Raw genomic sequence first — 44,383 nt, 5'->3', positions numbered from 1 at the left:
TCTTTTTCATGGCTTCCTTTCCGAGTGGAAGCTATCTTCTCAAATTTTCAGCGGTCCGAAAAATCCGGGGCAGGTCATATGTGCCCTGTGCGAAGGAAAGCCTGTCGCTTTTTGTATCCCCCGGCAATAAAGTAAAAGCGAGTGCTATTAGTAAGGCTCCCCTACTATTTCGTAGGGTCAGCGAGAATGGAAAGAGCCCTCATGGTAGAGCTGCTACTGAAAGTGATCTGAAGAATTTGAGGAGCTATTTTAAGAATAACCACACGCCCTTTGTGGCGATTAGAAACATCCTCATAATGACCATTGGGGATTTGACTGGACTACGCAGAGGTTCAATCAATTCTCTACGTTGCGCGCAATTTTCGTTAGAAAAAATCGCCAAATGTAAGGAAAAGTTCCCACTAAGGCCAGATAGCCAGAAATTTGGATATGAGAATTTTTTCGAAATTCCGATTGATTTGGCTCTTCAAATCGCTGAGTTCATTGCCGGGCCCAGAAACAATTTTTTGAAGGAGATGGGTTGGTCTGAAGCGCATACCCATGATCGAATCTTTGTTTCTGCTAGAGACGGGAAGCCGCTTAACGATAACTCTCTATCTCAAATCTTTGGCGACGCAAGTAGAGCTATTGGTCTAGGCCCAGGCCATGCAATCCACATGCTTCGTTTCAAGAATGTGGATGACAGAATTGCCGGGGAAATTGAGTCACGGGTGGCTCTGGGCCTGGACACTAGCACACAGTCTATCGCCGCTTCCGTGTCTATGGAGGTCGGACACTCCAATCCGGAATCGCTGTGGTCGTATGTCAGCCAAAGTCAATCTAAAATCGCACAACGAAAGAAAGCACTAAAAATAGACCCAGGTGGTTCTACTAAAAGCTAAATGACTGATGTTGAGCGGAGCTAGTTCATGTGTGCGGCTACGCAGAATTCGATATGTGCAGGTTAGTCGGCGTCGACTGTATAGCGTTGCGCTGAAAAACGCGCTCGCCAAAATGAGTGAGGACGAAGAGATATCCCAGGATGGTCGCTTCTTTGACAGCGCCACCTCCGACTTAGCCCCTTTCAACATATTCTTCATGGGTAATTTCTGCTCGAGCGCAAGCCACCGCTATCCTTCCAAGAACGAAAGGACAGTAGTTACTAGATAAATTAATGGACCTTCAGGGACGTCGGGGGGCTACCGATTAGCGGCGCTTCGATTGCGCTTTCTTCGGAGTTTCCTTTGTGAATCTATCTTTTAGAGGCAGCTTCTTTTTTGTAGGCTTGTTCGATTTAAATTTGAGCCAAAGATAGAACGCGAAGACCAGCAGCAGCATGACAACCGAGCCATTGGCCATCACCGTCGTCAGATCGTCATAGGTTGTTTGTGAAGGTTGAGACATTTTTATGAAAACTACGTCAGCAACGATGGTGAGCACACTTCATATCATCCAACATAATTAGTGACTAGCCCACCATGTTCTTGTACAGCGTTCCTATTTCCTTGTACTCGTCGACTGCTTTCTCCAAGAAGAATTGGTATCGGATAGCTTCGTGTGCAAAGGCCGCCCCCTCCTGGTCGACGTCAACGGTATTCCCATCAGCGCTTGGCTGAGTAGGCGAACGATACAGCACTAGGTTCTCATACGGCAGGTCTTTGGGCACTGTTGCATACCCCTTCGATAGCATTGGCAGCCTCGACGTTGTCATCGCCTGCTGCAAGGCAGTTGAGAAATCGATATCCCGGGCCTTGTAGTTAGGAGTGTCTGCGTTGGCAATGTTCGATGCCAGCAATCCGAGACGTTTCTCGGTGAGGCGGACGGCGTGTTGCCAGAACTTCTCGTCTTTCTCTCCAACTGCCGTTGGCGACGGCTCCATTCCTTTGACATTCATCACCGCTCTCCTTGCTTAACGCGACACCCGAACAATCTGCGATCAACTTTCTGGCGCCGAGATCACTCCGGACGCAAGGAACCCATTTCACGGCAAAACCGCTAACGGTCACAAAGGCGTGATGTGGGGCAACTGTTTTTGAGGGGCGCCGCCGGCTTTTGGCGAGGAGAATCCTGGCAAGATTTGGCTAACCGACCATTCAGCTGGCTACTCTCTTTCGCCAAAACAGGCGTCGAACACAAAGCGGAAGAAACGAGAAGCAGAGCGAAGAGTGCGTCCACATGGCCCCCAAAAGGAAAAATGCCGAAGGTCGCCCCCGTCGAATGAGGTGCGCCCATACAGCAAGATTCTAAGAAGGCATTTCGAACAAAATCATTACGCGTCTATTACGATCGCGTAATGATTTGTGTGGAGTGCAGAATCAGGGAGGCGATGAACGCAGAACAGGCTCATCAAGTAATATTAATTTCAGAATAACGATGCAGAACCATCATTCCATCTGCGCACGATGCGCTGGAAGAAAAGGCTGTTTGGGAGCTGAAGTGTCGTCCCGCTCCCGCTACCCTCAGTTTCCTCCGCCAATGTAGTGTAGACCAGATTGATGTCCAGCACTCGCCCTTTGACACCAGGCTTGTCTCCCCCTTCAATCACCTCGATCACGTCACCCACGCGGAACGGCTGCGTGGTGTAGATCAGGATGGCGCAGAAGAGATTGGAAAGAACGCTCCATGCCGCGAAAAATGCGACTGCACCGACTGCTGCAAATCCTGTAAATGCAGACCACAGTACCGCACCGGAGACGCCCATCCGCTCCAAGGCCCAGAGGATGGCACCGCCATACACAAAAAATCCGATGATGCGCTGGGTGAGCGCGGCCGCCTTATTCGGGAAACCATATGTCCGGCCAAGCCTTCCGATAAGCAGCCTCGCGACACGCATGATCGCGAGCGCCGCGACCAGAATCAAAATCACCTCAGCCGTTGGCACCAATACATCGAACCAATCAGCCATCCACTGAGGCAGGCTGTCGTGTACTGCTTGCAAGACTTTGTTCATTGGACTCCTCTTAAATCAGCCGGCCGTCGACGCCATACTGAAAATTTGAAAGAGCGAAGCATAGGACAAATATAAAAAAGTGGGCAAAAAAAATATCCGCATCCTACACACCAGACACACAAGAATATGTGTCTCGAATACGCATCGTTTTGGAGCTCTTCACGCGCGAAAAAGGTACCTCAACCAAGCACAAAAATTAACGAACGTTAATCTTGAAAATCATACCGACAGTCTGGATGAAACACTGAAGCGATAGCGGATTTTTCGCATCAAGTCTGTCAATAAAGAAGAGGAAATTCCTTTGTTTATGCAGCTTACAGAGGATTTTTATTAACAACATTTAATGTTTCATTCCCGTTCGTAGATCACCAACGCTGGCTAACATCCGTCGAAATTTCGGTGCCCGCACAACGTCCTTCTACGATCTCCTCAATGATCAGATGCCTCCGGATTTCACCTCTTTGAAATCTGGATCAGGTTCTCCGGGCACGTTCCTTATGAACAGAAACGGAGGATACCTCATGCCGTCTTCCACAATCTTCAGTCTGCCAATTTATCACCTGCGGAGCGCTCAATAATATGGCCGCCCGTGATGACCTCGCTATTTTAAAAGCAGCCAGAACTGGTGCTGCGGAAGCCCAATTGGCAATTGGTACTCGCTATTACCTGGGAAACGGAAGCCTTCCACAAAGTACAGAAACTGCATTCTATTGGCTTGAGCGTGCAGCTAGGCAGGGACTTCCCGATGCTTGGACTATGATCGGCCGCGCGGTTCCATATGACCTGGTGCGCACAATGTCCCGTCCCTACGAAGCTGCCACCTGGTATGAACGGGCTTTCGATTCTGGAGTGTTTGAAGCTGGCATCGTATTCTCGCGACTGGTGCTCGAGAACTCATCACATTTCAGCGACAGATCCAAAGAAAAAGCCGTCAGTGTTCTCAAGCAACTGGCGGAACGGGACGACCACGAAGCACAATGGCTTCTCGCTCAACACCTTGCGCGGTTGGAAGACGACCATCGGACCGCTCCCGATGAAAGGATCAGTCTCGTACCTCCTTTGAAGGAAGCCAAGGAACACTGGACAAAGCAAGCAGCGCTGGCTGGAGTGGCGGAAGCCCAGTACTCCATATTGGAGAAGTGCTGGCAAACAAGAGACTACGTCGGCTTTTACGAGAACGCTGCGCCAATAATCAACAGTGTCCTCAAAGGCCAAGAAAGTCAGATTCGACTGCTCCGGGATCCATCACCTCATTCGCTGCCTCTCTCTCTCTCCGACAATGAGACTGAACTGTTCTTACGGCAGTCGCAAATCATATTGGAACGCAATACACCAGACATCCCATATGCCCAGAGATTGTTAGAAGTCGCGGCACTCTCTCAAAATCATGAGGCGCAATATCGGCTAGGTATGCTGTATGCACGCATCGATCACGACTGCGAGCGGGTGTTCCCACGGAGCGGCCAAGCAAATTATCTAGCTGCTGTTCCATGGCTCAATGCAGCCGGGAAAGCGGGGGTTGCAGAAGCATGGCACGGCCTCTCCATGATCTACGCAAAGGCAGAGTACTTCCAGCGCAATCTGGCACTGTCTCGCCAGTATCTGAACCGCAGTGCCGAGATGGGGTTCGCACACGCGCAATTCGACTACGCACAGTACTTATGGCGCACGCGGCGTGATGCGCCCATGCATGACGTCCATGCACTCTCATGGTGGAAGAAGGCAGCGGACCAAGGCCATCATGAAGCGCAGATAGCAGTTTCTAGATTCTCTGCTCAGAACGGAAGCGAGACATGGGCAACTGAGATTGCCAGGTCACTGACGACCAAGATGAGAAAGTCCCACCCCTTTCTCTCAGCCAGAATTGACCTTGCCGCTGCTTTCCGTCTGTCCAAATCCGAAGCCGTTCTCATAGAAGTGCGCCATGCCGATCATGGTCACTGCATCGAAGTAGACATCAGCAAACTTCACGCACGCAGCAAAAGGCGGTTGATTCTGGTTGAAAGTGCCTATCAACGTATGACATTAGATTTGATCTCGCGCCTTTTTAGCGACGTCAACTCAAGCTTCGACGGCCCTGAAGGCAACTATCGCCAGCGTCAATATCGCTTGAAGAAAATCATTGCTGAGATCGGCTAACTCTCCCATGGTACCACTCGATTTTCATTTGAGCGGTATGCCTTCCGGCACCAACCTCCGTTGGTGCCGTTTTTTTCGGCCGTCGAATGTCACATCGCACACGCCATCTCGAAAGGCTTCATGCATTCGACAGATGAAGAAATACAACATATCAAGAATCATTCGCCCGGTAAAAACCAGACTTTTTTCTATATTTACAAATGGCCTGTTGATGCGAAAAAGGAACACGTAATGTTAGAACATCCGTTAAACGAGCGGATCCTCAAGACTATTTTTAAGGAAGACAAATGAAGAAATCCTTGCTCGCACTGGCCGTGCTCGGCGCATTCGCTGGTGCTGCCCAGGCGCAATCCTCCTCCGTTAGCATCTACGGCATTATCGATACTGGTGTCGTGTACACCAGCAAGGCTGTGAACGGCACCGCCAATGGTACCGGCAGCAAGTTTGGCCTGAATTCCGCTGTTATCCAAGGCTCGCGCATCGGCTTCAAGGGCGTTGAAGACCTGGGCGGCGGTCTGAGCGCAGTCTTCAACCTGGAAACTGGCTTCCGTAACGACACTGGTGCCCTGGATGATTCGAAGACTACCAATACTCTGTTCCGTCGCAAGTCGGTGGTCGGTCTGGCCGGCGGCTTCGGTACCGTTCTGCTGGGTCGCCAAACCGACTTCGCTGACTCGATTTCCTACCTGACCTCGGTTGCCGACTTCGGCTTCATGACCGGCTCTGTTGGCCACAACCTCGATCGCCTGGAAGGCACTCGTAGCAACAACGCCGTCAGCTACACCACCACCAATATGGGTGGCTTCACCGGCAACCTTTTCTACGGCTTCGGTGAACAAGCTGGCCGCACCTCCGCTGGCCAAGCCTTCGGTATCGGCGGCAAGTACGACAATGGTCCTCTGGGTCTGGGCATCAACTACTTCCAGTCCAAGCAAGGCGCAACCCCGGCTGACACCTCGCTGCTGATCGGCACCACCAATGCCGGCGACGTTACCAACTCCGGCAACAGCGCTGCCAAGGTGCTGAACGTTGCAGCTAGCTACCAGTTCGGCCCTGCCCGCGTGTACGCAAACTACAACCGCGTCAAGCAAGACTTGAACACCACCAGCCCAACCGCTCTGGCTGGCAAGACCCTGGCTGTCGCGAATAAGGCCGATATCTATGAAATCGGCACCGCTTACTCGCTGACTCCGACTCTGAAGCTGCTGGGCGCCGTGACTCACACTCGTGCTGACTTCAACTCGTCCTCCAAGGGCAAGCTGACCCAAGTCAGCCTGGGCACCGACTACTGGCTGTCCAAGCGCACCGACCTGTACGCCTTCGTGGCTAACATTCGTGCGTCTGACATGGCCAACAGCGGCGTGTACGGCGATGCAACCGGCAACGCCGCTACCGGTGGTGCTGATGCTAGCCAGACCCTGGTCGCAGTCGGCGTTCGCCACAAGTTCTAAGCAGTACGTCCTCTCCAATATCGCGACCTAGTCGCGATATTGGATCGGCATCAGAAGAAGGCTTGCCCACGCAGGCCTTTTTTCTTTTCTCCAAAATTATTTTCAAAAATTTCCACCGAGCCATCGGCTATTTTTCGCTCGCGTGGTACAGTTTTTCTCCTGCATCAAACACCTCAGGTAGACATTCAATACCCCAAGGTTCCGGTGCCAACTCCATTCAAACTCACCAGTCTTGCAATGCTCTTCGGGTCATTCCGAATTGAGCGAGGCGCACCTCAGCGCCCCAATAACTGGCCCCAATATTCTGTGTAGGAAAAATGACGGCGACAAAATTGCTGATCGTCGAAGACAACGAGCGCGTAGCGCGGTTCTTGAAGAAAGGACTATCCGAATCCGGATACGAGGTTGATCACGCCGATAACGGTCGCGACGGCATGTTGCTGGCGACCAGTACACCCTATGCCGCCATTATTATGGACCGCATGCTCCCAGGGGGCATCGATGGTTTGAGCATCATTGAGGCATTGCGTAAGACTGGAAACAAGGTCCCTATCTTGATCCTCAGCGCTATGGCCGAGGTCGACGACCGAATCAAAGGACTTCAGAGTGGCGGGGACGACTATCTGGTCAAGCCGTTTTCGTTCGGGGAGTTACTGGCTCGCGTCGAAGCCATTGCCCGCCGCGCTCGGGAATCGACCGAGAAGACCTACCTAGTCATAGGCAACCTGCACCTCGATGTCATGAAGCACAAGGTATATCGGGACGGAAAGGCCCTGACTCTCCAACCGAGAGAGTTCCTGTTGCTCGAGTATCTGATGCGCCACGCCAATCAGGTCGTTACCCGTACCATGCTCCTGCAGAACGTTTGGAATTACGATTTCGACCCACAAACCAATGTGGTCGAGGTGCACATCAGCAAACTTAGACAAAAACTGGATGGGGATTCTCGCCCCTCTATCCTGCGCACCATCCGTAACGCCGGCTATATGCTTACTGATGAATAGACTATTTAAATTCTCTGCTCGAACAGTAGCCACCTGCTACGTCATATTCAGTCTACTTGCGCTGGCAGCCTTTGCCACGCCGCTCTGGTACGCATGGCAAGAATTTGTGGAGCAAGATTGGCGACACATTCTGCACGCCGATAGCGATAGGCTTCAGCGTGTCTTCGATGAGGAAGGCGTCGATGCGCTCAGCCGAAGGATCGAATCAAGAGTCGGTGCCATACCGGGAGGATCGGAGGATATTGTCCTGTTGACGGACGAGAAGATGCAGCACCTCGCAGGAAATCTCGATGCTTGGCCAGTTGAAGTCAGTCCGATAGCATCCAGCGGCAGATTCCAGGTCGATATCAATGGCAACCGCACACGCATTCTCGCTCGACATTTGGTCCTGAATGGACGATTCCATCTGCTGGTCGCTCACGACATCAATCGATATCGACTGCTTGAGAACATGTTTATCGTAGGCTTGGCCGCCTCCGGCACCATCATTATCCTGCTCGGCATCGCTGGTGGGGTGGCGATCCGCCGCAGTCTGCTTGCGAAGGTGAAAGATATCAACCAGGCTGCCTCGGCCATTATGCAAGGAGATTTCAGCCATCGGCTTCCGCATCATGGCGGGGAGAATGAGCTGGCGACCCTCGTCCAGACGGAAAACCTCATGCTGGCGCAGATTGAGCAGCTCATGAATGGCATCATCAATGCGTCTAACTCGATTGCGCATGATCTTCGCACACCACTTGCCGAATTACGATCGCGGCTGGAAGGCCTCCTGCGGGTACAACGAGGTGATGCGGATGAAATAGAGGGAGCGATCGAAGATGTCGACAGAGTCATCGCCATCTTTAACGCTTTGCTACGGTTGGTAGAAATTGATACAGGTGCTCGGAAGGCCGGCTTTACTACTGTTGATGTAGCGGCTGTTGTCGCCGATATCGCCGATTTTTATCAGCCGCTAGCGGAATCTCTCGGAAAGTTCATTGATCATCGCCCGTCTGGGCCTGTTCTGCTCCGCGGAGACTCATTGCTACTGGCGCAAGCCGTGAGCAATCTGATTGATAACGCGATGAAATTTGTACCTGTCGGCGGGACCGTTACACTGAGCTGCGTTCAAGTAGACGAGGGCCGAGTTCTGGTGCGTGTTAGTGACGACGGCCCTGGGATTTCTGACGCTGAATTACCGAAGGTGCAACAGCGTTTCTATCGGGGCGATACGAGCAGAGCGACACCAGGTGTTGGCCTAGGCCTCAGCCTGGTGGCGTCTGTTGCGAGACTACATGATGGCTCTCTAGAACTTTCCAACAACCATCCCGGACTACGAGCAGTCCTGATTCTGCGAACTGCATCGGTATCGGAATAGTTACATCCAATCCAAGCAGAGCTCATCAATTAATGACCGCGGTACAGCGGATTAGTGCTCAGGTACACGGTGGCATTTGCGCCATCGAAACCTTGCGGAGCGATCTTCGAGAACGCGAACGGCTGCAGGCCGAAAGTATCGAACTTCCAGGTGAAGCTCTTGCCTTGCGAGACGAATTTCACGATCTCGCCCTGCGCGACGTTGACGTACTTAGTCGAAGCATTCATGGTGATCTCACGCTCCGGCAGTGCCTTGTTGGCGGGAACGCCGAAGGGATCAGCGACTTGAGCAACGGCATTAGCGCCGGCGAAGGACATCAGCAAAGTTGCGGCGATTGCGATCTTGGAAAACTTGGACTTCATGGCAAACCTCCTTGGGGTGAAATGTCGTTTTGACGATGAGTTCATTGTAGGGAGGAGCCAATTACCAAAATCGAACGAAATTATTACGATTGCGTAATAATTTCGGATCCAAAAAAAAGGGGCGCAAATCTGCGCCCCTTTCTCCACATCAAATTCAGCTAGTCGATCTTCGTAAGCACCAAGTCCAGCGGCTGCACGGAATCTTTCGCTCGTTCCCTGCTTACAGATTTGATACTCGGCTCCGTCGAGAAAAAGTGCTCTGCAATCTGGTACTCCAGGAAGGCCTCTTTCTGCATATCAACGGAAATCGATACCGTCTCGATTTTGTCCGCCGTAACCTTCACGGTATGTGTCCCCGGCCGCATTTTTATGCGAGCGAAGGTCTTCGGCCCCAACTCTGCCAGGAATACACCGTCCACGAATATCTTCGACTTAGTACTACGCTGCTGGGCATAAGGCCGCGTTATGTACATGTAGCCCGATCCCTCAGGCGCCGGCGTAAAGGCTTTAGCCTCATCGTCATGCAAGTCGTCATGCACCGGCACAGCTACGCAGACGCTAGTTTGTTGCAATATCGTGCAGGGAACGCTTTCAGGTGACGAAGTCGCGCATGCGGATACCAAAGCCATCGATGCGGCCATCAATGACAATCTGATCCAGCGACTAGTGTTTGTGGTCATCGTGATCCTCCTTCCCTAGCGGAGAAAAATTATGTTCATCAGCGGCCTGTTCGCAGGGCGTATCTTCCATCTGAATGGTGACATGGTGAATATCAAACTTCTCTGCCAACAACTTCCGAATCTTGTCCAGCACTTCAATATTGGAAGTACGCGAGTCATAGACAACGTGAGCGGTCAAACTTACCTTATCGTTCGATATCGACCACACATGAAGATCGTGAATCGATTGGGCACCTTCTATTCCAAGAATGCTCTCTTGAATGTCATCGATATCCACGTGCGCCGGCGTCGCCTCCAGAAGAACGTTAATACTCTCCTGCAACAGCGTCCAGGTACGTGGCAACACCCAAAGACCAATAGCCACAGCGATAACCGTGTCAACCCAACCCCACCCAGTGAACCGGATGATGAGGGCTCCGGCGATCACGCCTATGGAGCCGAGCATGTCGCTCCACACCTCCAGATAGGCTCCTTTAACATTCAGGCTCTTGTCTTTGCCCGACATCAGAATCCGCATACTGACAAGATTGATGATCAACCCTAGGATCGCCACTACCAACATCGCACCGGACTGAATCTCAGGCGGAGACTTGAACCTCTTGTATGCCTCGACGAGGATATAGACCGCTACCGCGAACAGCATCAAAGCATTGAATAATGCGGCCAAGATTTCATAGCGCGCGTACCCAAAAGTTCTTTTTGTGTCTGCTGGTCGCTTTCCAATGCGGATTGCAAATAACGCGATCGCCAATGCTGCACTGTCTGTCAACATATGTGCCGCATCGGAGATCAACGCGAGGCTCTGGGTCAGAACACCCGCAACAGCCTCCGCAATCAGAAATGTCGACGTCAGGGCAAGCGCGATCTTCAGCGCCTTCTCATTGCCCCCTTGCGGTTGAACGTGCGAGTGTCCTTGTCCCATATTTACCTCTTAGTTGGCAATGGATGAACGCTTAGCCCAGAACTTCCAGAAGGGAGGACGCGATGTCTTGCCAGCTGGTGATTCATCTTCGTCCTTGTCATGTGCCAACTTGTAGAGCAGCGGCAGCACGAGCAACGTCAGCGCGGTCGACGACAGAATACCGCCGATCACCACCGTTGCCAGCGGACGCTGTACTTCTGCACCGGTTCCGGTGGCCAGCGCCATTGGGACAAAGCCCAGAGACGCGACCAGCGCCGTCATCAAGACTGGGCGTAGACGCGTCATCGCACCATCGTGAATCGCTTCATCCAGCGAACGTCCGTCCTCGCGCAAGCTCCGAATGAAGGAGATCATCACTAAACCGTTCAGAACTGCAACACCTGATAAGGCAATGAAACCAACAGCCGCAGAGATCGACATCGGAATTCCACGCATTGCAAGGGCCAAAATACCGCCCGTCAACGCGAATGGGATACCTGTGAACACCAGCATGCCGTCCTTGACGTTGCTAAACATCGCAAACAACAGCACGAAGACCATCAATAAGGCAACTGGAATCACAATCTGCAGGCGTTGCGTTGCCGACTGCAGATTTTCAAACTGCCCGCCCCAGGTAGTCCAGTAGCCAGTGGGGATCTTGACTTCAGACTGCAGCTGACGCTCAGCGTCAGCCACGAAGCCACCCAGATCGCGGCCACGAACGTTGGCACTGACCACGATGCGACGCTTACCGTCCTCCCGGCTGATCTGGTTTGGACCCGGAGCGACGTTCAGGGAAGCGACCTCACCCAGCGGTACATAGCTTGTGCGCGTAGCACCGTCCTGCAAAGGCAATGCGATTGGCAGTCGGCGAATAGCCTCCAGATCGGTACGAGCATTGTCCGGCAGGCGCACCACGATGCCGAAGCGGCGGTCGCCCTGGAACATCGTACCGGCCTCCTTGCCACCGATTGCAGTCGCGATCGTGTCCTGAATATCCGACACGTTCAGACCATAGCGTGCGGTCTTCTGACGATCGATATCCACGGTCAGCATCGGCAAGCCCGTCGTCTGCTCAATCTTCACCTCGGTGGCGCCCGGAATTTTCTCCAAGACGGCCGAAATCTTGCTGGCGGTGTCATTGAGCACATTCATGTCGTCGCCGAATACCTTCACTGCCACGTCACTTCGAACGCCCGAAATCAGTTCATTGAAGCGCAGCTGAATTGGTTGCGAGAATTCATAGTTGTTACCCGGAATCTTCGCGACTTCTTCCTGAATTGCTGCAAGCAGCTCCTCATGCGTCTTTTTCGGTTTAGGCCACTGGTCCAACGGCTTGAGCATAATGTAGCCGTCGGAAATGTTCGGCGGCATCGGATCGGACGCAACTTCCGCCGTACCGGTTCGAGCAAACACTCGTTCCACTTCGGGGAATTTCTTTTTTAGTGTCTTCTCGATCTGCTTCTGCATCTCCAGAGACTGGGTCAGGCTCGTGCCCGGGATTCGTAGCGCCTGAATAGCCATATCGCCTTCGTTCAGGCTCGGAACAAACTCCGTGCCAAGACGGGTCGCTACTACGCCACAAACAACAATCAAGGCGCCGGCAAAAGTCAGAACGACTGCCTTATTCTCCATAATGGCCTTCAGCATTGGCTCGTACAGACGCTTTGCCCAAACCATCATGAAATTCTCTTTCTCGGCGACTTTCTCTCCGATGAACAAGGCAATAGCTGCCGGAATAAAGGTGACCGACAAAATCATGGCACCGATCAGGGCCGCAACGACGGTAAATGCCATCGGCGTGAACATCTTGCCTTCGACACCCGTTAAGGCGAACATCGGCAAATACACGATCATGATGATCAGTTGGCCAAAGATCAGCGGGCGGCGAGCCTCCTTCGCCGCGGCGAAGACTTCATGGAAGCGTTCGTTGCGCGTCAATGTACGGCCATGATGCTCCTGGGCGTGTGCCAATCTCCGGACACAATTCTCCACAATCACCACGGCGCCGTCGATGATGATCCCGAAATCGAGTGCACCGAGGCTAAGCAGGTTCGCACTCACCTTGTTTGTCACCATGCCTGTGAACGTAAAGAGCATGGCCAGAGGAATCACGGTTGCCGTGATAATGGCTGCACGGATGTTGCCCAGGAAGACAAACAACACCGCGACCACGAGCAATGCGCCTTCAACCAGATTCTTTTTCACCGTGGCGATTGCTTTGTCGACCAATACAGTACGGTCATACACCGTCACCGCCTCAACACCCTTCGGTAGGGTGCGATTGATTTCCTGCATCTTCTTGTCGACGGCCAGCGAAACCTTACGGCTGTTCTCACCGATTAGCATGAAGACGGTACCCAAGACCACCTCACGACCATTTTCGGTCGCGGCGCCTGTACGCAGCTCGCGGCCAATATCGACGTCCGCTACATCACGCACGCGAATAGGCACGCCCTTGACGTTGGACAGCACAATGTTGCCAATGTCTTCGATCGAAGCCACCTGACCAGGAGCACGAATCAAGTACTGCTCGCCGCGGCGCTCAATATAGCCGGCGCCGACGTTGTTGTTGTTCTTCTCCAGTGCCTTGATGACCGTATCCATCGTCATGCCGTAAGACGCAAGTTTCTCCGCGGACGGGGCGACTAGATATTCCTTGGCGTAGCCGCCAATGGTGTTGATCTCGGTCACCCCTGGGACCAGACGCAACTGCGGCTTGATGACCCAGTCCTGAATTTCCCGCAGGTCTGTCGGAGTGTATGGCGTTCCATCTGCCTTGCGTGCATCGTCCTTGGCTTCGACAGTCCACAAGTAGATCTCACCAAGACCGGTAGAAATCGGTCCCATTCCAGGATCAATGCCCGCCGGCAGCTGGCTTCTGGCCTGCTGAATACGTTCATTGACCAACTGGCGAGCAAAGTAGACGTCCGTGCCATCCTTGAAGATGACCGTCACCTGCGACAGTCCATAACGCGACAAGGAGCGGACCTGCTCCAAATTGGGCAAGCCAGACATCACGGTTTCAATCGGATAACTGATTCGCTGCTCGGTTTCGAGCGGAGAATATCCAGGCGCGGAGGTGTTGATCTGCACCTGCACGTTGGTGATATCAGGTACGGCATCGATAGGTAGCTTTTGATAGCTATAGACGCCGTATGCTCCCATCCCAAGTACGGCGAGCAGGACAAGCCATCGATGCTCGATGGCGAAGCGAATAATTCGTTCAAACATGATTTTCGTCTTTCTCGAAGTCGCCGGTATTAGTGGCCATGCTCAGCGGAACCCTTGCCCAGCTCAGCCTTGATTGCGAAGCTGCCGGTCGCGGCATACTCAGCACCTGCGTCCAGACCTGATTTGATTTCCACAAATTTCCCGCTCGTACGACCGATAGTGACTTCTTGAGCCGCGAAGCCGCCAGGAACGCGAACGAACACCACGCTCTTCTCATCGACGGTCTGGATTGCATCGGCAGCCACGGCCACAGGTACCTGCGCCTCGTCGGAAACGACTTCAACGTTCACGAACAGGCCAGGACGCCAGCTGTCATCCGAATTCGGAAGTACGACGTGCGCCTTAGCGGTGCGGCTTTGCTCGCCAATCAGGGAGCCAACGTAAGAGATCTTTCCGCTTGCGCTTGCGCTGAAGGCAGTGGCGCGAACAACCACCTTCTCCCCCACACGGACAACTTGCATATCCTTGGGCGAGACGATGATCTCGGCCCACACGCTGGTCAGGTCGGAAATCAGGAAGGCGTTCGCATCTTCGCGTACAGCCTCCCCCAGTCCCAGGTGCTTTTCGACAATGACACCGTCGAACGGAGCACGGATTTCATAGCGATTCAGGCCGCCCGAGGATCCAACCGCGCCAATTGCGCGCAGCTTTTGTTGGGCATTGCGCACCGACACTTCTGCTTCACGCAGGGTAGTTTGTGCCTGCAGATAGTCTTGTTCAGCAGAGATCTTCTGTTCCCACAGGTTCTTCTCACGTTGATACGCGGTCTTGGCAAGAGCCAGACGCTGCTCGGCATTCAACAACTCCGAGCGTTGCTCCGAAACGGCACTGCTGTTAATGACTGCCAGAATCTGGCCCTTTTTCACCCTCTGGCCCAGATTGGCGGATACAGATTCAACAATGCCTGCCACTTGCGGTACAACGTGGGCAGTACGGTCTTCATTGAAGCGAATTTCCCCTGGCAGCTGCAGACTGCTATTCAATTTCATGGCGCTAGCGGTCTTCACCTGGATACCAGCCGCAGCCATCTGCTCATTGTTCAATTCGATCTTTCCTTCTTCCTTGGAAAGTGTGAACTTCTGAGAACCGGTCGGCGTCGATGCCGAGAACTTGATGTCGAACAGATGCGGCTCCTCGATCGGCGCGCTTGCCTTCAGGGCATCTTTCTCGATCTTGAATTCCAGTAACTCACCGGCCTTGCCCGGACGAGTCAATACTGCGGACAATTTCACTGTGGTGGGCGCCACCGGCTTATCAGCCTGGTAGGGATAAACTACCAGTGCGCCATCGCTTTCAGACAGCAGCACTTCGAAGGAAGACTCTCCCTCCTTGTACACAGATCCACCATGTGGGCCCTTGGCCGGCGCCGCGCTGTGGTGTTCGCCGTCGCCATGCCCAGCAGAATCTTTGTGCTCGCTGCCTTTTTCTTCGCCATGGTGCTCATTGTCCTTGTGGCCACCCTCCTCTTGGTGTGCAGAGGATTTTCCGCCGCCCCCGGCCGAACTGCCCCCCTTCATCAAGGTTACCCCCGCCAAGAGTGCTGCGATGGCGATGATCGCCGCGATGGCGAGTTTTTGCTTCTTAGTCATGTTTGATCTCACTCAGCTGAAGGTGTCTCAGTGCCGGCCAGACGATCCAGGTCTGCGGCGGCTTGGAATGCGGTAGAAAGCGCTTTCCAGTACTGCGCTTTGGCTTGGAAATAGGTGCGCTGCGCGTCAAGGACGTCCAGATATCCGAACTTCCCTAGCTCGAATCCGGTTCGCGCAGCTTGATAAGCACTTTGTGCCCCAGGGACAATCTCGCCACGCAACGCGGCAGCTTCTTCTCTTGCGTTACGCAAGCGCTCGAAGCTTTGAGCAGCTTCGCTCTGCATCTGCACTTCAACGATCGACAACTCATCGCGCGCTTTGTCGACGCGCTTCAATGCTTCGAGCTCGTTGCCCTTATTGTTGTCCAGAACAGGGATGGGAACGGAGAAACCGACCACCCACATATTTCTGGCACTCGATTCATCTCGCTTATTGCCGAAGGTGAGGCTCACATCGGGCGTACGCTTGCTGGTCTCGATCTTGGCCAGCGCACGACGGCGTTCGACTTCGAGCTGCGCGAGCTTCACGGCAGGCCCGATCGCGACTTTCTCAGTCAGTTGTGCGATCGCCGGCAGTGCAGGCAGTGATTCAACGCCACCATCGGTCAGTTGGAACTCATTGCCAACAGAGCCCCAGAACATTGCCAGCTTCTTCTGCGCGAGGATCAGATCGCTATCGGCTTGGTTGAGCTCCAGCTGCGCACTGGATTCGGCCACTTTGGCCTTGGTTTGCTCAACGGGCGATATCTTGCCTGCCGTGACGCGGCGGCCAGTCATATCCGCAGATGTCTTCGCTAGGCCCAGCAGCTCCTTGGCCAGACGCTGACGCTCCATCGCCACCATCACGTCGTAGTACGCAGCAACCACCCCGGCGCGAATTTCCGTGCGCTTCGCAGCGTAGTCCAGCAATGCCATGTCGCGTGCTCGTTGAGCCGCCTCAATTCGGGCGCTACGCTTGCCACCGAGCTCAATCGGCTGAGTAATTTGGTATGTCGTTGTCCGGCTGGACTTCCGGAAGTCCTCCATCAATGCCGAGAACTCAGGATTCGGCCTTGCTCCTGCTTGGACGATCGTCGCCTCCATGGCGTCAATCTCCTTGCGAGCGGCGGCCAGGGTCTTGTTCTGATCAAACGTCAGGCTGATGGCCGCCGGAAGCGACAACAAGCGAGGCTCTTTGACAAGAGACGAAGCGGTATAGGGTTGGGGTTGTTCTGTGTTTCCAAGCGCAGTGGACTGCGCATGGCTGGAGCCGGCTGCGAGCAGCGCGAGCGCCAGCAAAAAGCTGTGCCGATACATCGAATTCTCCGGTGATAAAAAGGGGAATTCGGCGAGAGCAGTTGTGTATGCGGATTGTCCTCGCCGAGTTAAGCGGCGAGCTGCCAATTGGGCTTATCGGGCCCATCGGCTATGTGAGAAGTGGGATGGGGAAAGTAGCTCGGATGCGACTTCTGCTCGGCAGCCGGGGGAACGATCACACTGGAGTTGTAGATCTGCACCGATTTCATGCAAGAAAAATGACACAAAGAGCAACCGACATCGCTGTCGCTGGTCTTCGATTTTTCGGACCCCGCGTGATCATCGGCCTTTGCTGACGGATGTTCGTGGTGCCCCAAATGCGTCGGCACTCGATCATTTTCCGCTTGACAATATGAGGCCATCGCCGCCCAAGAGAGCTGCATCGGCAACAACAAAGCAAGCAAGATAATCAGTGCGCGCATGATGAGAAGGATTATAGCTACCGACCGAGCCGATCGGCAGCTATGAGGTTAATGTGCAACATGGCCATTAATCGGCGGCGATTATGCACCGTTGTACAGCGACGAGTCAAAGGCCTTGCTTTGGGTCGGGCTGCCGGCAACATCTGGCTTGACCGAGGTGGTCGACGCCGGCTTGCCCAGGCGTGCAGCTTCCAGCTCGGCAACCACGTCAGCACGGGTCTTGGTACTTTCGAACTTGATCACTGGGTAGTTGTTGCGCGCGTTGAGGTTAGCTTGATCACGCTCAGCCTCGGTCTTGACAGTAGATTGTGCGAAGGCGGACACCGACAGAACGGTAACCATGGCGCCGAAGAGGATTTGGGTTGCTTTCATGACATTTCTCCTAGAATGGAAGTTGAAAAAAAGTCGCCTGATCTAGGCGGTTCGATCGCCAACTCCTTGTATGGCGAATCGTTGGAATGGATTCTACGGAGGGGGTGCGAACAGAAAGATTGCCCAGTTATTACAGATTTGTAATGAATACCGAAGCCGGCTGATTCAGAATATTGACGTTTTCGATGGGATTAAAATCATGCACATCTTGCTAGTAGAAGACGAACCAAAATCTGGAGACTACCTACGGCGCGGCCTGACCGAGTCAGGTTTTGTCGTCGACTGGGTTCAGTCAGGGGTAGACGGCTTGCACAACGCACGAACGCTGGAATACAAGCTCATTATTCTGGATGTGATGTTGCCTGGCATGAATGGCTGGGATATTTTGCGAGAATTGCGCCGCACCCACGATACCCCCGTACTATTCCTCACGGCACGTGATGAAATCGAGGACCGTGTAAAAGGGCTTGAGCTGGGTGCTGATGACTACCTGGTCAAACCATTTGCATTTACAGAGCTACTCGCCAGGGTACGCACACTGTTGCGCCGTGGACCGAGCCGGGAATCCGACATAATCGAGTATGCCGATGTCCAGCTGGACGTACTACGAAGGAAGGTGACTCGCCATGGACAGCGCGTTGATCTGACCGCCAAAGAGTTTGCTTTGCTGCACATGTTGATCCGCCGGCCAGGCGAAGTTCTTTCTCGGCCCCAAATCGCCTCACAGGTATGGGATATGAACTTCGACAGTGACACCAATGTGGTTGACGTCGCAGTTCGCCGGCTGCGGGCGAAACTAGACGATGGCTTTGACAATAAATTGCTTCATACCGTCTGGGGCATGGGATACGTCTTTGAGGCTCGAAATTGATCGCCAAGAATCCAGCCTCGATGACATCTCGCCTAGTAACATTGTTTGCACTAGTCGCAGTCGTCACCTTCTCAGCAGTTGGCACTTACCTCTATCACTCTCTTTACGTCCAGCTTGAACGCCGAGATGACGAAGAACTGATCGGAAAGAGCCGCTCCATTGATCACCTAATTCAGGAAGCGAACTCGATCGAAAGAATCAAGGCCAATAAGCACGCTATGTTGGACACCATTAGCGGCCACGATCAGCTTCTGGTGCTCATAACGGACTCAGCAGGTGCCACCATTCTGAAAAACTATGAGGGTCCGGCGGAAGAGGGCTTCCCTCTTTTCAACAGCCTGAAGACAGCCCAATTCAACACTCTTCAGAGCTTTATTCTGGGAGGCAATAGTGCGCGCTTCATCGCTAGCAGACCCACGACAAGTACGGGTGAGAAGACTTTGGTAGTTGTGGCACGCACGGCATCGGATCGCATGGAGTTACTGGCGGACTACCGTACAGAGGTCTGGTACGCAGCGGCCATCGGCACCCTTCTAGCGACAATCCTGAGTTTCTTTCTCGTTCGCAGCGGCCTGCAACCACTACGTCTCATGGCTGCACAAACACATGCTGTCTCAGCCAATCGCCTTGACACCCGACTAGACATTCGGTCGGCGCCCAAAGAGCTGCACGAGATCGTAGAGTCATTCAATGCGATGTTGGACCGGCTGCATCGTAGCTTTGAACAGTTAACTCAGTTCTCAGCGGACCTCGCGCACGACCTGCGCACTCCACTCAACAATCTCATGGTTCAGACGCAGGTCGCGCTTGGTAAGCAGCGCACCCTTGAGGAGTATCAAGGCCTGCTCAGCTCCAATATCGAAGAGTATGAACGTTTGGCCAGGATGATGGAGAGCATACTGTTCCTCGCGAGAGCAGAAAATGCACATGTTGCGGTGAAGATTCAAGCGCTCAGCGTCGAAGATGAACTGGCTAAGATTTCAGACTATTTCGAGGGTATCGCAGAGGATGCCAGAGTAAAAATTGTAGTCGGCGGCACAGGGGAGATCTTTGCCGATCCAATGCTGTTGCGCAGAGCTCTGGGCAACCTGATTGCAAATGCCATCCGATACACTCCCGCGGAGCGAACTATTCGAGTCGAAGCGACAGATATCGGTGATGTCACAATCCTGACTGTCTCCAACCCAGGAGAAGGTATTCCAGCTGAAGTGGTTGGGCGGATCTTTGATCGATTTTATCGGGCGGATCCATCGCGCAGCAGTTCTAGTGGATCAAGCGGACTTGGCTTGGCGATCGTGCGCTCGATCATGACATTGCACGGTGGAGAAGCCTCGGTCAAAAGCATCCAAGGCGAACGAACAATATTCAGCCTGACATTTCCCAAAGAAGCCAAATCCAAGTGCGCCAAAAGCGCCTGATGTCCATATCGCAGACGAAGCCATAAGTGCTCGTCATTCCAAATCTACCTTGTGAGTACTTTAAGTTGAAACGACTTGGCTACCGACTGCTCTTGGGCATTGGCGGACTGGTGACATTTTGGGCGGTCGGCATGATCAGCGCCAATGAATTTGCCAAAAGCACGGTCTTGATGGCCACAAGCCTACCAGGCATAGCAGGCCTCTTTATCGCACTTCCTTATTTCCGGTCGCGACCGCGATGGCTGACAGCTGTCAGTCTTGGCATCCTCTTTCTATTCTTCCTGGACGCAGCACTAAAAGGCTTTCTGCGAGAATACTTTGGCCTGCGGCCGAATCCTGTTCTCGTTCTGCACGCTGTTTTTAATACAAATCCTGGCGAAGGCAGCGAATTCTTCCTGCACAATTGGCGCGAAGTGGCTAAAGCCACCTCGACGTTTCTGGTCATAAGTGCCTGTACTTTCTGGTTCGAGAAATGCCTCTCTTTCAGAGAAGCTCGATTGCCGGTTAGTGTGCTGCGTAGATCCGGATTTGCAAGCATCGCTCTCCTACTTAGCTCATTCCTGGCGCTGCACTTCAATCCCACCATGGCAAAGGAGAATCCGGCGCTATTCTGGCCGATTCGATACATGGACTACCGTGCGCAGCTAAAGCAGGCGCAAGACATGCAGCAGAACATAGCGCGCAACATGGCCAAACGGTCCGAATGGAAAGTGCGGTACACCGGACCGGCCAGCAACACCGTCGTCTGGATCATTGGCGAGAGCACCAACCGTAGCAACATGTCGCTCTACGGCTATGAGCGTAGAACTACCCCTATGCTGGATGCACTGCGCAATCAGTTAATCGTATTCCAGGACGTGATTTCATCTGAGCCGGCCACGATGTCGTCATTGATGAAGATGTTCACGCCAGCTGATCTGGCTTCCCCGGATGATTGGGACAGCAAACCGGACGTGTTAATGCTAGCCGAAGAAGCAGGCTACAAGACGTTCTGGATATCCAACCAGGTCCCAAATGACGGGTGGCTCGGTCTTGTGTCGGGGCGGGCCGACGAAAAGCTGTTCATCAATAAAGGAGCTGGCCGTGGCGAGAACAATTTCGATGGAAATCTACTGCCGGGATTTAATGCTGCTCTGGTTAATCCTGCGCCCAAGAAGCTGATTGTCGTTCATCTACTTGGGGCCCACCCGACATACGACATGCGCTACCCGAGGTCGTACGCAAAATTCGACGATGTCAGCGATACCGTCACAGACCAACTATCCGCCGCCGGACGGTCGCTTTGGATCCGCCAATTGCGTAATGAGTATGACAATGCCATCGCTTATAGCGACTTTGTCGTGGCAAGTATGATCAAGAGTACTATGGCGTCTAACTTCGGTGCGGTAAGTCTCTTGTATAGCGCAGACCACGGTCAGGAGGTCGGGCACACAAGGGATCATGCGGGCCAGTCTGCAGTAGACGCCTCTGGATATGAGATACCGATGCTCCTTTGGATGAGATCTTTCTCAGGCGCAAATGCTGTGGATAAGGCAATTTTGGAAAATCGGCCGTATCAGACGGATCACCTTGAGCACACTATGATGGGACTGCTCAATATCGAATCGCGTTATTACTCCGCCTCCAGAGACATCATGAGTGACGCATTCTTGAGGGAAGACTTCTCTAATGGACTTAGGAGAATAAACGGGCTCCCTTACTTACCGCGGACGATGACGTTCAATCAGTCGCCATCTGCTAGCAAATCTTGAGGTCCAGAAAACCTTCCTTAGTAAGTTTGAGCAATGCCGTCAGACGGCGCTGATCGCTTACCCTAGCGTGCTTCATTCGGCGGCACGTACACTGTCGTGAAAGAAATGCCAGAAAGAACCAATTTCTGAAGCGAGAATGCAATGAAACTGTGGACCACTATCTCCGCGCCTGGAGTCAAAGCAGCTCTGGCCGCAGCCTTGCTTTTCGGAGCTGCCACGCCGATCGCCAAGCCCCTCCTCGAAGGTAACTCACCTTGGATGATTGCCGCCCTCCTGTACCTTGGCTCAGGGGTGGGGCTATTCATCTACAGGAAGGTCGTCGGCGCCCAAAAGACTTCTCTTCAACGCAATGAAATAGGTTGGCTTGCTGGTGCCATTGCCTTCGGCGGGGTCATAGCACCTGTACTCCTGATGATTGGCCTAACGGCAGCAAAGAGAATTTTGACCGACGCATAGCGATCGGCATGGTGGCGATCGTGATTGGCGCAGTGGTTCTAAGCCTTCCACGTGAACTGAGTCATGTCCAGATTTGGCCATCGCTGGCGATTCTAGGCGCATGTTTTGCATGGGGCATCGACAATAATCTCACACGCAAGGTGTCGACGGCTGACGGCTCCTGGGTCGCTAGTGTGAAAGGGCTCTCGGCGGGATTAACGAATCTGGTGATCGCCATAGCAATGAACGCGCGCCTCCCGAACATCTCTGTCATAGCGGAAACCATGGCTCTGGGCTTCCTTTCCTATGGCGTCAGCCTGACATTGTTCGTGGTAGCCCTGCGGCATCTGGGTACTGCGCGAACCGGCACTTACTTCTCTGCGGCGCCATTTCTTGGCGCGGTCTTAGCACTTGCCAGTGGTGAAGCCCTGACGCCTCAACTTCTCATAGCTGGCGCATTAATGGCGTTCGGCATTTACCTTCATCTCACTGAGCGTCATGCTCACGAGCATACTCATGAGGTAATGGAGCATGAACATGAGCACACTCATGATGATTTGCACCATGCTCACACCCATGATGCTCCCATGGCTCCCGGGACGAAACACACCCACAAGCATCATCAATCGCGCATTACACACACACGATCACTTCCCAGATACACATCACCAGCACCAGCATTGATGTATTACTTCTCTTCAGAGTCGAACAAAGCTGTGTCACGACGCCGTACCATCCATTCGCCCGACATGATTAGCGGGTCATGCCAGCATTCGGCCAGAAGTGGACATCCAACCACGTCGATGTTTGGTCCATGATGACATTCGAGCCCTTATGCCAAAATGTTCGCTATTAACGTTGGCAACAAGGCATTTAACCGTACCAATGATTTTCACATCTCGACTCGCTCTTCAAGACTTTCAGGATAGAGATCTCAGCGCGATTTTCAGCTTCATGAGCGATCAGCAGGCGATGCAGTTCACGCATAAAGCCCAATCTCCCGAAGCCCTTTTGCGGCGGCTTCGCAGTTTTGAATCACAACGCTCCTCCAATGGCTTCGCGCCTTGGGTGGTTCGTGATCGAAGAGATTTCAAAGTTATCGGCTGGGGAGGCCTTTGTACCGATCCAGACGAACCAGGGTGGGGAATTGAAGTTATTTATGCCTTCTCCCCCGACAAGTGGCGGCGAGGATACGCATCAGAACTGGTGCAGACAGCATCTCAATACGCCTTTCATACGTGTCATATTGGCGAACTTCATGCCTTCGCGATGCCAGCCAATACAGGATCATTACGCGTTTTAGAGAAATGCGGATTTCAAAATATTGGTTATGTTCAGTCGTTGGAGCGAGAGCACCTAGTATTGAAAATGCCAATGGCTAGCACAGCTAATCAGGAACACAAATTAATGAGAATTTCGCTCGAAGATCCTCGGTAAGAGGAGGTCATAAAACTTATTGAGGAACTGGACGCGTATCAGGTCCCGCTTTACCCTGCAGAAAGCCATCACGGCATTGATCTCGACGCTCTTGCGAGCGCCAACGTTTTGTTTGCTGTTGTCCGCGACGACGACGGCCAGGCGGTTGCATGTGGTGCGATCGTTTTACAGCAGCACTACGGCGAATTAAAGCGGTTCTACACCAGCCCTTTGCAGCGTGGGAAGGGAATTGCGAGAACTCTTTTATTGTTCCTCGAACAGGAAGCAAACACCCGCGGCTGTGGAGAATTTGCCTTGGAAACAGGCTATTTGCAGCCAGAGGCAATCAATCTGTATTCCCGCTGCGGCTATGAGCTTTGCGAACCTTTCGGCGAGTACATCGAGGATCCGAATAGCATATTTATGCGTAAAAATGCGAAATCTGCCTGACCAATTTTGTTCATTGCATCGCATTTTCCAGCAATGAATAGCGTTGGTTGAGGATCAATGCGGCCTCTCCTACGCCAAATAAAAAACACCCATGCAAGTGTTCTTTCCTATAACCCTTGGCTTGAAGGGGCCGCTAACTAGCCCCCAATAGAGGCCAGCATGGAGAATTCTCGTATCACTGATCATTTCCTTGCGAGCGCTCGACTCAAGGTCGAGGCTGTTTACTCTCTCGAGGCGCCCATTTCCGACGCGATCAGAGTTATGTCAGCGGCCCTAGCAAAAGGGGCAAAAATTCTGTCATGCGGCAATGGAGGCTCAGCCGCTGATAGCCAGCATTTTTCTGCTGAATTGGTTGGTCGATTCGAGCGTGAGCGAAGCCCACTCCCTGCTGTCGCGCTGACCACGGATACATCGATCCTTACCGCAATCTGCAACGACTACGGAAATCGCGAAATATTCTCTAAGCAGGTGCAAGCGCTCGGTCGTAATGGGGACATCTTGCTTGTCTTTTCGACGTCTGGAAATTCCGAGAATATTGTTGCCGCCGTGGAGGAAGCTCATCAACAAGATATGACTATTGTTGCGCTGACTGGGAAAGGTGGTGGTCAGCTTGCTGCGAAGCTCGGCCCCTTAGACGTCCAAATCTGTGTTCCGCGTAGCCGAACTGCCTACATCCAAGAGGTGCATCTAACGACGCTCCATTGCCTATGTGACGGCATAGATTCGATGCTGTTTGGCTCTGAGTCTGATCATGACCACGACAGCTAAAAGATTACAAATTCGTAATAAATACGCAATCTTTTCTTTCGTATTGCCCCCGTAAAATCAAAATCGTTGTCCCACCAGCGTGGGAATCTAATCCCGGGTGACACAGAAAAATGACTTCACTCCATTCTGACGGCGATCAATCCGATCTCGAAGGAGACGGGGATCTTTCTGATCTTCTTAACGAGCTACGTGTTCTGTTGCCAGGCGCGCAGCTCCTGACAGCGTTCCTCATTACGCTTCCGTTTAATAGCGGATTCGCGCAAATCGTCGAATCGGAAAAATGGATTTTTCTGGCCACATTTTGTTGTTCATTGATTAGTCTGGTTCTCTTCGCTGCTCCAGCAGTGCAGCACAGGATATTGCGGCCTCTCCGCGATCGCTCACAGTTCAAGACGCTAGCCTCACGTCAGATGCTATGTGGTGCAGTTTCTCTCTCCCTGGCACTTGTTTTGGCAAGCAACCTTGTAGTTTCACAAGTATTTGGTCATGTGCGCGGCGTCTGGTTCGCAATAGCGACCGGAATGTTGATCTTCGCTCTTTGGTGGCTGATGCCATTCAAATTCCTTCGCCGGCTATCAGGTGCACGACCACTGGTAATACGCGATCAATCTGAAATCTAACCCTGTGCAATCCGGTCTGACGCTTTGGAGCGCACTTCGAGACCCTCCTACCCCTCCCGCGGAGATGGAAGGAGCTAAATCTGATCTATTTTCAATGGAGTCCACGTGAGTTTTCTTCGCAAAATAATGGCACGTCACCACAGCGATAAGCGCCAGCATGGTGGTGGTCATAACAGCGGTTCAGGCCACCACGGTGACCGTGGTCACGGCAAGCACAGCCCCCCACCTACAGGACGTAGCAGAGGGGCTAATTCAATCGGAACCAGTTGCCCGAGATGTTTCACCGTCAGCAACGCCGGCGCCAGATTCTGTCATGAATGCGGTGGTGGTCTGACGGCCATAGCCTGCACCCAATGTGGGAGCGGAATGCCTTCCGGAACCAGATTCTGCGGTCAATGTGGAACGTCTGCTTCGTGACCTTTGAAATCACCACTCCGATGTTGAAGACTTAGTTTTAAATCCATCTTCAAGAAAAATCATGACAACTAAACTACGCCTCGATATTCCCGTCTTGCTTCCAAATGTTCACGATGGGAATGATGCGTGCGTTCGACGGCTGATTGACGAGATCAGCGCAAAGGCGGGCGTAGTGAACGTTCATGTTCGCCCCACTGAAGGACAAGGGGCATCACAGCTCTGTATTCACTATGATACGGAGCAACTTTCCTTCGGCCGCATTCGCGAAATAGTCGACGCAGCTGGCGCAAAGATCACGGAGCGATATGCTCATGTGATCTGGAAGATCAGCGGCATCAACCATCAACGTAGATCCCGCACGGTTGAAAATCACCTGCGAGCGCTTCCTGGGGTACTAGCCGCAGATATTGGCGCTGGTAGCAGTGTGCATGTGGATTTTGATCGTCAGCAGTGTGACGTATCTAGGCTCGCAGCTACGCTGCGAGGTTTGGGCGTGCAAATTCTTGACAACGTTGAACACGGAGCCAGCACACTTTCGCCTGCCGAACATGCACATGACCACCAACATACGCATGACAAAGATAGCGGTGCCCACAAACATTCACATGCACATGGCCAAAGTCACGCGGATCATGGTGGCAAAGATGAAGCCCATTCGCACGAGCACGGAGGCATGTTTGGCGCCAACACAGAACTGATCTTTTCTCTACTATGCGGTGCGCTTTTAGGTACTGGCTGGCTCATCGAAAAGTTTGTCGCCGGTATGCCGGCTTGGCTTCCTATGGCCTGCTTTGTCGCTGCATATTTCTTCGGCGGCTTCTATACCATCAGGGAAGCCATCGATAACATTCGCCTCAAACGCTTTGAGATCGATACGCTGATGCTGGTGGCAGCAGCAGGTGCTGCTGCCCTGGGATCCTGGGCGGAAGGTGCTCTGCTGCTTTTCCTATTTAGCCTGGGACACGCTCTCGAACATTACGCCATGGGTCGGGCTAAGCGCGCGATTGAAGCGCTGGCAAAGCTGGCGCCTGAAGTTGCCTCGGTGCGCAGGGACGGCAAGGTCGTAGAGATCAAGGTCGAAGAATTGCGTCTCGGAGATGTCGTTATCGTACGCCCCAATGAACGCCTTCCTGCAGACGGTTTCATTGTTCTTGGAAACTCTGCGATCAATCAAGCTCCGGTTACAGGGGAGAGCATCCCCGTTGACAAGCGTCCGGTCGACGACGTCAGCATCGCACGCGCTCGTCCCGATGGCGTCGATAGCGAATCAAAGGCCTTTGCAGGGGCAATCAATGGATCTGGTGCCATCGAGATTGAAGTAACGCGCCGTTCCACTGAGTCTGCCCTTGCCAGGGTAGTCAAGATGGTCAGTGAAGCGGAAACCCGTAAATCCGCCACTCAGCGTTTCACCGATAAGTTCGAACGCATCTTCGTGCCGGCAGTTCTTGCCTTGGCGTTTCTCCTTTTATTCGCATGGGTCATCGTTGATGAGCCGTTCCGGGATAGCTTCTACCGTGCAATGGCAGTTCTCGTCGCGGCAAGTCCCTGCGCTCTTGCTATCGCCACTCCTAGTGCCGTTTTATCTGGTATTGCTCGTGCAGCGCGGAGCGGCGTGCTCATCAAAGGCGGCGCCCCGCTGGAGGAATTGGGCTCCCTTAACGCAATCGCGTTCGATAAAACGGGGACGTTGACCGAAGGTCGGCCTCGCATCACAGACGTCGTACCCGCCGAAGGCGTTTCAGTGGAAGAGCTACTTAATGTTGCCTTGGCAGTAGAAGCCCACAGTGACCATCCCCTTGCTGCGGCTATTACGCGAGACGCCAAAAAGCACTTAGGATCCTCCGAGAATCCCCCCTTGGCCCAGGACATCAAGAGCTTGACCGGTCGAGGAGTCATCGCAGCCATCGCCGGTGAAACGGTATGGATTGGCAAGCTGGAGATGTTCGGCAGCGACGGTGTTCCACCTCTCGACGCCGGTACAAAGGCCGCTGTCGAGCAATTGCGAGAAAAGGGCCGTACTACGATGGTAGTCCGTCATGGTCAACGTGACCTCGGGACCATTGGACTGATGGATACGCCACGAGCTGGCGCTCGGGAAGCGTTGCAAGAGCTACGTGGGATTGGCATCACGCGCATGATCATGATTTCCGGTGACCATCAGAAGGTCGCTGACGCCGTGGCTGGCGAGGTTGGCCTCGATGAAGCCTGGGGAAATTTGATGCCGGAGGACAAAGTGGATGCCATCCGCAAGCTCCGCCAATCCACCAAAGTTGCCATGGTCGGTGACGGAGTCAATGATGCGCCAGCAATGGCCAATTCCACGGTTGGAATCGCTATGGGTGCCGCCGGCTCGGATGTGGCTCTGGAAACAGCGGATGTAGCCCTGATGGCAGATGATCTGAAGAATCTCCCATTCGCCGTCGATTTGAGTCGCCATACCCGCAGCGTCATACGACAAAACGTCTTCATCAGTCTGGGTGTAGTCGCTTTCTTAGTGCCTGCAACTATCTTCGGCTTAAGTATTGGTGTTGCCGTAGCAATGCATGAAGGATCTACGTTGATTGTTGTGTTCAATGCACTACGACTACTCGCATACTCAAAACCAAATTCCAACCAACAACGCACCGAATGATTGGCCCGAACTAGAGCAAGTTCAAAAGCCATGCTCCTCATCATCTGGTCGTGAACAAAGTCATAGCTCCAGACCGAATTGGGCTTGGTTGCTCCAGGTAGCCGAATGTCGTTGCCGCATCGACGCCTGCGAGGCCGCTTTCGGGGGATGCCTAGTTTGAGCGCGCTCCAGAGTCGCCGCACTCGGGACTCGCCCAAGGCCAGCCAGGCAGACATACGCCGATAGCCGAATCGAGGAACCTCTTGCGACGCCGCGATGAGTTGCTGCGTCAGGCTCCGATCCTTTTCAGGTTGTAGCAACTGATAACCTGCTACTCGCCGGCTCAGCTCCAGATAACGACATGCCTTGCGTTGCGACAGCCCCCGACGAGTAAGGACTTCCAGCGCTTCGCGCCGGCCCGCGGAGGTCATCATTTTTTTCGGCTTAACTCCTTCAAGCCATCAATCACCAGCAACTGTTCCGCCACCATGCGTTTGAGCTTGTCATTCTCGGATTCAAGATCTCTGAGCCGCCGCGCGTCCGAGACATCCATACCGCCAAACTTGTTTCTCCAGCGGTAAAAGGTCTGCTCAGTAATGTTGTGGCGCTTGCACAGATCTACCGTCGCAATCTCCTTGCTCTCTGCTTCTCGCAAGATGCTGATGATCTGTTCGTCCGTAAATCGCTTCTTCATTGAGTTCTCCTTGGCGTTAGCATAAAGAACTCACTTAGCCGGTGGCTACAAAATTCGTCTCAGGTCAATGCAAGTAACAGTTCCTTGTCGTCTGTGGGAAGTTTCAACCAAAAAGCTCCCTCGTTTCTGGAATGTGGGTACCAGGCCGAAATTATCTCGTCCACCTGATAGTCCTTCTCGGCCCATATTGAAATCTTCTGCATTCTCTAGATATCCCGGGCATGTTCCCTCGAAAATCGGAGACGTTCTTTAAGCGTTACTTTTGTGGGCCGGCACCTCTGCTGTCACATCGATGCGAAGTAGTATGGAGTCGTTTTTTTCTCAGTTTTTCTTCTGCAATCAACGCCCTTTGCTTATAGCTCGCGGCATCCTTGAGTAGCTCCGAAATTTGCATCCAATAGTCACGCCCAAGGTCTCCTTCTTGCAAGGCAAGTTTGTGCAGCGTACGCAGCGCGGTGGACAAATCAACGTCCGTGAATCGATCTAATTTCATCTTAATACCCATTAAGCTCTGGATACATAATCATTGGGGTCTTGCAAATTTCGCGTCAATTGCAAAAGCAAGGTGCTTTGAAAATTGTGGCTGCGCGCTATGAGCTGGTTGCGGCTGATTACTGTCGTCAAAGAAGACTCTTAGTTTAATGCCAGTTCTTGGGCATGGATAAGAACCAATACCGGTCACTACTGAGATGGATAAACGGTCTTTTAAATAGGACAAGACATATACATTGCAGGTGTCATCGCGCTCGTCCCGTACGTGTGTGAGTAGTTCATCAATGTCCGAGAACAATCGCAGATGCGTTTGCGGAATAGGAGAATCAATTTTTGGCGACACCAAGAAACATGGTTGGCTGACATCCAGCAAAGCGGAATTCCAAGGTATCGCAGGCGCGATCAACGTGCGTGGCACACCTTGGACCTGCCAAGAGGGAAATGTAATGAACATAGTTGGCGAGAAACCGCCCTAGCGTCGTCGCCTGGGCGGCCTTTCTGTTGCGTAAGAAACGCACGGATACTAGATGAGGTTGATTCAGCAAGTCAATAATATTGATTTGATGAGCCCTGTTCTGCGGGTGGGAATGAGGAGACCATGTGCAAGCCACTGAGCTTGCACATGAAAAAGACCGAAGATCAAAAACTGCCTGTTTCTGCGGCCAAATCCCTTGGTCGGAACATTGCCGCACTTCGAAAGGCACGTTCTCTCACGCAGCACCAACTAGCTGCCGCGCTATGTGTTGAAATCGAAACCATTTCGCGATACGAGAATGGGCGGCTGAATACCTCGCTCGATCAAATTGATAATTTCGCGGCATTTTTTAATGTTCCCGTATGGACGCTTTTTGCGCCGACGGATCTGCAATCCGCCTTCCCTGATCCGATTTTGCTAACAAAGATGCGCTCTCTTTCCCCTAAGCATCGAGCGACGCTCCATGACCTTATTCAGGTGTATTGCAATGCACATCACTCTGCTTTGAAAGCAGGCTCTTCTAGGTAGGTCACCACACATCTTCCATGATACGTGGCCCCGGGTTAGATAAGTTCAACAAGCCGGGCACCGCTGAAATCACTCCCTTACAGATGGGCTGATAAACGCAGCAGTTCACCTTTTTATGGGCGTACGCCTCCCATAGCGCTCTTGGAAGCGAAGACGTTACGTCCTTCCTTCAAGGCGTCTATCAAGTTCATTTTTCTTGATTTTACGGTTGACAACATGAGATACGTCGCGCCGGGAATTCGAACCGCGCATTCTGCAGCGCCGCCCGGACGCGGTCCTTGGCTTCCTTCACTTCGGCTTCGGGAAGACCGACGATGGTGAAGGCCGGCAGGCCATTGGCCAGATGCACCTCCACCGTCACCGGTGGGGCGGCCATGCCGGCCAGGGCGCGGCTGCGCAAGACCGCCAGGCTCATCGCAACGAGCCCGGCAGTGTGCTGGAAGGGAAAAGGGGAGGGGGAAGAAGGGAAGTGAGGGTTGTCGCCAGGGTCATGGGGTCTGTTTTTGCTGAGCCTCAAGCTCGGCAACACGCGCTTCCAGCGCTTCCAGGCGGGCGCGGGTCTTGGCCAGCACCTGGGCCTGGATGTCGAATTCCTCGCGCGTGACCAGGTCCAGCTTGGCAAAACCCTGGCTCAGCATGGCCTTGACGTTCTTCTCGATGTCCTTGGCCGGAGAATTCTCGATCGCCTTGTTGATCTTGGATTGCAGGTCTTCAAAAAATGGGGGCTTGTCCATGTCGGATCTCCTTGGCAGATAGCTAAGCTGCAAGTTTAGCGGTTTCGCAGCCATCCTCAAAACGCGATGCCCTGATGAGACCGTTTTTTTGCGAGCGGGTGCCGGAAAGTGAAGAATTTTCCTTCAGGAAATGCTCCGACTTGGTGACTTTGGCTTCGCCCCGGGCCCACGCACCAAAATGTGTTTGCCTCGTTTGACGCAGGATTATCAAAAAGCAATCAATATCGCACCAAGGTCGTGCATTTTCGCTTCGAGTGCACTATTTTGAAGCTGGTGTCGAAAAAAATCGTTGTAAATCTCCGCTTTCCAGCAAAAACACAAGTCTGCCTTGCCGAAAGGACATGGCACGGCTCCTGCTACATGGTTTGGGCAAAAGACTAAAAGACTTAACTGTTAAACACAAACCAGAGGGAAAGTCATGAAGAAACTGATTCTTGCAACAGCCATCGCAGCATCCTTCGTTTCTACCGTGGCCCGTGCAGAGGACGCCAAGCCAGACAATGAATTGAGCTTCAACGCTGCGGTCGTGAGCGATTACCGCTACCGCGGCCTGACCCAGACGCGTTTCGACCCGGCCCTGCAGGTTGGCGCTGACTACACGCACAACCCGACCGGCCTGTACGCCGGCACCTGGCTGACCAACATCAAGTGGATCAAGGACGCTGGCGCACTGACCGGTACCGATACCAAGGGCGATGTCGAATGGGACATCTACGGCGGCAAGCGCGGTGACATCGGCGGCGGCTTCACCTACGACGTCGGCGGCCTGTACTACTACTACCCGGGCAACACCCTGGCCAATGCCGGCCTGAAGAACGCCAATACCTTCGAACTGTATGGCCAGATCGGTTACGGCCCGGCCTACTTCAAGTATTCGCAATCGCTGACCAACCTGTTCGGCGCGGTCAACAGCAAGTACAGCCAGTACTACGACCTGGGTGCCAACTTCGAGACCTTCTACGGCGTGATGCTGGGTCTGCACGTGGGTCACCAGAACGTGCGCGGCAACCCCAGCGAGGCCAGCTACACCGACTGGAAGATCGGCCTGTCCAAGACCTTCGACGAAGTCGCCGGCATCACCCTGGGCGTGGCCTATGTCGGTACCGACATGAAGGATGGCTTCGCTACCACCCCGGCATCGGACGGTGCCAAGAACGTCGGCAAGAACGGCGTCGTCGTCTCCATCAGCAAAACTTTCTAACAAGAGGTTCGTATGAAACTGATCACTGCGATCATCAAGCCGTTCAAGCTGGACGAGGTGCGTGAAGCCCTCTCCGCGATCGGTGTGCAAGGCATCACCGTGACCGAAGTCAAGGGCTTCGGTCGTCAGAAAGGCCATACCGAGCTCTATCGTGGCGCCGAGTATGTGGTCGATTTCCTGCCCAAGACCAAGATCGAGGCAGCGGTGGACGACGCCATCGTCGAGCGCGCGCTGGAAGCCATCGAGACCGCAGCCCGCACCGGCAAGATCGGTGACGGCAAGATCTTCGTCCAGGATCTGCTGGATGTGATCCGTATCCGTACCGGCGAAACCGGCAAAGACGCTCTGTAAAAAAGGGGAACTCTAATGAGCATGAAGAAAATGTTTTCCGGCGCGCTCGCCATTGGCGCGCTGCTGTTTGCAGTAGGTTTTACTGCCCCGGCCCAGGCGCAGGACGCGCCCAAGCCTGAAGCTGCGGCCACCGCCGCTGCCCCGGCCGCTGCCGCTCCGGCTGCACCCAAGGCTGAAGCTGCCGCTCCTGCCGCTGCTGCTCCTGCCGCCCCGGCGGCCGCTGCCGCCGCACCCGCACCGGTGCCCAACAAGGGCGATACCGCCTGGATGCTGGTCTGCACCGCCTTCGTCATCCTCATGACCCTGCCGGGCCTGGGCCTGTTCTACGGCGGCCTGGTGCGCAGCAAGAACATGCTGTCGGTGCTGATGCAGTGCTTCATGATCTTCTCGCTGATCTACATCCTGTGGTTCGTGTACGGCTACAGCATCGCGTTCACCGAGGGTGGAGCATTCTTCGGCGGCTTCGACCGACTGTTCCTGCATGGCCTGACCGGTGATTCGACCACCGGCACCTTCAGCAAGGGCGTGGTCATCCCCGAACTGGTCTTCGTGGCCTTCCAGGGTGCGTTTGCAGCCATCACCGTGGCGCTGATCATCGGTTCCTTCGCAGAACGCGTGAAGTTCTCCGCCGTGATCCTGTTCTCGATCCTGTGGTTCACCTTCTCCTACCTGCCGATGGCCCACATGGTCTGGTTCTGGCCGGGTCCGGACGCCTTCACCGACGCTGCTGCCGCTGAAAAGGCGACTGCGATCTCGGGCTGGCTGTTCCAGAAGGGCGCGCTGGATTACGCCGGCGGCACCGTGGTGCACATCAACGCCGCTATCGCTGGCCTGGTCGGTTCCTACGTGATCGGCAAGCGTATCGGTTTCGGCAAGGAAGCCTTCAAGCCGCATAGCCTGACCCTGACCATGGTCGGTGCCTCGCTGCTGTGGTTCGGCTGGTTCGGCTTCAACGCCGGCTCCGGTCTGGAAGCCAACGGTGGCGCTGCCCTGGCCTTCGTCAACACCATCTTGGCAACTGCTGCTGCCGTGCTGTCCTGGAGCTTCGGCGAATGGATCGGCAAGGGCAAGCCCTCCATGCTGGGTGCTGCTTCGGGTGCTGTCGCCGGTCTGGTGGCGATCACTCCGGCGGCCGGCTTCGTGGGCGTCATCGGCGCCGTGGTCATGGGCCTGATCGCTGGTCTGCTGTGCCTGTGGGGCGTGAGCGGTCTGAAGAAGCTGCTGGGTTCGGACGACGCGCTGGACGTGTTCGGCGTGCACGGCGTGGGCGGCATCCTGGGTGCCATCCTGACCGGTGTGTTCGCTGCACCGAGCCTGGGCGGCACCGGCATCTACGACTACGTCGCCAATGCCGTGGCACCGGACTACTCCATCGGCGGCCAGGTCTGGATCCAGTTCCAGGGCGTGCTGACCACCGTGGTGATCTCGGGTGTGGTTTCCTTCATCGCCTACAAGATCGTCGACGTCGTCATCGGTCTGCGTGTGACCGAAGAGGAAGAACGCGAAGGCCTGGACATTTCCAGCCACGGCGAATCGGCTTACCACTAAGCATCAGCTGTAACGAGTCTGCAGTATTCCTTCGGGGCTGGAAACGGCCTCTTTATAAGGCGCCTTCGGGCGCCTTTTTTCATTTTCCGGCCGCCAGGAAGAGACAGGTTAGTGAAGGTTTCTTCATGGCAATGCTGCAAGTGATGCACTTTTGCATCGCCGCGCAATAATTCCCGACTATTTGACTCGGGCTCTTTAAAATACCTTCATCATCGCCATCTGGAGTCTCCCAGCCACGCCCTTGCAGCGACCGTGGCCGGTGAGGGCCGTGGCTGAAATGGCAACAGCGCAGCCCGGCGGCCTATACCGCGTCGCAACACGGATGCAGGAATCCGCTAAAATCGTCACTCGCTGCCGGTATTTACATCTCGTTAAGGTTTTTTATGGTCCCGCATCTCGTCACCGCTCTGAATGGTCCCCTGCTGGAGCTGGAGAAGAAAATCCTGGGCGCCACGCCGGCCATCGAACGCTGGTTCCGCATGGAGTGGCAGGAACATACGCCGCCGTTCTATTGCTCGGTCGATCTGCGCAACGCCGGCTTCAAGCTGGCGCCGGTCGATACCAACCTGTTCCCGGGCGGCTTCAACAACCTGTCGCCGGAAATGCTGCCGCTGGCGGTCCAGGCGGCCATGGCCGCCATCGAGAAATACTGTCCGGACGCGCGCAATCTGCTGCTGATCCCGGAAAACCAGCCCGGCAATACCTTCTACCTGCAAAACATCGGCCGGCTGATGCAGATCTTCCGCCAGACCGGACTGAACGTGCGCCTGGGGACCCTGGCGCCGGGCGTGACCAAGCCGCAGCACATGGAGTTGCCCGACGGCACCCAGATCACCCTGGAGCCGCTGGAACGTTCGGCCAATGGTCGTCGCCTGGGCCTCAAGAATTTCGATCCCTGTACGGTGCTGCTCAACAACGACCTGTCCATCGGCATTCCGTCGGTGCTTGAGGGCCTGCATGAGCAGAGCGTGCTGCCGCCGCTGCATGCCGGCTGGGCAATGCGCCGCAAGAGCAATCACTTCGCTGCCTATGATGAGGTGGTGAAGAAGTTTTCCAAGATGGTGGAAGTCGATCCCTGGATGCTCAATCCGCTCTTCACCAAGGTTGGCGACATCGATTTCCAGGAAAATACCGGTACCGACGCGCTGGCCGACAGCGTGTCCTCGCTGCTGTCGAAGATCCGCAAGAAGTACAAGGAATACGGCATCAAGGAACAACCCTTCGTCTTTATCAAGGCCAATGCCGGTACGTACGGCATGGGCATCATGACAGTCAAGGATGCCAGCGAGATCAAGGACCTCAACCGCAAGCAGCGCACCGGCATGCTGGCCGGCAAGGAAGGACTGGAAGTGTCGGAGGTGATCGTGCAGGAAGGCGTGCACTCCTTCGAGCGCATCAACCAGGCCGTGGCCGAGCCGGTGGTCTACATGATCGACCGTTACGTGGTGGGCGGTTTCTACCGCGTACATGCCGACCGTGGCGTGAACGAGAACCTCAATGCGCCCGGCGCGCATTTCGTGCCCCTGGCCTTCGCCCAGCAGCACGCCCTGCCGGACATGCACGCCAAGCCGGGGACGGCCGCGCCCAACCGTTTCTACATGTATGGCGTGGTGGCGCGACTGGCGCTGCTGGCGGCATCGGTAGAGATGGAAAAGACCGATCCCAACCCGGAAGTTTATTAATATCGGGCCTGCGCCAGGCCCAACAGGACACCCGTCTCATGAAAATCGCTTTCCTCGCCGATCCTCTGGATACGTTCAAGACGTACAAGGATTCCACCTTTGCCATGATGCGCGAAGCCGCGCGGCGTGGTCACGCCATCTATGCCTTCGAACAGGGCGACCTGGTGCTGGAAAGCGGGCTGGTGACCGCCAATGCCTTCAAGGTGACGCTGACCGGCGATGCCGATGACTGGTACCGGGCCGACAAGCCGGCCCCGGCCTTCCTCTCCGAGTTCGATGCGGTGATCGTACGCAAGGACCCGCCCTTCGACATGGAGTACATCTACACCACCTACCTGCTGGAGCTGGCCGAGAAGCAGGGCGCGCGCGTGTTCAACAAGCCGGCGGCCATCCGCAGCCACAACGAGAAGCTGGCCATCGCCCAGTTCCCGCAATACACCGCGCCGACCCTGGTCACGCGGGATGCCAAGCGTCTGCGCGATTTCCACGGTGAGCATCAGGACGTGATCCTCAAGCCCCTGGACGGCATGGGTGGCATGGGCATCTTCCGCGTCAAGGCCGACGGCATGAACCTGGGCTCCATCATCGAGACCCTGACCGACAACGGTCAACGCACGATCATGGCGCAACGTTTCATTCCTCAGATCAGCGCAGGCGACAAGCGCATCCTGTTGATCGGCGGCAAGGTCGTGCCCAATGTGTTGGCACGCATTCCGCAGGGTAACGAGGTGCGCGGCAACCTGGCCGCCGGTGGTCTGGGCAAGGCACAACCGGCATCGGCGCGGGATATCGAGATCGGCGAAGCGCTGGGTCCTGTCCTGTATGAACGTGGCCTGTTGCTGGTAGGATTGGACGCCATCGGCGACTATCTCACCGAGATCAACGTGACCAGCCCGACCTGCTTCCAGGAAATCACCCAGCAGACCGGGTTTGACGTGGCCGCGATGTTCGTGGACGCGCTGGAAGTGGCCGCAGGGGCAGCAGAGGCAACAGGGTCGATCGGATAATGGGATCGACAGAGCATGACGGGCTGCTCGGGGAAAAGCGCGTCGCATCAGATGGCAACAAATCCATGGTTGGTATTCTTCTCTTGACGCACGCCCCGCTGGGGCAAGCTTTCCTGGCCGCCGCAACGCACGTCTTCCGCGGCCGTCCCGAACGGATGGAGGCGATTGACGTGATCGCCGACCAGAACCCGGCGGAGGTGCAAAAACTCGCCATCGAGGCGGTAGGTCGCCTCGATGATGGCAGCGGTGTGCTGGTCATCACCGATGTCATGGGCGGTACGCCCTCCAACTGTACGGGCTTCCTGTGTGGTCTGGGCAACGTCCAGGTGATCGCAGGCATCAGCCTGCCGATGCTGCTGCGGGCTCTGACCTATCGCAATGACACGCTGGATGTAGTGGTTGAAATGGCGCTGGCCGGAGGCCAGAATGGTGCAGTGCGGATCGACAATCGCATCCGCGTGGCAGCCTCGGCCTGATCCATCGTTGTGACCGCAGTGGACTGCGGTCGCGGACGGCGCGCGCCAACAAGATAAAAACGAAAGCGGAACATGATTCAAAAAGAACTCGAAATCGTCAACAAGCTTGGTCTGCATGCCCGTGCTTCGGCCAAGTTCACCCAGCTGGCCGGCAAGTTCAAGTGCGAAGTCTGGCTCACCTTCAACAAGCGCCGCGTCAATGCCAAGTCCATCATGGGCGTGATGATGCTGGCCGCCGGCAAGGGCAGCATGGTGACCCTGGAAACCAATGGCGCCGACGAGCAGGAATGCTTCACGGCGCTTGAAGCGCTGATCGCCGACAAGTTCGGCGAAGGCCAGTAATCCTCCCCGACCGCGCCCGCGGTTTTGCGCCGCAACATCGCGGCGCGGCTGGAATGCTTCTTGCGATGTGAGGATCGTCACGTACATGTTGCGTGACGTGAAACAATATTCACCCCAGCTGCCTGTCACCCCACCCCGCCGCGATGTCCCCGGTCGCGATTGCCAAACCGCTATTTGTTCGGTAACTTGCTCCAGGCTACCGCGCGCTGGCAACACGGCGGAATATAAGAACACAGGCAGGAGATACGCGATGGCTTCTTTCAGCTTACATGGAATCGCGGTGTCGCAAGGCATCGCCATCGGACGCGCGCACTTGATGGCGCCGGCCGCACTGGACGTCAAACATTACCTGGTCGCGGCCGACCAGGTCGAAGCCGAGATCGCGCGCCTGAAGGGCGCCGTCAAGGCAGTGCACCAGGAACTGCACACCATCCGTTCGGAACTGCCCAAGGATGCGCCGCCGGAACTGGGCGCCTTCATCGACGTGCATTCGCTGATCCTGTCGGACCCGATGCTGGCCGAAGTGCCGCAGGACATCATCCGTCACCGCTACTACAACGCCGAATGGGCGCTGGTCACCCAGATCGAGGAATTGTCGGCCCAGTTCGACGAAATCGAGGACCCCTACCTGCGCGAGCGCAAGGCCGACATCCAGCAGGTGGGCGAGCGCATCCTCAAGGTCATGACCGGTAGCGCCAACCCTCTTCCTCCCACTGGTGAGGCCGCGGCCAACATCATCGTGGTGGCGCACGACATCTCGCCGGCCGACATGCTGCAGTTCCGCGGGAATGCCTTTGCCGGATTCGTCACCGACCTGGGCGGGCCCAATTCGCATACCGCCATCGTCGCCCGCAGCCTGGCCATTCCGGCGGCCGTGGGCATGCATAACGCCTCGGTACTGGTCAAGCACGATGACGTGCTCATCATCGATGGCGATGCGGGCGTGGTCATCGTCGATCCCTCGCCTCTGGTCCTGGCGCAGTACCGTGCCCGCCAGGAGCGCCTGCTGCGCGAGCGCAAGAAGCTCTCGCGCCTGAAGAAGACTCCCGCCATCACCCAGGATGGCGAACCCGTCACGCTGCTGGCCAACATCGAATTGCCGGGCGATGCCGCGCCGGCCTTCGAGGCGGGGGCCATGGGCATCGGTCTGTTCCGCTCCGAGTTCCTGTTCATGGGGCGCGCCGGGCATCTGGAGAAATTCCCGTCCGAGGATGAACAGTGCGAGTCATACAAGCAGGTCGTCATCGCCATGAAGGGGCGGCCGGTCACCATCCGTACGCTCGACGTGGGTGCCGACAAGCCGCTGGACGAGGATGAGGAAACCGCCCTGAACCCCGCCCTGGGTCTGCGCGCCATCCGTTATTGCCTGTCCGAGCCGCAGATGTTCCTCACGCAGTTGCGCGCCATCCTGCGTGCTTCCGCGTATGGGCCGATCAAGCTGCTCATCCCGATGATGGCGCATGCCTTCGAGATCGACCAGACCCTGGCGATGATCGAGCAGGCCAAGCAGCAGCTGCGCGATCGCAAGCAGAAGTTCGATGAGGACATCCCGGTGGGTGCCATGATCGAGATTCCGGCGGCGGCGCTGGCACTGCCCCTGTTCATCAAGCGCCTGGACTTCCTTTCCATCGGCACCAATGACCTGATCCAGTACACGCTGGCCATCGACCGCGTCGACCACGAAGTGGCGCATCTCTATGACCCGCTGCATCCGGCAGTGCTGTTCCTGCTCTCTACGGTGATTGCCCAGGGACGCAAGGCCGGCATTCCGGTGTCGGTCTGCGGTGAAATGGCGGGCGACCTGAAATGGACCCGCCTGTTGCTGGGCATGGGCCTGCTGGAATTTTCCATGCATCCCTCGCAGATCCTGTCGGTGAAGAACGAGATCCTCAACAGCGACCTGCGTCTGCTGGAACCACAGGTCAAGAAGGTCTTGCGCGCCTCCGAACCGTCCGCCATCAGCGCGGCCATGGCGCAACTGCAGGCCCTGCACGCCGAAGTGCCGGCGGTCGAAGCCAAGGTGGCAAGGCGACGCTGAGCTGCGCCGCGCTGGCCGGGCAGGGTCGTTTGACGGGCCTGCCCGACTTGGGTATTCTTACGCCACTGCGCCGATTTGAACGGTTTGACCAACTTCAGCTTGCGGGCGCCGGGATCCTGATCCCATCTAAATGCGGCTAAAGCGAGCTTGGATCAGCAGTTCCTCCCAAGACCAGCCCCAGCCCCATCGATGAGTGAGCCCGCAAGCATTGCTTCCGGGCTTTTTTGTTGCCCGTGACCAGCGCTCCGAAGACGGGCTCCAGCTCATTCCGGCGAAGCGACCGCCAGCCCTGATCCACAAGGATCGCCTGGCGCCGAGTCACTTACGCAGAAACATCATGTCGATCGGAATCGTATCGCCCCAGGTCATGCATTTCGACCAGCCCCTGCCGCTACAGAGCGGCGCCGCGCTGGCCGATTACTCGCTGACCTATGAAACCTACGGCACCCTCAATGCCGACAAATCCAATGCCGTGCTGGTGTGCCACGCGCTCAACGCGTCCCACCATGTGGCCGGCGTCTATGCCGACGACCCCGACAACGTCGGCTGGTGGGACAACATGGTCGGCCCCGGCAAGTCGCTCGATACCGACCGCTTCTTCGTCATCGGCGTGAACAACCTGGGGTCCTGTTTCGGGTCCACCGGCCCCATGCACCCCAATCCGGCCACCGGCCAGCCCTACGGCGCCGATTTTCCGGTGGTGACGGTGGAAGACTGGGTCAATGCCCAGGCACGCCTGGCGGACCGTCTGGGCATCGATTGCTTTGCCGCCGTCATGGGTGGCTCGCTGGGCGGCATGCAGGCGCTGGCCTGGAGCATGATGTACCCGGATCGCCTGCGTCATTGCCTGGTGATCGCCTCTACCCCCAAGCTGTCGGCCCAGAACATTGCCTTCAACGACGTGGCGCGTCAGGCCATCCTGACTGATCCGCAATACCATGGCGGCGATTTCTATGCGCATGGCGTGGTACCCAAGAACGGTCTGCGGGTGGCGCGCATGGTGGGTCACATCACCTACCTCTCGGATGACGACATGGCCGAGAAATTCGGCCGCGACCTGCGCTCCGGCCAGTACCAGTTCGGCTACGGCGTGGACTTCGAGATCGAGTCCTACCTGCGTTACCAGGGCGACAAGTTCTCTACCTACTTCGACGCCAATACCTATCTGCTGATCACCAAGGCGCTGGACTACTTCGACCCGGCGCGTGAATTCGGCGGCGACCTGGCCAAGGCCTTCGCCCGCACACGGGCCAGGTTCCTGCTGGTGTCCTTCACCACCGACTGGCGTTTCTCCCCGGAACGCAGCCGCGAGATGGTGCAGGCGCTGGTGGCCAACAAACGCCGCGTGAGCTATGCCGAAATCGACGCGCCGCACGGGCATGACGCTTTCTTGCTCGATGATGCGCGCTACATGAAGGTGGTGCGCGAATACTACGCCAGCATCTGGACCGAACTGCAGCAGGAGGGCCGCGCATGACTTTCGAACAATTGAGCGCGTTGCGCCCCGATCTGGCCTTCATCGCCCACTGGGTGCGTGAGAAGTCGCAGGTGCTGGACCTGGGCTGTGGCGATGGTGTGATGCTGGATTATTTGCAGACCGACAAGGGCTGTTCCGGCTATGGGGTGGAGATCGATGATGCGCAGATTCCCAAGTGCGTGGCGCGCGACGTCTCGGTGATCCAGCAGGACCTGAATGGCGGCCTGGCCATGTTCGAGGACAATGCCTTCGATACCGTGCTGTGCCTGTCGGCGCTGCAGATGGTCAAGGACGTGGAAGGCACGTTGCGCGAGATCGCCCGGGTCGGGCGAGAGGTGACGGTGTCCTTCCCCAATTTCGCCTACTGGCCGCACCGGGTGGCGCTCTTGCGGGGGCGCATGCCGGTCTCCAGAAGCCTTCCCTACCAGTGGTATGATACGCCGAACCTGCGCTGCGCCACGATCAGGGACTTCGAGGCGCTGGCCAACCAGGTCGGGCTGGAGGTGCTGGAATGCGTGGCCTTGAAGGACGGCAAGCCGGTACGCTACCTGCCCAACTGGCGCGGCAGCCTGGCTGTGTTCAGGTTGCGCAAGAAATAAGCGCTCAGCTTCACATGCCCCGCAGACGCCGGTCCGGCAGCGCCCCATCGCTGGCCTCCGGCGTTTTTTCTTTCATATCCCGTGTTTTTCGAGCCGACCCGCCCATGACTGCACCCGCCGCTTCCTGGCACCAATACCTGAACCGGCGCATGCTGATCTGCGTCTTCCTCGGCTTCACTTCCGGCCTTCCGCTGTTCATTCTGTTGAGCCTGCTGCAGGCGTGGCTGGCCAAGTCTGGCCTGAACGTGAAGACCCTCGGGTTGTTCGCGCTGGTGATGTTTCCCTACACCTGGAAGTTCGTCTGGTCGCCGCTGATGGACCGCTTCCACTTCGGTGGCATGGGCCGGCGACGCGGGTGGATGGTGTTCACGCAGCTGCTGCTGTTCCTCGCCATCGGCGGCATGGGCATGCTGGACCCGCTGACCGATGTCACCACGATCGCCTTCATGGCCTCGGTGGTGGCCTTCCTCTCGGCCAGCCAGGACATCGCCATCGACGCCTACCGGCGTGAAATCCTGCCCGAGGCTGAACTGGGCCTGGGCAGCGCCATCCACGTCAACGCCTACAAGCTCTCCGGCATGGTGCCCGGCGCTCTCTCGCTGGTGCTGGCCGACCAGATGCCGTGGTCCACCGTGTTCTGGATCACCGCCGCCTTCATGCTGCCGGGGCTGCTCTGCTCGCTGCTGGTGAAGGAGCCCAAGGTCTATGGGACGCCGCCCAAGAGCCTCTACGAAGCCGTGGTGCTGCCTTTCCGCGAATTCATCGCCCGTGGCGGCTGGGGCAATGCGCTCTGGGTGCTGGGCTTCATCTTCCTCTACAAGCTGGGCGACAGCATGGCCACGGCGCTGGCCACCAAGTTCTACATCGATCTGGGCTTCTCGATGACCGAGATCGGCGTCGTTTCCAAGACCACCAGTCTCTGGGCCAGCGTGGCCGGCGGCATCATCGGTGGCATCTGGATGGTGCGGCTGGGCATCAATCGCGGTCTGTGGGTGTTTGGCGTGCTGCAGGCGGTACCTATCCTGGGCTTTGCCTGGCTGGCCCATGTCGGCGCCAGCCTGCCAGTGCTGGCGGTGGTGATCGGACTGGAGGCCTTCGGCGTCGGCCTGGGCACCACCGCCTTCGTCGCTTATATCATGCGCGAGACCGATCCACGCTATACCGCCACCCAGTTTGCGCTGTTCACCAGTTTGATGGCCGTACCCCGGACTTTCGTCAATTCTTCGGTCGGTTATATCGTCGCCGACACCGGCTGGTTAAATTTTTTTCTGATTTGCTTCGTTCTGGCCTTGCCTGGAATGCTGATGTTGCCTAGAATTGCGCCCTGGAATGAAAAGCCGGTTGAGTCGCAGACACAAAAAGCCTGAAGATTCGAAAAAACGTCGCGGGTCGTTCCTCTGAGCAATATCCGGCAGTTGATAAAATATTTAGCCCCGAAGCGAAAATATAGTTGACAGTCCAAAGATGTTCCTCTATAGTTTTGAGTTCCCTGCACGGAGAGGTGGCCGAGTGGTTAATGGCAGCAGACTGTAAATCTGCCCTCTTACGAGTACGCTGGTTCGAATCCAGCCCTCTCCACCATTAGGCCGGGAGTCAAAGCAGTCCTGCAGTACATACGCGATCGAAAGACGCGGCGGTTGTGAAGTGAAAGTTGTTTCCTCGCGGGTGTAGCTCAATGGTAGAGCTGAAGCCTTCCAAGCTTAAGACGAGGGTTCGATTCCCTTCACCCGCTCCAAGTTTTGGTCCGGTTGCATGTTTGGTTGTTGTGCAGTCGGAAAAATGCCCTTGTAGCTCAGTGGTAGAGCACTCCCTTGGTAAGGGAGAGGCCACGTGTTCAATCCACGTCAAGGGCACCAGTTTCTCGTCGTATCGCTGACAAGTCAGTAATCAGTCGGGCGTGTTGCCTGGACATTCTCATCAAATCTAGGAGTCTAAGATGGCAAAAGGCAAGTTTGAACGGACCAAGCCGCACGTGAACGTCGGCACCATCGGTCACGTTGACCACGGCAAGACCACCCTGACCGCTGCAATCGCAACCGTTCTGTCGAAGAAGTTCGGCGGCGAAGCGAAGGCATACGACCAGATCGACGCAGCGCCTGAAGAAAAGGCCCGCGGCATCACCATCAACACCGCGCACGTCGAATACGAAACCGCCAACCGTCACTACGCCCACGTTGACTGCCCAGGCCACGCCGACTATGTGAAGAACATGATCACCGGCGCTGCGCAGATGGACGGCGCGATTCT

The 44,383-nt window shown here is 55.4% G+C and carries 40 protein-coding genes, 3 tRNA genes and 3 pseudogenes; 32 read left to right on the top strand and 14 right to left on the bottom strand.

Annotation, left to right across the window (positions count from 1 at the left end; all coding sequences use genetic code 11):
* Positions 1-881: pseudogene (locus tag HWE04_RS23160) on the top strand (hypothetical protein); the annotation flags it as partial.
* Between the two features lie 304 nt (positions 882-1,185).
* On the opposite strand, the gene HWE04_RS23155 reads toward HWE04_RS23160, so the two are convergent.
* From HWE04_RS23155 to HWE04_RS23145, 3 genes are all read right to left on the bottom strand, one after another.
* Complete coding sequence (locus HWE04_RS23155) at positions 1,186-1,419, bottom strand: hypothetical protein (protein ID WP_241813809.1); 234 nt, start codon at positions 1,417-1,419, stop codon at positions 1,186-1,188.
* A 28-nt stretch (positions 1,420-1,447) separates the two neighbouring features.
* A complete protein-coding gene (gene flgB, locus HWE04_RS23150; protein WP_241813808.1) occupies positions 1,448-1,873 on the bottom strand; it encodes a flagellar basal body rod protein FlgB in 426 nt (141 codons plus the stop codon).
* 468 nt (positions 1,874-2,341) lie between these two features.
* Complete coding sequence (locus HWE04_RS23145) at positions 2,342-2,929, bottom strand: mechanosensitive ion channel family protein (protein WP_134221027.1); 588 nt, start codon at positions 2,927-2,929, stop codon at positions 2,342-2,344.
* A 579-nt stretch (positions 2,930-3,508) separates the two neighbouring features.
* Between HWE04_RS23145 and HWE04_RS23140 the strand changes: the two genes are divergently transcribed.
* From HWE04_RS23140 to HWE04_RS23125, 4 genes are all read left to right on the top strand, one after another.
* Positions 3,509-5,068, top strand: a complete 1,560-nt coding sequence (locus tag HWE04_RS23140) for a tetratricopeptide repeat protein (RefSeq protein ID WP_134221028.1) — start codon at positions 3,509-3,511, stop codon at positions 5,066-5,068.
* A 287-nt stretch (positions 5,069-5,355) separates the two neighbouring features.
* Positions 5,356-6,519 carry a porin gene (locus HWE04_RS23135; RefSeq protein WP_134221029.1) on the top strand — a complete coding sequence of 388 codons (1,164 nt, stop codon included), beginning with the start codon at positions 5,356-5,358 and terminating at the stop codon, positions 6,517-6,519.
* A gap of 317 nt (positions 6,520-6,836) precedes the next feature.
* Entirely contained in the window at positions 6,837-7,523 is a 687-nt protein-coding gene (locus HWE04_RS23130; RefSeq protein ID WP_134221030.1) for a winged helix-turn-helix domain-containing protein, read from the top strand.
* Positions 7,516-8,880 (top strand): HAMP domain-containing sensor histidine kinase, encoded by a 1,365-nt coding sequence (locus tag HWE04_RS23125; protein WP_134221031.1) that lies wholly within the window; start codon positions 7,516-7,518, stop codon positions 8,878-8,880. The genes HWE04_RS23130 and HWE04_RS23125 overlap by 8 nt, the downstream gene beginning before the upstream one ends.
* A 29-nt stretch (positions 8,881-8,909) precedes the next feature.
* Here the strand turns inward: HWE04_RS23125 and HWE04_RS23120 are convergent, their stop codons facing one another.
* From HWE04_RS23120 to HWE04_RS23085, 8 genes are all read right to left on the bottom strand, one after another.
* Positions 8,910-9,242, bottom strand: a complete 333-nt coding sequence (locus HWE04_RS23120) for a CzcE family metal-binding protein (RefSeq protein ID WP_166675021.1) — start codon at positions 9,240-9,242, stop codon at positions 8,910-8,912.
* A gap of 158 nt (positions 9,243-9,400) precedes the next feature.
* Positions 9,401-9,922 carry a DUF2846 domain-containing protein gene (locus tag HWE04_RS23115; RefSeq protein WP_134221033.1) on the bottom strand — a complete coding sequence of 174 codons (522 nt, stop codon included), beginning with the start codon at positions 9,920-9,922 and terminating at the stop codon, positions 9,401-9,403.
* Positions 9,906-10,844 (bottom strand): cation diffusion facilitator family transporter, encoded by a 939-nt coding sequence (locus tag HWE04_RS23110; RefSeq protein WP_134221034.1) that lies wholly within the window; start codon positions 10,842-10,844, stop codon positions 9,906-9,908. The genes HWE04_RS23115 and HWE04_RS23110 overlap by 17 nt, the downstream gene beginning before the upstream one ends.
* A 9-nt stretch (positions 10,845-10,853) precedes the next feature.
* Positions 10,854-14,057 carry a CusA/CzcA family heavy metal efflux RND transporter gene (locus tag HWE04_RS23105; protein ID WP_134221035.1) on the bottom strand — a complete coding sequence of 1,068 codons (3,204 nt, stop codon included), beginning with the start codon at positions 14,055-14,057 and terminating at the stop codon, positions 10,854-10,856.
* 29 nt (positions 14,058-14,086) lie between these two features.
* Complete coding sequence (locus HWE04_RS23100) at positions 14,087-15,646, bottom strand: efflux RND transporter periplasmic adaptor subunit (protein ID WP_166675022.1); 1,560 nt, start codon at positions 15,644-15,646, stop codon at positions 14,087-14,089.
* An 8-nt stretch (positions 15,647-15,654) separates the two neighbouring features.
* Positions 15,655-16,941 (bottom strand): TolC family protein, encoded by a 1,287-nt coding sequence (locus HWE04_RS23095; protein ID WP_134221036.1) that lies wholly within the window; start codon positions 16,939-16,941, stop codon positions 15,655-15,657.
* A gap of 68 nt (positions 16,942-17,009) precedes the next feature.
* A complete protein-coding gene (locus tag HWE04_RS23090) occupies positions 17,010-17,363 on the bottom strand; it encodes a cobalt transporter (RefSeq protein ID WP_134221037.1) in 354 nt (117 codons plus the stop codon).
* An 81-nt stretch (positions 17,364-17,444) separates the two neighbouring features.
* Positions 17,445-17,735, bottom strand: a complete 291-nt coding sequence (locus HWE04_RS23085) for a DUF4148 domain-containing protein (RefSeq protein WP_134221038.1) — start codon at positions 17,733-17,735, stop codon at positions 17,445-17,447.
* A 199-nt stretch (positions 17,736-17,934) separates the two neighbouring features.
* Between HWE04_RS23085 and HWE04_RS23080 the strand changes: the two genes are divergently transcribed.
* The 11 genes from HWE04_RS23080 (at position 17,935) to HWE04_RS23040 (ending at position 28,513) form a co-directional block, all read left to right on the top strand.
* The gene (locus tag HWE04_RS23080) at positions 17,935-18,606 is read left to right on the top strand and encodes a heavy metal response regulator transcription factor (protein WP_134221039.1); all 672 of its coding nucleotides are present in this window, start codon (positions 17,935-17,937) and stop codon (positions 18,604-18,606) included.
* Positions 18,603-20,024, top strand: a complete 1,422-nt coding sequence (locus HWE04_RS23075) for a heavy metal sensor histidine kinase (protein ID WP_240733825.1) — start codon at positions 18,603-18,605, stop codon at positions 20,022-20,024. The genes HWE04_RS23080 and HWE04_RS23075 overlap by 4 nt, the downstream gene beginning before the upstream one ends.
* A gap of 26 nt (positions 20,025-20,050) precedes the next feature.
* On the top strand, positions 20,051-21,775 hold the full coding sequence (locus HWE04_RS23070) for a phosphoethanolamine transferase (protein WP_241813807.1): 1,725 nt from the start codon (positions 20,051-20,053) through the stop codon (positions 21,773-21,775).
* 141 nt (positions 21,776-21,916) lie between these two features.
* The gene (locus HWE04_RS24570) at positions 21,917-22,231 is read left to right on the top strand and encodes an EamA family transporter (protein ID WP_338033881.1); all 315 of its coding nucleotides are present in this window, start codon (positions 21,917-21,919) and stop codon (positions 22,229-22,231) included.
* Between the two features lie 8 nt (positions 22,232-22,239).
* Positions 22,240-23,028, top strand: coding sequence for a DMT family transporter (locus HWE04_RS24565; protein WP_342222449.1), 789 nt, complete (start codon positions 22,240-22,242; stop codon positions 23,026-23,028).
* 16 nt (positions 23,029-23,044) lie between these two features.
* Complete coding sequence (locus HWE04_RS23060; RefSeq protein WP_342222448.1) at positions 23,045-23,647, top strand: GNAT family N-acetyltransferase; 603 nt, start codon at positions 23,045-23,047, stop codon at positions 23,645-23,647.
* Positions 23,648-23,656: 9 nt separating this feature from the next.
* On the top strand, positions 23,657-24,076 hold the full coding sequence (locus HWE04_RS23055; protein ID WP_241813810.1) for a GNAT family N-acetyltransferase: 420 nt from the start codon (positions 23,657-23,659) through the stop codon (positions 24,074-24,076).
* Positions 24,077-24,235: 159 nt separating this feature from the next.
* The gene (locus tag HWE04_RS23050) at positions 24,236-24,844 is read left to right on the top strand and encodes a phosphoheptose isomerase (protein WP_241813805.1); all 609 of its coding nucleotides are present in this window, start codon (positions 24,236-24,238) and stop codon (positions 24,842-24,844) included.
* 110 nt (positions 24,845-24,954) lie between these two features.
* Positions 24,955-25,464: a DUF6328 family protein gene (locus tag HWE04_RS23045; protein ID WP_241813804.1), complete on the top strand. Its 510-nt coding sequence runs from the start codon at positions 24,955-24,957 to the stop codon at positions 25,462-25,464.
* Positions 25,465-25,590: 126 nt separating this feature from the next.
* Positions 25,591-25,881, top strand: coding sequence for a zinc ribbon domain-containing protein (locus tag HWE04_RS24615; RefSeq protein ID WP_413460838.1), 291 nt, complete (start codon positions 25,591-25,593; stop codon positions 25,879-25,881).
* Positions 25,882-25,942: 61 nt separating this feature from the next.
* Complete coding sequence (locus tag HWE04_RS23040; protein ID WP_241813803.1) at positions 25,943-28,513, top strand: heavy metal translocating P-type ATPase; 2,571 nt, start codon at positions 25,943-25,945, stop codon at positions 28,511-28,513.
* Here HWE04_RS23040 and HWE04_RS23035 read toward each other — a convergent pair.
* Positions 28,498-29,186 (bottom strand): annotated as a pseudogene (locus HWE04_RS23035) (transposase); the annotation flags it as partial. The gene HWE04_RS23040 and the pseudogene HWE04_RS23035 overlap by 16 nt on opposite strands.
* Before the next feature lie 1,114 nt (positions 29,187-30,300).
* Between HWE04_RS23035 and HWE04_RS23030 the strand changes: the two are divergent.
* Entirely contained in the window at positions 30,301-30,681 is a 381-nt protein-coding gene (locus HWE04_RS23030) for a helix-turn-helix domain-containing protein (RefSeq protein WP_134221041.1), read from the top strand.
* Between the two features lie 217 nt (positions 30,682-30,898).
* On the opposite strand, the pseudogene HWE04_RS23025 reads toward HWE04_RS23030, so the two are convergent.
* Both HWE04_RS23025 and HWE04_RS23020 read right to left on the bottom strand, forming a co-directional pair.
* Positions 30,899-31,096: pseudogene (locus HWE04_RS23025) on the bottom strand (magnesium chelatase domain-containing protein); the annotation flags it as partial.
* Between the two features lie 73 nt (positions 31,097-31,169).
* Positions 31,170-31,415, bottom strand: coding sequence for an accessory factor UbiK family protein (locus tag HWE04_RS23020; RefSeq protein ID WP_006713294.1), 246 nt, complete (start codon positions 31,413-31,415; stop codon positions 31,170-31,172).
* Positions 31,416-31,833: 418 nt separating this feature from the next.
* On the opposite strand from HWE04_RS23020, the gene HWE04_RS23015 reads away from it, so the two are divergent.
* The 15 genes from HWE04_RS23015 to HWE04_RS22945 all read left to right on the top strand — a co-directional run.
* Positions 31,834-32,616, top strand: a complete 783-nt coding sequence (locus HWE04_RS23015) for a TorF family putative porin (protein WP_077234967.1) — start codon at positions 31,834-31,836, stop codon at positions 32,614-32,616.
* Positions 32,617-32,628: 12 nt separating this feature from the next.
* On the top strand, positions 32,629-32,967 hold the full coding sequence (locus tag HWE04_RS23010) for a P-II family nitrogen regulator (protein WP_006713297.1): 339 nt from the start codon (positions 32,629-32,631) through the stop codon (positions 32,965-32,967).
* A gap of 15 nt (positions 32,968-32,982) precedes the next feature.
* Positions 32,983-34,515 carry an ammonium transporter gene (locus HWE04_RS23005; protein ID WP_241813801.1) on the top strand — a complete coding sequence of 511 codons (1,533 nt, stop codon included), beginning with the start codon at positions 32,983-32,985 and terminating at the stop codon, positions 34,513-34,515.
* A 383-nt stretch (positions 34,516-34,898) separates the two neighbouring features.
* Positions 34,899-36,197: a glutamate--cysteine ligase gene (gshA, locus tag HWE04_RS23000; protein WP_006713300.1), complete on the top strand. Its 1,299-nt coding sequence runs from the start codon at positions 34,899-34,901 to the stop codon at positions 36,195-36,197.
* Positions 36,198-36,235: 38 nt separating this feature from the next.
* Positions 36,236-37,204: a glutathione synthase gene (gene gshB / locus HWE04_RS22995; protein WP_241813800.1), complete on the top strand. Its 969-nt coding sequence runs from the start codon at positions 36,236-36,238 to the stop codon at positions 37,202-37,204.
* 65 nt (positions 37,205-37,269) lie between these two features.
* Positions 37,270-37,680 carry a PTS sugar transporter subunit IIA gene (locus HWE04_RS22990; RefSeq protein ID WP_008334083.1) on the top strand — a complete coding sequence of 137 codons (411 nt, stop codon included), beginning with the start codon at positions 37,270-37,272 and terminating at the stop codon, positions 37,678-37,680.
* A 72-nt stretch (positions 37,681-37,752) separates the two neighbouring features.
* Positions 37,753-38,022 (top strand): HPr family phosphocarrier protein, encoded by a 270-nt coding sequence (locus HWE04_RS22985; protein WP_006713306.1) that lies wholly within the window; start codon positions 37,753-37,755, stop codon positions 38,020-38,022.
* Between the two features lie 250 nt (positions 38,023-38,272).
* Positions 38,273-40,060: a phosphoenolpyruvate--protein phosphotransferase gene (gene ptsP, locus HWE04_RS22980; protein WP_241813799.1), complete on the top strand. Its 1,788-nt coding sequence runs from the start codon at positions 38,273-38,275 to the stop codon at positions 40,058-40,060.
* A gap of 337 nt (positions 40,061-40,397) precedes the next feature.
* Positions 40,398-41,537, top strand: coding sequence for a homoserine O-succinyltransferase MetX (gene metX / locus HWE04_RS22975; RefSeq protein ID WP_102664098.1), 1,140 nt, complete (start codon positions 40,398-40,400; stop codon positions 41,535-41,537).
* Positions 41,534-42,136: a methionine biosynthesis protein MetW gene (metW, locus tag HWE04_RS22970; RefSeq protein ID WP_006713312.1), complete on the top strand. Its 603-nt coding sequence runs from the start codon at positions 41,534-41,536 to the stop codon at positions 42,134-42,136. The genes metX and metW overlap by 4 nt, the downstream gene beginning before the upstream one ends.
* Positions 42,137-42,240: 104 nt before the next feature.
* A complete protein-coding gene (locus tag HWE04_RS22965; RefSeq protein WP_039876625.1) occupies positions 42,241-43,503 on the top strand; it encodes an AmpG family muropeptide MFS transporter in 1,263 nt (420 codons plus the stop codon).
* A 128-nt stretch (positions 43,504-43,631) separates the two neighbouring features.
* Positions 43,632-43,717: transfer RNA gene (locus tag HWE04_RS22960), tRNA-Tyr, on the top strand.
* Between the two features lie 80 nt (positions 43,718-43,797).
* Positions 43,798-43,871, top strand: a tRNA-Gly gene (locus HWE04_RS22955).
* A 46-nt stretch (positions 43,872-43,917) separates the two neighbouring features.
* Positions 43,918-43,992 (top strand) — tRNA-Thr (locus tag HWE04_RS22950).
* Between the two features lie 80 nt (positions 43,993-44,072).
* On the top strand, positions 44,073-44,383 hold a 311-nt coding region (locus HWE04_RS22945; RefSeq protein WP_241813798.1), incomplete at its 3' end, for a GTP-binding protein.

It is taken from the genome of Herbaspirillum sp. C7C2 (genome assembly GCF_022627865.1).
Classification (GTDB): domain Bacteria; phylum Pseudomonadota; class Gammaproteobacteria; order Burkholderiales; family Burkholderiaceae_D; genus Herbaspirillum; species Herbaspirillum frisingense.
The sequence above is the reverse complement of the archived record's forward strand: the minus strand, read 5'-3'. Positions and strand labels throughout refer to the sequence as shown.

Bases quoted from the DNA above. Each gene is read 5' to 3' on its own strand.
- HWE04_RS22985 (WP_006713306.1), top strand. From the start codon at position 37,753: ATGATTCAAAAAGAACTCGAAATCGTCAACAAGCTTGGTCTGCATGCC.
- metW (WP_006713312.1), top strand. From the start codon at position 41,534: ATGACTTTCGAACAATTGAGCGCGTTGCGCCCCGATCTGGCCTTCATC.
- HWE04_RS22965 (WP_039876625.1), top strand. From the start codon at position 42,241: ATGACTGCACCCGCCGCTTCCTGGCACCAATACCTGAACCGGCGCATG.
- HWE04_RS23090 (WP_134221037.1), bottom strand. From the start codon at position 17,363: ATGCGCGCACTGATTATCTTGCTTGCTTTGTTGTTGCCGATGCAGCTC.
- HWE04_RS24570 (WP_338033881.1), top strand. From the start codon at position 21,917: ATGAAACTGTGGACCACTATCTCCGCGCCTGGAGTCAAAGCAGCTCTG.
- HWE04_RS24615 (WP_413460838.1), top strand. From the start codon at position 25,591: ATGGCACGTCACCACAGCGATAAGCGCCAGCATGGTGGTGGTCATAAC.
- HWE04_RS24565 (WP_342222449.1), top strand. From the start codon at position 22,240: ATGGTGGCGATCGTGATTGGCGCAGTGGTTCTAAGCCTTCCACGTGAA.
- HWE04_RS23125 (WP_134221031.1), top strand. From the start codon at position 7,516: ATGAATAGACTATTTAAATTCTCTGCTCGAACAGTAGCCACCTGCTAC.
- HWE04_RS23140 (WP_134221028.1), top strand. From the start codon at position 3,509: ATGGCCGCCCGTGATGACCTCGCTATTTTAAAAGCAGCCAGAACTGGT.
- HWE04_RS23015 (WP_077234967.1), top strand. From the start codon at position 31,834: ATGAAGAAACTGATTCTTGCAACAGCCATCGCAGCATCCTTCGTTTCT.
- HWE04_RS23045 (WP_241813804.1), top strand. From the start codon at position 24,955: ATGACTTCACTCCATTCTGACGGCGATCAATCCGATCTCGAAGGAGAC.
- HWE04_RS23030 (WP_134221041.1), top strand. From the start codon at position 30,301: ATGAAAAAGACCGAAGATCAAAAACTGCCTGTTTCTGCGGCCAAATCC.
- HWE04_RS23080 (WP_134221039.1), top strand. From the start codon at position 17,935: ATGCACATCTTGCTAGTAGAAGACGAACCAAAATCTGGAGACTACCTA.
- HWE04_RS23120 (WP_166675021.1), bottom strand. From the start codon at position 9,242: ATGAAGTCCAAGTTTTCCAAGATCGCAATCGCCGCAACTTTGCTGATG.
- HWE04_RS23050 (WP_241813805.1), top strand. From the start codon at position 24,236: ATGGAGAATTCTCGTATCACTGATCATTTCCTTGCGAGCGCTCGACTC.
- ptsP (WP_241813799.1), top strand. From the start codon at position 38,273: ATGGCTTCTTTCAGCTTACATGGAATCGCGGTGTCGCAAGGCATCGCC.
- HWE04_RS23105 (WP_134221035.1), bottom strand. From the start codon at position 14,057: ATGTTTGAACGAATTATTCGCTTCGCCATCGAGCATCGATGGCTTGTC.
- HWE04_RS23060 (WP_342222448.1), top strand. From the start codon at position 23,045: ATGCCAAAATGTTCGCTATTAACGTTGGCAACAAGGCATTTAACCGTA.
- flgB (WP_241813808.1), bottom strand. From the start codon at position 1,873: ATGAATGTCAAAGGAATGGAGCCGTCGCCAACGGCAGTTGGAGAGAAA.
- HWE04_RS22990 (WP_008334083.1), top strand. From the start codon at position 37,270: ATGGTTGGTATTCTTCTCTTGACGCACGCCCCGCTGGGGCAAGCTTTC.
- HWE04_RS23010 (WP_006713297.1), top strand. From the start codon at position 32,629: ATGAAACTGATCACTGCGATCATCAAGCCGTTCAAGCTGGACGAGGTG.
- HWE04_RS23110 (WP_134221034.1), bottom strand. From the start codon at position 10,844: ATGGGACAAGGACACTCGCACGTTCAACCGCAAGGGGGCAATGAGAAG.
- HWE04_RS23095 (WP_134221036.1), bottom strand. From the start codon at position 16,941: ATGTATCGGCACAGCTTTTTGCTGGCGCTCGCGCTGCTCGCAGCCGGC.
- HWE04_RS23145 (WP_134221027.1), bottom strand. From the start codon at position 2,929: ATGAACAAAGTCTTGCAAGCAGTACACGACAGCCTGCCTCAGTGGATG.
- HWE04_RS23040 (WP_241813803.1), top strand. From the start codon at position 25,943: ATGACAACTAAACTACGCCTCGATATTCCCGTCTTGCTTCCAAATGTT.
- HWE04_RS23100 (WP_166675022.1), bottom strand. From the start codon at position 15,646: ATGACTAAGAAGCAAAAACTCGCCATCGCGGCGATCATCGCCATCGCA.
- HWE04_RS23020 (WP_006713294.1), bottom strand. From the start codon at position 31,415: ATGGACAAGCCCCCATTTTTTGAAGACCTGCAATCCAAGATCAACAAG.
- gshB (WP_241813800.1), top strand. From the start codon at position 36,236: ATGAAAATCGCTTTCCTCGCCGATCCTCTGGATACGTTCAAGACGTAC.
- HWE04_RS23005 (WP_241813801.1), top strand. From the start codon at position 32,983: ATGAGCATGAAGAAAATGTTTTCCGGCGCGCTCGCCATTGGCGCGCTG.
- HWE04_RS23135 (WP_134221029.1), top strand. From the start codon at position 5,356: ATGAAGAAATCCTTGCTCGCACTGGCCGTGCTCGGCGCATTCGCTGGT.
- gshA (WP_006713300.1), top strand. From the start codon at position 34,899: ATGGTCCCGCATCTCGTCACCGCTCTGAATGGTCCCCTGCTGGAGCTG.
- HWE04_RS23115 (WP_134221033.1), bottom strand. From the start codon at position 9,922: ATGACCACAAACACTAGTCGCTGGATCAGATTGTCATTGATGGCCGCA.
- HWE04_RS23130 (WP_134221030.1), top strand. From the start codon at position 6,837: ATGACGGCGACAAAATTGCTGATCGTCGAAGACAACGAGCGCGTAGCG.
- metX (WP_102664098.1), top strand. From the start codon at position 40,398: ATGTCGATCGGAATCGTATCGCCCCAGGTCATGCATTTCGACCAGCCC.
- HWE04_RS23085 (WP_134221038.1), bottom strand. From the start codon at position 17,735: ATGAAAGCAACCCAAATCCTCTTCGGCGCCATGGTTACCGTTCTGTCG.